We start from the raw sequence: 55303 nt of genomic DNA on the forward strand, positions 1-55303 counted from the left end.
CATGTGCCCGAGGCATCGATGACGGCGCGGGCGCTGTCTCGCCTTGTGCCATTGGCGGTCTCGACCACGAGCATGAACGGCCGCGTCTCACGTCCCCTGCTCCGCACCTTGTCGGCACCCCAGCGCGAGATGCCGACGACGCGGGCACCGGTTTCAATCGACGGCGCAAGCTCCGGAAGCCTGGCAAGCGGTTCGAGGTAGCGACCGACGAGATCGTCGGCGGTGGGAAACGCCTCGCGGTCCGGCATCCGCCAGCCATGGCGTTCAAGCAGCTTCCTCGTCGCCTGGTCGACACAGTAACGCCAGGGCGTAAATATTCGGACATGACCCCAATCCCTGAGGCTGGACGCAACGGCGCTGCCGGCCTCGTAGAGCTTCACTGGCAGGCCCTGCTCAAGCAAATGTACCGCTGCCGCGAGGCCGACCGGACCGGCACCGATGACAGCGATAGGGAGATCGTTTCGCGTGGTCATTTCCATATCTTCCATCCTTCCGGGATTATCGAAATATCAGGCAAAAAAGAGAGGTTACGCCGCCGCTTCCGCCTCAGCCGGATTGCAGCCGGCATCGGCGCAGCATTCGTCGGCAAGGAAGCCGATCAGATCCTGCATGATGGGGTAGTTGGCGCGGCAGATCAGAGTCGTCGCCTGCCGCTCCTGGGTGACAAGGCCGGTCAGGATGAGCCGGTGCAGATGATGCGACAGCGTCGAGGCGGCGATGCCGAGGCTTTCCTGCAGATAGCCGACCGGCCTGCCCGCATCGCCGGCCCTAACCAGGACGCGATAGAGGTTCAGCCGCGTCGGGTTGCCGAGCGCTTCGAGCTGTCTGGCTGCTTGTTCGAGTTTCATGGAAATAGGAATAACCGAATTACATCCGTGTCGTCAAGCTAATTTCGAACAATGTGGAAATATGCATGGCTGGCTTGGGGATGCTATAAACGTCGCCATAGAGCCAGATACAGGGTCGCCAATCCTACGCACTGTTTCGGCGGCAGGTGAGCATGGAGAGCGAAACCACAACCATCGTCCTGGGCATCCCCATTCCGTCCATCGATCCGGTCTTTCTGGCTATTGTCGGCGTCCATGTTCTGTTCGGGCTTGCCGCCGTGATCACTGGCGCTGTCGCGATGCTCACTCAAAAGGGGCGGGGCCGGCACTCGAATTTCGGGATCATTTACTTCTGGTGCCTGTTCGGCGTGTTCGTCACCATGAGCGCTCTGTCGCTCATGCGTTGGGCGGAAAACTACCACCTGTTCACGCTGGGGGCTGTTTCTTTCACGTCCGCGTGTTTCGGACGCACTGCCGCCCGGCGGCGCTGGCGCCAATGGCCCAGGCTGCATCTCACCGGCATGGGCACATCCTACATCGTGATGCTTACCGCCTTCTACGTCGATAACGGCAAGAACCTGCCCCTTTGGAAGGAGCTTCCGGATATTGCGTTTTGGGTTCTGCCCAGCGCGATCGGAATGCCGATAATCCTCTATGCCTTGTTTCGGCACCCGCTGGTTCTGGACTTCGATCGCTCACGAGCGGCGATCGTCAGGTCCGCAAATTCAGACTGAGCCCGACCGCCGTTCGGCATTATTTCAGACGACCCGCTTGCCCTCGGCATCGATCACAACCTCGCCGTCCTCCTTGGTGAAAGGGCCGATATCCGGGTTGGGCAGGATATCGAGAACCGCCTCCGACGGCCTTGCCAGAATGGTGCCAAGCGGCGTCACCACGATCGGCCGGTTGATCAGGATCGGATGCGCCAGCATGAAATCGATGATCTCTTCGTCGCTCCATTTGGGATCGCCAAGGTTGAGCTCGGCATAGGGCGTTCCCTTTTCGCGCAGCAATTCGCGTGGCGTCATCCCCATCGCCGCGATCAGCTCGACCAGCTTTTCGCGTGACGGCGGGTTCTTCAGATATTCGATCACTTCCGGCTCCTCGCCGGACTGGCGGATGATGGCCAGCGTGTTGCGCGAGGTGCCGCAATCGGGGTTGTGATAGATGGTGATGGTCATTCGGCAGCTCTCATTTTGGTTTCGGCAAGCAGCCAGCCGGCCAGCGCCATGGCAAGCAGCGCTCCGACAAGCTCGGCGATAATGAAGGCAGGGACATCGAGCGGTCGGATCCCGGCGAAGGTGTTGGAGAAGGCACGCGCGATGGCGACCGCTGGGTTGGCAAACGAGGTCGAGGCGGTGAACCAGTAGGCTGATGTGATGTAGAGCCCGACCAGCCAGGGAATTGCGTCACCGCGAAAGCGCAGGCCGGCAAGTATGGTGAAGACCAGGCCGAAGGCGGCCACCAATTCCGCGATCCACTGCCCGTTTCCGGTCCGCACATTCTCGGAGATCTGAAGGATCGGCAGTTCGAACATAGCGTGCGCCAGAAACGTTCCCGCGATGCCACCCACAATTTGGGCGACAACGTAAGCCAATGCTGCACTGGCTTCGGTCTCACGTCGGAGCGCGAACACCAGCGTCACCGCCGGGTTGAAGTGGGCACCGGAAATCGGGCCAATTGTGGTGATCAGCACCACCAGGATCGCTCCGGTCGGAACGGTGTTGCCGAGCAGGGCCAGCGCCACATCGTCGGTCAGCCGGTCGGCCATGATGCCCGAGCCGACGACGGCGGCAACCAGGATGGCGGTGCCGAGCGCTTCGGCGACGAGGCGGCGGGACAAGTCAAATTTCATGTTGCTCAGCCGGCCTTGGGAAGGTTGCGGCCGATCTCGTCCAGCCGCTGCTGCAAAGCGAGCCTGTCGACCATGTCCATCGGCAGGCTGACGAAGATCGAGATCCGGTTGTTGAGCATGCGGTAGGCCTCGGCAAAAGCCAGATGCTTTTCAGCATCGGTGCCTTCGACGGCAGCGGGGTCGGGCACGCCCCAATGCGCCGTCATCGGCTGTCCCGGCCAGATCGGACAGGATTCGTTGGCGGCATTGTCGCAGACGGTGAATACGAAATTGATCTCCGGCGCGCCCGGTACCGCAAACTCTTCCCAGCTCTTCGAGCGGGCAAAGGACGTGTCGTGGTTGAGGGTCTTCAGAAGCTGAAGCGCAAAGGGATGGACCTCTTCCTTCGGCTGCGACCCGGCCGAAAAAGCCCTGAACTTGCCGGCGCCGAGACGGTTCAGAATCGCTTCAGCGAGGATCGACCGCGCCGAATTGCCGGTGCACAAAAACAAGACATTGTAGATCTGATCGCTCATGGCTTCCTCCCTTAACACTTGCCTTAACAGTTGCAGGTCACAGCCTGGATGACCGGCTGGCAAAGCTCCGGCGCGCCGTTGCAGCAATCCTCCATGAGATAAGCGAGCAAGTCGCGAAAACCGGTCATGTCGGCGACGTAGCGGATGCTGCGCCCTTCGCGCTCGGCGCGGACCAGCCCGGCATGGTCTAGAACTTTCAGGTGCGCTGACATGGTGTTCTGGATGATGCCCAGCCGCGAGGCGATCTCGCCGGCCGGCAGCCCGGCTGCCCCGGTGCGCACCAGCAGCCGGAAAACCTCCAGCCTGGTGTCCTGGCCGAGTGCCGCAAGCGCGCGAAGGGCTGTTGTCTTGTCCATATATCCATAAATCCGGAATTGAGGATGTTATCGTCGCGATGTGACAGTTGGATGACGGCGCGCGAGAGATATCAGCTAATGCCTCAGGCTGTGTAGAAAGCGCCCGCGCAGGGCCTGCATGTTGTCACTTCCTGCGTTCGATCAGCTCTGCTAAGCACCATCAGCGGGATCTAGCGTCCGCTTTCGACCCCTGAGCTGACTCGTTCGCCCCCGGTCGAATTCACGCCCATGACCCGAAGCGGTCCGTCCTGATCATCCGGATGTGGGGCGCCTTCGGATGGAACTTTGCCCTTCGCGTGCCGTGGTTGAGCCAGATCCAGACATTCCGACATAGCGAAGTTTGACCGTGCGTTGCCCACTAATCTTGATATTGCCACGGCTGTCTATCCAGTCTGGTGGCGCTCGTCGCTCACAGAGGCCTCGCGGTGAAACAAGTCGAGATTGCAGTTCTCCAAAATCCGTGAGATTCTTCAAAAAGTCGCACGAAAATAGCGTGCGAACAACAAAGCGCCCCAACGTTTTCGGCGGGCATCCAAGCGCATCACAGGTCGTGCCCCTGATTGTCGGTCGGGCTGCTTAACCCGCCAAGGGAGGACGACAATGACTGTACGGCCAGACCGGACTTTCCACGCGACTGCCAAACTCGCAATGCAGGCGCCAGTCGAAAATTTTGCCTACACTTTGATGTTGAGTCCCGACTTCTCTCAGCCTGATGGACTAGCAATAGTTGACGTAAACTCGAAGTCGAAGGACTACGGCAAGGTCGTCCATAGCGTGATCATGCCGAACAAGGGCGACGAGTTTCACCATTTCGGCTGGAACGCGTGCTCTTCGGCCCTTTCGCCGCTGAACGGTCACCCGTTTCTCGAGCGCCGCTTTCTGATCATTCCAGGTATTCGATCCTCGCGCATCTACGTTATAGACACCAAGGGCGGACCGACCAAAGCCAAGATCCACAAGGTCATCGAGCCAGAAGAAGTGTTTGCCAAGACGGGCTATTCTAGGCCTCACACGATTCACTGCGGTCCGGAAGGTATTTATGTCTCGACGCTTGGGGGCGGTGGCCCTGACGGAACCGACGGACCTCCCGGCATCTTTGTCATGGATTGCGAGACGTTCGATGTCATAGGGCGCTATGAGATCGGTCGCGGGCAACAGGACAAGCAGTATGATTTCTGGTGGAATCTGCCGCGCGACTACATGGTGTCGAGCGAGTGGGCACTTCCGCCCCAGTTCGAGAAGGGCATCGTCCCGGAAGATCTCCTGTCGAACAAATACGGACACCGGGTGCATTTCTGGGATTTGCGCGAACGCAGGAACGTGCAGACCATTGATCTGGGAGCCAATCACCAGATGGCACTGGAAGTCCGGCCCGCCCATGACCCGGTAAAGGAATACGGTTTCCTTGGAGTGGTCGTTGACACGACAAACCTTGAGGGATCGATCTGGACATGGTGGCGCGAGGACGGCAAATTCCATTGCGAAAAGACAGCGACTATCCCGCCAGAGGCAGCTGCGAAAGATGACCTGCCGCCGCTTTTGCAGGGCTTCGAGGCCGTCCCGCCGCTGGTAACCGACATAGACCTGTCGCTCGATGACCGCTTCCTCTACGTATCCTGCTGGGGCACCGGAGAGATGCGCCAATACGATGTAACCGACCCGATGAAGCCTAGGCTTGCAGGGTCCGTCCATATTGGCGGCATCACGGGCAAGACCAAGCATCCCGGCGGCGGCGACTACAGGGGCGGACCGCAGATGGTCGAGATCAGCCGCGACGGCAAACGCGTTTACTGGACCAACTCCCTGTATTCGACCTGGGACGACCAGTTCTATCCCGACGGTATCCCGGCAGCCATGGTCAAGGCCAACGTTGGAGAGAACGGTGGGATCAGCCTGGACAAGGACTTTTATGTGAAGTTCCCCGAGGGGTATCGCTCGCACCAGATTCGCCTGGAAGGCGGCGATTGCTCGACGGATTCATTTTGCTATCCGTCGGTGTAACCGACTGCTCGGGTCAATGAAGCGATGAACGAGTGGACGACGGCCGGTCTCTGGCTGGCCGTCATCGCCAGCGGAATTTATCACGGCGTCAATCCCGGCATGGGCTGGCCGTTGGCCGTCTCGGCCGGACTGTTGGACAGACGTGCCGGCGAATTGTTCCGGGCGCTTGGCCTTTTGGCAATTGGCCACTTTGTGGCGATGATCGGTATCCTGCTGCCCTTCGGCGCGATGCTGACACTGATTTTCTGGGAACGACAGATCCGCATCACGGCGGGATTGATCGTGATCGCAGCCGGGATCTATCTCCTGATCAACCGGCGCCACCCGCGAATCCTTGCCCGTATCCCGCCGGCGCAACTGGCCTTGTGGTCCTTCGCGGCCGCTACCGCGCATGGCGCCGGGCTGATGCTGGTGCCGATTTATCTGGGCCTGTGCCAGGCCGGGGAATTGGATGTTGGACACCAAGCGGCGGCCACGCTCATGACCGGCAATCTGATCACCGCCAACGCCGTCTCCGCGGTCCATACGGCCGCCATGATTGTAAGCGGCGGCGTTATCGCCATTGTCGTCTATCGATGGCTAGGACCCAAATTCATCTCACAAAGCTGGTTCAATCTCGACATTGTATGGGCCGTGAGCCTGATCCTGGTGGGGGCAATTGGGATCGCGAGTATCGCATTCGCACGGTAAGTTATATGCATTGGCAAAGGAATTTTCCCTTTCTGCGAATGTCTGGAAAGGGCCGGATCGAGTCATTGGCCGGCGCCAACCTAACGGCAAACCCTGGCGCGACTGCGCCCACTAACCGGCCCGCGCCTTCGATCTACCGGGAGCCTGGTAACTCTTTCGGCTGAAAATCCTCGGCGACGCTCTCAGCCCATTGTCCTATCCGCCGAATTTGTAACGCACGCCGAGCGAGATGATGTCGACGCGGCCCTCGGCCGTACCGGCATAACGAATGTTTGCCGTCGTCTCGTCGACCGGCGCATCGTCTACGAAGAGGTGTGCATAGGCGGCGTCGATCGAAAGCCGCTCGTTCCAGTTGTAGCTCGCGCCAATGCTGGCCCAGACGCGATCTGCGTCCGGCAGGCGCATGGAGCGGTGCTCGTCCGTGGTTGGTGCGATCTCATAGCCGAGACCGGCCCGGAACGTCCAATTGGGATCGTATTTGTACTCGCCACCGAGCGAGAAGAACCATCCATCGTCGAAATCGAGTGCCAAGCTCGTGCGGGCCGGCGAACCGCCGAACGGCACGGTCTGAATGCGGCTCCAATTGGCCCACTCCATGCCGGCCATGACCGTGAAAGCGTCGTTGATGCGCTGACGCACGCCGATCGAGACGGTTTCAGGTAGCGTGATGTCGGCGGAGACCGGATAGGTTCCCGCGGATATCGTGCCGATCGGCGTAACGACGGGGATGCCGAAGGACTGGCTGCCGTTCAGCGAATGCTTGACCATCGAACGGTAGCCGATGCCGATGGTAGTACCGTCGAACGGCGTCAACGTCACGCCGGCAACGAAACCGGCATTGACGTCATCGCCCTTAAGCCGTTGCCGTGGCGGCGTGGCGGTCGGTGCGAGCGCCGTTTCGATGTCGACGTCGAAATACTCGATCTGCATGCCGATGCCGACGCTGATCATGTCATTGAGCTTGAAGCCGAGCACCGGAGTCGCGTTGATCGAGACCACCTTCGCGTCGAGATGGCTGAACATTCCGACCCATGGCGCGTGCGAAGTCGTAGCGAGGCCATAGGGCGCGGTGACGCTCAAGCCGATATAGAACTCGTCGGTGACCGGCACTGCAAAATAGCCCGCCGGCACGATGCTGGTCTCGCCAACGTTGCCGCCATTGCCTGTAATGCCCAACGCCGTAAGCGTTGAACGCGTGGGGTCGACATCAAGCTCCGAGCGCGGGAAAATGGCTGTCAGATTGCCCTCGATGGTCGTACTGGTCACCGTGGTCACCGCCGCCGGATTCCAGAACATCGAGCTGATCGAATCGCCCGGCGCTGCCATGCCGGCAAAGCTCGAGCCCTGTCCGTAGGCGGATTGCTCGCGGACCGCAAAGCCCCCGGCCTCCGCCGTCGCGACCTCCGCTACCATCGCCACTATCGTCGAAACAAAGGATATTGCGCGCATCTCGCTACTCTCGATGGCCGCCGGCGCATCGAGGCGACGGCAGTGTCACGTCAGAAGATGTAGAAGATCGGAAGCTGTTGTTGGTGTCGACGGCAGGCGGCCAGCACTTCTGGCACGTCAATGACGGAATGAGAGCAAATCCAAGTGCCCTACTTGCCAAACCGTCACGGACAAAATGGCTCAGGCGCATTCAGAGGTCCCCCTCTGCATCATCCAGCCAAGCCCACCTTGTTATGAAGGTGAATTATCATTGCGTACCAATCAATTGTTTTTTGACCCGAACCGGCATTGCGTCTTGCTGTGTGACGCATCGGCCACAGAGCCACCAACTGATGAGAGTTCGCCGAAGTCATCTTTGCCTGAAAAACCTCCCCGGCCATCCCCGAAGAGAACGGCAGGAGGCCAAAAGCTGTGCATTTGAACGCGAAATGCGGAGCAACTGGTAAATCGGTACGTGCGCTTTTGATGCGGAGTGGCCATCCTGATCCAACGGCGCCAGCGGCCTGAAATGGCGCTACCTGCTCGTTCCGATCGACGAGACGAATGGCAACAGTCCACCCAAAGCCGGCCTACGCGCCCAAAACCCGCCGGTGGTCTGCCAGCACCTCGTCGATGACCCGCCAGGATCGTTCCGCCTCGCGCTGGTTGCCGTCATATCCAGAAGCGGTGATCAGGGCTTTCCACAGCGCCCAGCCGCGGCCGCGAGCCCAGGTTTGCTCGTCAAGGGGAAGCGCATCGCGGAACGCCTGGCGGCTCTCGCCGGAAAATCCTGTCCAAGCGATCACCAGGTCGCAGGCGGGATCGCCGACGGCCGAACTGCCGAAATCGATGATGCCGCAGAGCTTGCCGTCCTCAACGAGCAGATTGCCCCAGGCGACGTCGCCATGGACCCAGACCGGAGGGCGCTGCCACTCAGAGCCAAGTGCTGCAGCCCACAGCACCTTGGCGGCAGCGGTGTCGATGCGGCCCGCGAGCGCCGAAAGTGCTGCGCGGGTCTCGGCGTCGTAGACCGAAAGCTGGCCACCGCGATGGAAGTTATGCTGGCCCGCCGGCGGGCCGCCGGTAGCGTCGACGCGGTAGAGGGCAACAAGAAAACCGGCCAGCGAGCGGGCGAACCGGGTGGGGTCGGCAATCAGGTCGGCCGTAGCCGGCGTGCCGCGAAGCCAGCGATAGACGGACCAGGGCCAGGAATAGCCTTGCGCGGGCGCGCCTTTGGCCAGCGGCACGGGTATCGGCAGCGGCAACAGCGGCGCAAGCCGGGGCAGCCAGCGATGCTCTTTCTCGACCTGGGCAACGTAGGCTGCCGCACTCGGCAGGCGCACCGACATGTCATCGCCCAGCCGGAAGGTGCGGTTGTCCCAGCCGCCCGGCTCGACCGGTATCACCGGCAGGCCCGCCCACTCGGGAAACTGAGCGGCAACCAGCCGGCGGACAAGTCCGGAATCTATCGATAGTGCGGGTTCCATTTCACCTCTGTGCCTGCTCTTCAATGATAATCTTCGATGCCGGCGGGACCGCGTCCTGCTCTGCCCTGGCATGACAACGGCGGGGAGGCAACAGATGCCCACCCCTCTTGCGGCCGCGGCGACATGTGTTCGGGACATGGGCAGTTGGTAATTGCCCCCACTTCGTCCAAGACACGGACGATGATCCAAGGCCTGCAGCCTTACCGCTGCCAACCAGCTTTCCTCAGCAGGTGCGCCATCTCGTCCGCCCAATGCGGATTGCGCAGTCTGAGCGGTCCCAAGGCATCGCCTGAAGGATTTTCTATCTCGCGCATCAGCTCAACGCACGATCCGGCTTCCGGCAGGCGGCCGAGCGAGACGTAGCAGCAGGCGAGTGTTTCATAGATAGGCCGCCACGCGGGACCGACCTTGCGCGCCTTGATGGCCGCGGCAAGCGCCTCGTTTGCCTGCCCTGCAAACAGGTAAGCGAGTGCCAGAATATTGAACCATACGAAATTCTGCGGATCGTGCGGGTTCAGCAAAAGACCGTGTTCGAGCGGCGCTATCGCTTCGGATGCGCTGCCGCGGAAGAGCTGCCCCATTCCCATCGCCAGATGGCCAAGGGCGAAACTTGGGCTGATCTCGATCGCCGTTTCCGCGGCAAGGACGGCCTGTTCCGGCGCATTGGCGTAGGTGCTGCAAATGGCCAGTGCGTAATGCGAATAGGGGTTCTTCTCGTCGAGCCGAACCGCCTTCAAGGCCGCGTCCAGGCCTTCCCGGATATCCTGTGCCGGTTTGTCGCTCCAGCCGTAAGCGACGATGCCGGCGCTGACGCGGCCGAGCCAGAGATGGGCTTCCGCGAGTTCAGGATCAAGCCGGCACGCCTCGCGAAACAGCCCGCGGGCGCGCAAGTGAGTCTGCCGGCCGACATGGTGAAAATGCCAGGTACCTTGCCGCACCAGGTCCCAGGCCGTCGCGTTTCCACTGCTGCGTGCAGTGGCTGGAAGTGACTCCGTCCTGAGCAGTTCGGGCTCGATCGCTCCTGCCACCCGCTCGGCTATGGCGTCCTGGACGGCGAATACCTCAGTAATCTCCATCTCGTATCGCTCGGCCCAGATCTGGTTGGCCGAGGCGGCATCGACCAGTTGCGCCGAGACCCGGATGTGCTGGCCGGATCGGCGCACGCTGCCTTCCAGCACATAGCGGACGCCAAGCTCGCGGGCCACCTGTTTGGAGTCGACCGATTTGTCCTTGTAGACGAAGCTGGAACCGTGCCCAATCACCCGGAACCACCGGAACCTCGTCAGCGCTGTGATGATGTCCTCGGTGATGCCGTCGGCCAGATAGGCCTGTTGCTTGTCGTCGCCGACATTGGCGAACGGCAGGACCGCAATCGACGGTCTTTCGGGGAGGCTCGCCGGCTGGCCGGGGCTTGGCAGCGCGCCGTCTGCAACGGCATTCAGTACGCGGACGCTGCCGGCGAAACGATATCCGGTGCGGGGGACCGTCGCGATCCACTGGCTGCCGTCCGGCTGTGGGCCGAGCAGCTTGCGCAGTGCCGCAATCTGCACCGAGAGATTGCTCTCCTCGACAACCGTATCGGACCATGCCGCTTCCATGAGCATCGTCTTGCTCAGCACCTGCGTCGGTGCCTCCAGCAGGGCCTGAAGCAACGCCAAACCCTTTTGCCCGACCGCTACTGGCCTGCCCTCGCGAACAAGGGCCCTGCGCGGCACATCGAACACGAACGGGCCGAACGCGAAGCATCGCGGTGCTGAAGTATCTCGCTTCCCGGCTTCGGAAGAATTCGGAACTTTTCGCCTCCCCTTTAAGGACTTGGGCTGGACGCGCGGCCATTCTGGTCATCTTCGCACAGACTAACACAAATGGAGGTCGAAATGACGATGTTGAAGCTACCGGCCGCAGCGGACAATGCTGGGTCCAGCGACGGAAAGGCTGTGGTCGTCAGGGGTGGCGAGGCTTACCGGGCCGAACAGGGATCGGACTATCTGCCGGGCATCAGTTCTGAGACGGTCGGAGCCAAGGCGCTTTGGCTTGGCGTCGCCTCAATCCCGCCGGGGAAGCGTACCAAGGCCCACGTCCACGCGCGTCACGAAACAGCATTTTATATGCTGAGCGGCGACGAGTTGGAAATGTGGAGCGGCGACGAACTCCAGTTTCGCGACGTCGTCCATCCTGGCGACTACCTCTATATTCCGGCCAATGTGCTCCACGTTGCCGTGAACCGGGCAAGCCAGCCGGCCGTCTTCATCGGCGCCCGCAACGAACCGACTGCACAGGAAAGCGTCGTTCTGTTCCCGGAGATGGACAACCGGGTGCCATGATTTTGGCCGCGCCGGCGCCAGCCCGCTTGATCGACGCAACAGTTAATCGATGAGGGTCCCATGTCACGTATCGAAGCAAAACTCGACGAGATGGACTTGGTTTTGCCGGAACCTCTGTTGGTGCCAAGCGGCCTCCGAATGCCGTTCGCCTGGGTTCGCATCCGCGGCAAACGCGCGTTCGTCTCCGGACACGTTCCACAGAATGCGGATGGCAGTCTGGCGCAACCGCTTGGGAAGGTGGGGGCGGATGTCACTCCGGAAGAAGGCTATCAGGCGGCCCGGCTAGTGGCACTTGGTCATTTGGCCAGCCTCAAGCGCGCGCTCGGCGATCTTGATCGCGTCACAGCCTGGCTGCGGGTTTTTGCGATGGTCAATGTTGCACCCGGCTTCGATCAAACGCCGCGCGTCACCAACGGGTACTCAGATCTCATTCTGGAGCTTTACGGAGCAGACGTGGGTATGCACGCGCGCTCATCGATTGGCATGATGATCCCGCTGAACGCTCCAGTAAATTGTGAAGCCGAAGTGGAGGTCGACGGCGGATGACGCGCCCAGCTCGTCGCCGGTTTTTGTGCCACTCCCAGGATTCGCGTCCTGATTGATGGAGACCTGCCAGAACGAGGTGCTCACCCCTTCACCCCGCCCGCGGTGAGGCCGGAGATGATCTTGCGCTGGAAGATGAGGACGAGGATGACGAGCGGCACGGTGACGATCACCGATGCCGCCATGATGTTACCCCATGGGATCTCGAACTGCGAGCTTCCGGAGAGCAGCGCGATCGCCACCGGCACGGTTCGCTGCTCGTTGCTGGAGGTGAACGTCAGAGCGAAGAGGAACTCGTTCCACGCGCCGATGAAGGCGAGCAGCCCAGTGGTCGCCAGCGCCGGCCACATCAGCGGCAGAAAGACGCGTGTGATGATGATCCACGGCGTCGCGCCGTCGATGATCGCCGCCTCCTCGATCTCGAGCGGCAGATCGCGAACGAAGGCGGTGAGCACCCAGACGGTGAACGGCAGCGTGAAGATCATATACGAGAAGATCAGCGCGAAGAGCGAGTTGTAGAGGCCGAAGGTGCGGATCAGTTCGAAGAGGCCGGCCAGCACCGCCAATGGCGGGAACATCGAGACGGACAGGATGATGAACAGCAGAGCAGAGCGGCCGCGGAAGCGGATGCGCGCAAGCGCATAGGCGGCGGTGACGCCGAGGAACAGCGAAATGGCGACGACGGCGCTCGAGACAAACAGCGAGTTCAAGAGGTTGCGCAGGAAAGTGCCCTCGGTGAGGACGTTCCTGTAATTGCTGAAGCTGATCATCTTCGGCCAGTAGTCGACCTCGAAGAGCACCGTCCCCGATTTCAGGCTGGTGACGATGGCGTAGTAGAACGGGAACACCGCGACGACGACGATGACGGCGACGAGGAGATAGAATGCCGTGCGCTTGACGATCCACATGGTCAATGGCCGCCGCATCAGTAACCCCTGTCCAGTCTTACCCGGCCCAGCCACAGGACCAGCATGGTCAGCAAAGCGAGGATGGCGAAGAGCAGCGTCGAGGCGGCGGAACCGTAGGCGAACTTGTCGAACTCGAACAGGTTCTCGCGGGCAAACACCGACATCGACTTGGTCTGCACATTGTTCGGCGTCAGCACGTAGATCAGGTCGAAGATGCGCAGCGCATCGAGACCGCGGAAGATCACGGCCACCATCAGTGCCGGCCGGATAAGCGGTAGGGTCACCCTCCAGAAAACCCGCCACGGGCTGACGCCGTCGAGCTTGGCGACCTCGAAGATCTCCTGCGGCAGCATCTGCAGCGCGGCAAGGATGAGAAGCGCCATGAACGGTGTCGTCTTCCAGATATCGACGATGAGGACGGCGAACATCGCCGTATCGGCGTTGGCCGTCCAGGCGATCTTGGTGCTGATCAGGCCGAGCCTGAGAAGGACATCGTTGATGATGCCGAACTGGTCGTTGAGCATCCACTGCCACATCTTTGCCGAGACGATGGTCGGGATCGTCCAGGGGATGAGGATGGCGGCGCGCACGATGCCGCGGCCGCGGAATTCGGCGTTGAGCACCAGGGCTACGATCATGCCGAGGATCGTCTCGCAGGTCACCGATATCACCGCGAAGCGCAAAGTGTTCCAGACTGCGCGCCACCAGACCGGATCGACGAGCAAGCCGTCATAGATGACCCGGCCGCTCGGCATTTGCAGGATCGAGAAATAGTTGGCGAAGCCGATCCACCGACTGGCTTCGAGGTCGGCCAGCGAGGCGTCTGTGAAGCTGAAATAGATCGTGCGCAGGAGCGGCCAGCCGGCAACGGCGGCAAGCACGATCAGCATCGGGGCAAGGAACAGCCACGCCGAGCGCGCGCGCTGACGCATCAGCTGCGGGCGCCGGCGCGGCGAGGTCACCAGGCGGCGCCCTTGAGCTTGGTCAAGGATACTTCGAGATCGGCAAGGTTGTCGGCAGCCGTGCCCTCGCCGGATATGGTCTTGTGGACGGCGGTCCAGAACTGGCTCGATACCTCGTTGTAGCGGACCTTGGCCTGGGCCGAGGGACGTGGCACCGCGTTGAGGAAGACCTCCTTCCAGCGCGGAATGACCGGCTGTTTCCTGGCGATGTCGGCATCGTCATAGAGCGCCTGGATGGTCGGCAGGTATGACGCGTTCAAGGCGCGGTATTTCTGCATCTCGGGAGACGCGATCCATTTGACCAGTTCGATCGCGGCATCCGGGTTCTTCGAATATTTGGAAACCGCGAGGTTCCAGCCGCCAAGCGTTGCAGCGGGGCGGGCGCCCTCACCCGACCCCGGCGGCAGCGTGGTCACGTCGAACTTGCCTTTGATGGGCGAGCCTTCGCTTTCGCCGAGCGAATAGGCGTAGGGCCAGTTGCGCATGAAGACAGCGTTGCCGGTCTGCCAGACACCGCGTGACTCTTCCTCCTGGTAGGCCAGAACGCCGGGAGGCGAGATGGTTCCCACCCAGCCCCTGGCCATTTCGAGGGCGGCGGCCGCTTTCGGGTTGTTGATCGAAATGGTGCCGTCAGGCTCGACGATCTGGCCGCCGCCGTTCGACATCACCCATTCGAGCGCGTCGCAGGTCAGCCCCTCATAGGCGTTGCCCTGGAAGACGAAGCCCCATATGTCCTTGTTGCCGGCCGCGCGCTCCTTGTCCATGACAAGCTTGGCGGTGTCGGCAAGCTCGGCCCAGGTGGCCGGGAGCTTGACGCCGTATTTGTCGAGCAGGTCCTTGCGGTAATAGAGCGCCGGAGCATCGGTGAATATCGGCAAGGCGACCAGTTTGCCATCGACTGTCTGCGACTGGATGATCTGCGGGAAATGGGCGCCAACGACATCCTTGGTCGCTTCGGTCAGGTCGACGAGCTGGCTTGCAAGCTGCGGCGCCCAGATGACATCCGTCTGGTAGACATCGATGTCGCTGTTGCCGGCGGCGAGCCAGAGCCTGTACTGGCCGAACTGATCCGTCGTCGAGGGCGGCATCGGAACGACGGTGACCTTGTTGCCGGTCTTCTTCTCGTATTGATCGAGTATCTCGCGAAGGACTTTCTGGCCAACACCGGTATCGCCCGACACCATGGAGAGATCGACAGCCCTGGCCGGGCCGGCCGCCAGAACGGCACCTAGGGCAAACGCAAGAAATGCGTGAGGAAACTTCATGATGGTGGACCTCCCTTTGGAGCTCAGCCCGGGCGCCGGAGATGGACAAGCCAAAGCCTGCACCTTCCTCCACGCCGGCCGCTCACAAGACGCGCATTCGCCCTCCCCGCATTGAACTGCAAAGATACGCGTTGGGTTCCCAACACAAAGCGTCGGTAACTGTTACGTCATCTTGCGGACGCATCCTGACGCATCCTGTTGGAGCGCACGTCGGTGCCGGACGTTTCGGTCCACGACGAACCCTATCAACCGGCGGCACACTCTGCAGGGCATCACGATGTTGTGGGCAGTTGCACCAGCTGACCCCTGGCCATCCTGGGTAGATCGTGCCGTATCCCTTCGTTTGAGAGCAGCGGCCCCGGTGCGCTCGACCGTGCAGTTATCCGTTGTGAAGCCTTGCTACGGCTTGGAGCCTCCTCATCGCCCGCCGCGGTCACCGGCGCCAAAACGGCTTCGCGATCTCAGCCTCGATCTGCTGCATTGTCAGCCCGATATCGTCGATCAGTTCGGGGGTGTCGTTCGCCAGCCGTGCCAATTCCCAGCGGAAATAGCTGCGTTCGCGCCAGGCCGAGATGAGGTTTCCCAAGGCCGCCAGGGTATAGGCCCGGCCCGCCGCCTCGGCCGGCCGTGCAGCGTGATCGGCGTTCGATGCGCGGGTGAGAATGGCGTTCATCATTTCCTCCTGTCGCCCGTTCGCGGCCGCTTCTGGCCCGAACGATGCGGCAACTATGCGGGAAGCGATGCCCGGCGTAATTAAGCGGCGCTGAATAGTTCCGAAAACTTCCAAAGCGGCTATACATATCCTATGCAGGGACTTCGTTTTGCCTTTGGTCCGTTCGTTTTGAATGCCGAGGCGGGAACGCTGCTTCGGCAGGAAATTCCTGTTGCGGTCGGTCATCGCGGATTGCTGCTCCTGGCGGCGTTCGCGAGGCGCCCCAACGAAGTGCTGACCAAATCCGATTTGATGGAAGCGGCATGGCCGGGGGCAGTCGTCGAGGAGGGCAATCTCACGGTTCAGATTGCTCTTCTTAGGAAGCTTCTCGGCCCGGCGCCCGATGGCCACGAGTGGATCGCGACGGTCCCGCGTGTGGGATATCGGTTCATCGCAGAGGTCGAAACGATCGGAGGTCTGCAGAAGAGACCGTTGTCACTGCCCGGCAAGCCGTCGATAGCCGTGCTGCCCTTCGCCAATGTCAGTAACGAGCCCGAGCAGGAATCCTTCGCGGATGGGTTGACCGAAGACCTGATCACCGACCTGTCCCGGATTTCCGGCCTTTTCGTCATCGCGCGCAATTCGGCCTTCGCCTACAAGGGCAAGGCGATGGATGTGCGCGGGATCGCACAGGACCTTGGCGTGCGCTATCTGCTGGAGGGCAGCGCGAGGCGCGTCGCGGGACGCGTGCGCATCAACGCACAACTGGTCGACGCGGTGAGTGGCGATCATCTGTGGGCGGAACGCTTCGATCGCAGCCTGGAAGATATCTTTGCCGTTCAGGACGAGGTCACCGGCAAGATCGTGGAGGCATTGCTCGGCCGACTGCGCGCGCCGCCGCCGCGCAACCGGCCAAAAAATCTCGAGGCTCACGATCTCTGCGTGCGGGCGCGCAAGCTGATCGATGATTCGCCGCAGACGGCGCGGGAAGCGCATCTGATGCTCACGCGCGCGGTTTCGCTCGATCCCGAATACGCCGAGGCCTATCGCTGGCTTGCCATGAACCACTGGATGGGATGGGTGCATTGGGGCGAACCGATGGAACCAACCCGCAGCCTCGCCATGGAGCTGGCGCGGAAGGCGGTAGCGCTCGATCCCAACGATGCCGGCTGCCGCTGGGTCCTGGCTAACCTGCTTGCATATGAGCGCAGCTTCGCCGAGGCGGATGCGGAATTCGCCAAGGCGATCGAGCTCGACCCGAACGAGGCCGACACCTGGGCGACGCTGTCCGACATCTCTGTGCTGGCCGGCCGGGTCGAGGAGGGCCTCGAGCAGATTCGCAAGGGGTTCCGGCTCAACCCGTTTCCGGCAAGTTGGTACTATCTGACGCTCGGCCAGGCGCAATATGCGGCTGGCGAGTACGAGGCCGCTGTCGAGACGCTGCGCAGGGACGAGACTTATCGCACAAGTTCACGCCGGTTCCTGGCGGCAAGCCTTGCCCAACTGGGGCGGCTCGACGAGGCGCGCGCGGAGGTCGAACTGTTCCTCGTCAGCAATCCGCATTTCACAATCCGCCACTGGGCCACGACAGAGCCATTCCGCGACGCTACGACGCTCGAGCATTTTGTCGACGGCTATCGCAAGGCAGGCCTGCCGGAATGACGGGTCGTCAAACCTTCGGCAAACGACCGGGGCTTCAGTTCACAAATCTATCGGCGAAACTCGACCGTCGTCATTACTTCGTGTTTGCTGGTACATATTCCATGCCCAAGACGCCATTGGTGAAGGGCGTCGCCGAGATCAGCTCAAGTTCGTGCTGTTCACCAGGCGCGAAGAACGGCTTTCCCTGACCGAGAGCGACGGGATAGCTGAGAAGCCTGATGCGGTCGACGAGGCCGTGTCGCAGCAATTCCTGATATTGCCGCCACTGCCTTGCTTCAGCTTTCTGACCGCTTCCGGCAGTGCACCCTTCAGCAACTCGGAGGGCTTCCAATCGAGTTTTTTCAATGTCGTCGACGCAACATATTTTGGCGTGAATTGAACCTGTCGGCGAAATCTCCGGTTTCTTTGGGCCAAGAGCTGGCAAAAATTTGATATGTAGTGCGCCCCAAGAGCATGGCGCCGCTGTCTGAAAGTTCGTCATTCTTGAATTTATCCATTTCAGAGTTCCAGGTTGCCTGCGTCAACTTTTCGACGTCGGCAATGCCATCAACGCTGATGAATTCGGTGACGATAATTTTCCTCATTTCGCTCCCCATTTGTTAGAGAGATCGAGTGGATGCGGTGCCGACGATGTTGGCCAGCAGGGCGGCGGATTTGAGGTACCAATTGCGCGGCACCTGTATGTCGGCCTCCACCCCTTACGGACATCCCGACCGAGGCTCTACCCACGCGTCTCCTACGCCTTGCGCTCCCAACGCCGGTCGGGCGTCTGCTGCCAGTAGGTCACCGCGTGGCCGGCATCCTTCATCACCTTCCAATGCACGCGCGCCGCCTCGAGTTGGGCCGCATCGTGGCCGTCGAACAGGAACACGGCGCGTTCATAGGAGCCAAGCTCCGGCGGCACCGCGCCGTCGACGAGGAAGCGGATCTGCGCCTGGTTGGGATTGTCCTGGCCGGTGGTCAAAAGGATCGGCTGCTCGGCAAGATGGGCCTCGCGGTCCGTCGCATGGGCCAGGAAAGAATCGTCCCTGAAAGTCCACAGATGTTGGTCGAGCGCGTCGCGCCGCTCCTCGGTGCCGGTCTGCACCACGGCGCGCCAGCCGCGATCGACGCTGCGCTCGAGCAGGCCGGGCAGAGCATCCTCCAGCGTCGATTCGGTCAAATGATAAAACAAGACGTCGGCCATGGCGTCAGCCTACACCGTCTGCAGCCGGTCACTGTTCATAATGGTCGCGCACCAGTCGGTCGAGCAGCCGAACGCCGAAGCCGGAACCCCATGACTGGTTGATCTCGTTGGGCGGCGAGCCCATGGCGGTGCCGGCGATGTCGAGATGCGCCCACGGCGTCTCCTTGACGAAGCGCTGCAGGAATTGCGCGGCGATGATGGCGCCGCCATAGCGGCCACCGATATTCTTCATGTCGGCGTTCTTGGAATCGATCAGCTTGTCGTATTCGGCGCCGAGCGGCATGCGCCATAGCCGTTCCTGCGTCGCCTGCCCGGCACTGGTCAGCCTGTCCGCCAGCTCGTCATTGTTGGAGAACAGGCCGGCATAATGCTGGCCGAGCGCCACCATGATGGCGCCGGTGAGCGTCGCCAGGTTGACCATGAATTTCGGCTTGAAGCGGTCGTTGCAGTACCACAGCGCATCGGCCAGCACGAGGCGGCCCTCGGCATCGGTGTTGAGCACCTCGATCGTCTGGCCCGACATCGAGGTGACGATGTCGCCGGGGCGCTGGGCGTGGCCGTCGACGGCGTTTTCCACAAGCCCGATGACGCCGACGATATTGGCCTTGGCCTTGCGCGCGGCCAGCGCGTGCATCAGCCCGGTGACGGCGGCCGCACCGCCCATGTCGCCCTTCATGTCCTCCATGCCGGAGGCCGGCTTCATCGAATTGCCACCGGTGTCGAATGTGACGCCCTTGCCGACGAAGGCGACCGGACTGTCCTTGGCTTTGCCGCCATTCCACTGCATGACGGCCATGCGGGCGCCGCGCGGTGAGCCTTGCGCGACGCCGAGCAGCGAGCCCATGCCGAGTTTTTTCATCTCCTTCTCGGTCAGGATCTCGACCTTGACGCCGATCGCCTCGAGTTCGCTGGCGCGCGCGGCAAATTCCACTGGCCCCAGCGCATTGGCCGGCTCGTTGACCAGATCGCGCGCCAGAAGCACGCCGTCGATCACCGCCGCCTCATCGGCGAAAGCCTTCTTCGCCGCCGCCGGGTCGGCGGTGTGGATGGTCACCTTGGCCGGCTTCTTCGGCTCGTTCTTCTTGCCGTCGCGCTGGTCGTCGTCCTTGTCCTTTTTCGTCTTGTACTTGTCGAAGGCATAGGCGCGCAGAAGGATGCCTGCGGCAAAGCTGGCCGCCTGACCGCCGCCGATCGCGGCGCCCGGCACATCGAGCACGACGGCCACTTCGGTCGCCTTACGCAGCGACCCGGCAACAGTGCCGCCAAGCTTCAGCAATGCATGGTCGTCGAGGCCGGAGACCTTGCCGGCACCAACCGCCACAAGCCGGTCGAGCGACGCCCCCTCCGGCGCCAGCACTTCCACGAGACTGGCGAACTTGCCGGAAAAATCGGCCACCGGAAACGCCCGCTGGAGCGTTTTTGCCGGATCGCAGGCCTTCGCCGCCTCGCCAAGGCCGCCGTCGTCGGCCGCCAGCACGAAGACGCTGCCTTTTTTTGGCGCGGCGAATTTGGCGAAGGTGATCGAAGGTTTCAAAGTCATCATGTCCTGCTTTCGGGAACGGCGTTGGTTTCTTCGAGGAAGCGCGTTGAAGATACGCGACATTTGGTCGTTTTCCGCCAGGGAATGCCACCCCTCTTTTTTCGGATATTGATTTTGTTGGTCTTTTTGCCGGTTTTGCCCCGACTATTTTCCGTTGGCGATTCGGGCGGCGATCGCGCTCGCCTGGATGCGGGCGTTGGCAAAACAGCCGCGGATGCTCGGCCGCATGCCGGTGAACCACAGGCCGGGCAGTTTCGGATCCGTCTCGCCGCCATTGAACAGCGGAACGCCCTTGCCGTCGAGGACGCCGAGCTTGCCGACCATTTGCTCGAGCCCGGTGCGATAGCCGGTCGCGGCAATGACGATATCGGGCGCTATCAGCGTTCCGTCGTCGAGGATGACACCGTCGCGGGTAAATTCGCGCACCTGGGGCACGACGATGATCCTGCCTGCCTTGATGGCGTCGACGGCGCCGTCGTCGGATGCGATTGCCGTGTAGTCCGAGCCCAGGCGGCTGGCGCCGCCCGAAGGCGCGGGCGGCAGGCCGAGTTTCGTCAGATCGCCGAAGACGAGGCGCTGCGTTACCGCCATCACCGCATCTGCGATCCGCACCGGCAGGCGCGCCAGGAACGGCGAAAACCGGTGGACCGCGATCTTGCTGATGCGCTTGGGCAGAAGCGAGGGACCGTTGCGGGCCGACAACCAGATTTGCGCGGTATTCGCATGAGCCAGATGATTGAGGGCGTCGAAGCCTGAATTGCCGGCGCCGACGACCAGCACCTTCTTGCCGGCATAGTCTGTTGCCGCGCCGAAGTCCGCCGAATGGATGATCCGGCCGGCAAAGTCCGCCATGCCCTTCCACCGCGGAACGAACGGCACCCGGTCACGCCCGGTGGCGACGACGACGTGGCGCGCCAGACGAGGCCCCGCACTGGTCCGCACCCTCCAATGGTCGCCTTCGAAGGCGATCTCCTCGACGGTGACGCCGAACTCGACCGGCAGACCGTGCGCCTGGCTGTAATCGTTCAGGTGGCGGATGACCGCTGTCCTGTGCGGAAAGGCCGGTGTCCCGGCAGGATAGAAGACACCGGGCAATTCGGAAAGGTCGCGATGCGTGTTGAGGTGGAGCCGTTCGTGCCGCCGGTGCCAGGGCTCGGCCAGCCGGCTTTCCCTTTCCAGCACGACGGTCGGCATGCCGGCCCTGATCAGCGCATGGGCGGCAGCCAGTCCCGCCGCGCCGGCTCCGATCACGATCACGCCACGGAAAACCGCGTCCTGGCCGGTTCGACTGTGCAATTGCCCCGCTCCCATGTCCTGACCTGTTGCGATCACGGCGGCCTGGTGTCCCGAACCGCCCTAGTGCTCCGAATCGGAAGACACTGGCAACCTCTTGATTTCCAGTGTCGTTTTGATCTCGGATCCCGCTTCGAACTCGATATCGAAATCAAGCGAACTTCGAAATCGCGACACGAGCGCGGCCGGCGCGACATTTGGTCGTTTTGCGGCATTTGGCAAGACTTCGCCGAAATCGCATCCTATATGCGCGCTTGAACCAATAACGATTCGTCGCGGCACGGCCCCGCTTTTCTGCCGCAACCTATTGTTAACCATCGATGTTCGCCCTTTCTTATCCATTGCCGCCGACACTTCGGCCCGCCGGAAACCGCGATGTGGGACGGGAACTCGATCGAACCGCCAAATGGACCCAGTTGTACAGGCATCGCCGGACGACTACCTTGTCCGCGGGCATGATGCCGTTCGGCAAAATCGAGAAAAGCCTTCATGAAGGTCGTTGAACGCTACATTATGCGTCGCGCTTTGGCGGTCTTCCTGGCTGCGCTGATCTGGACGCTGGCAATCGTGTGGACGACACAGGTGCTCGCCCGCATCGACCTCGTCACCGACAACGGCCAGTCGGTGCTGACCTTCTTCGAGGTCGCCGCGCTGATCCTCCCGTCGATCATTCCGACCGTGGTGCCGTTTGCACTGGTGGTGGCGGTCGCCCAGACGCTCAGCGTCATGAACACCGACTCGGAACTGGCGGTAATCAACGCGGCCGGCGCCTCGCGCTGGACCATCGTGCGGCCGATCTTGCTGCTGGCGCTGGCGGCCAGCGTTTTTTCCTTCGCCGTCGACAACGGCGTCGACCCCTATGCGCGCCAGAAGAACCGCGAGCTGGTGGCCTCGTCGCGTGCCGACCTGTTGTCGCTGATCATCCAGGAAGGCACCTTCCGCAAGATCGACGACGGGCTATTCCTGCAGGTCGGCGAGCGGCTTCCCGACAACCGGCTCGGCGGCATCTTCGTCGCCGACTCGCGCGAGGAAGGCGCCAACCTGATCTATTACGCCAAAACCGGCAGCATCGTCGAACGCGGCGGCGAGAAAGTGCTGATGATGAATGACGGCGTCATCCACCGCAAGACGCTGTCCGGCGACCTGTCGGTCATCCGCTTCACCTCCTATGCCTTCGACCTCTCGGCCTTCATGTCGGCCGCGAACGACATCACGCTTCTGCCGAAGGATCGGACGACCCCATATCTGCTCAATCCGAGCCCCAACGACAAGGTTTTCCAGCGCAGTCCCGGCCGCTACAAGGCCGAGCTCGACCAGCGCTTTTCCGAATGGTCCTATTCGCTGGTGTTCGCACTGATCGCGCTGGCGGTGGCCGGCGACGCGCGCTCGCACCGCGAGGCGCGCATCCATCCGCTGATCACGGCCATCGCCATTGCGCTGTTCGTGCGCTGGCTCGGCTTCTTCGCAGCCGGCAAGGCCGACAAGATCCCGCAATACGCCTATATGGTCTACGGCGTGCCGATCGCGGCTTCGGCGATCGCCATCTGGTTCATCGTCTCCAACCGGACGATGGAACTGCCGGTTGCCTGGGCGGACTGGGTGACCAATATCGCCGGCCGCGTCAGCGACGGCTGGACAGCCATCAAGCTGCGCTTCGCCGGGCGCGCTTCCGGACAAGGCGTCAGCTGATGGGCTGGACTCTGGGCCGCTACTTCTTCTTCCGCTACGTGACGATCACGGTGTGGTTCTTCATCGGCCTGCTGGCGCTGGTGTTCCTGATCGATTTCACCGAGCTTTCCGGCCGCATCACCGGCCTGCCGGGCGTCACCTATGGCGCGGCGTTCGCCATTTCGGGGCTGAGGATGCCGATGATCATGCTGCAGACGGTGCCGTTCGTCGGGCTGTTCTCGGCGATGGCGACGCTGGTCTCGCTCAACCGCAAATACGAGCTGGTCATCGCCCGCTCGGCCGGCGTTTCGGCCTGGCAGTTCCTGTTGCCGTGCTGCGTCGGGGCACTGATGTTCGGCGTGCTCTCGGTCGGCGTGCTCAACCCGGTCGCCGCGCACGCATTTTCCTGGTCCGAGCAGATCGAAAACCAGCTGCGCTCCGGCAAGTCCAACACCGTTTCGGCGGACGCGGCCCCCTGGATCCGGCAGAAAACCAGCTCGGGCGATACCATCATCGGCGCCCGCGCAATCCTCAACCAGGGCCTGGAGATGTCCGATGCCGTCTTCTTCGTCCTCGACCAGCAAGGCAACATCGTAGAACGCAAGGACGCCGTGCGCGCCTTCCTGCGCGACGGCTATTGGGAGCTGCAGGACGTCAAGGTGTTCCGGGATGGCAATGTCCGGCCGGAGACAAGCGACCGCGTGGCGACCAATCTCAAGCCGGAATTCGTGCAGGAACGGCTGGCGCGTCCGGAAACCATCCCTTTCTACGACCTGCCCGGCAAGATCGAGGTTGCCCGTTCCTTCGGCCTCAAGGCAAATGCCTTCGCCATGCAGTTTGATTCGCTGCTGGCGTTGCCGTTCCTTCTCGTCGCCATGACGCTGATTGCGGCCACGGTCTCGATGAGATTTGCCAGGATGGGGCAGTCAGTGACGATGATTCTGGGTGGCGTCGTGGCTGGCTTTCTGCTTTATGTCGTTTCGGTGCTGGTCAAGGCATTCGGCGTGGCGGGATTCGTACCCACAGTGGTGGCTGCATGGGTTCCGGTTGTCGTGGCTATGTTCTTCGGGGTGACGTACCTGCTGTACAAGGAAGACGGCTAGTGAGGGAGGCGGTTTTGCGCAGCCATAGGCAGGCCGGTCTGGCACGCCTTTATGGGGCGAGCGCCTTGGCATGCCTGTTCGCCTGCGCGGTCCCTGTGGCTCCTGCGCTGGCGCAGGATGTCACCGACGTGGCAACGAAGGTTCCTTCCGGCACGCAGATGCTGCTGGCTGCCGACACGCTCGTCTACAACAACGACAACCAGACCGTCACTGCGGTCGGCGGCGTCCAGATCGACTATGGCGGCAATCGCCTCGTCGCCCAGCGGGTCGAATACAACCGCAACACCAAGCGCCTTGTCGCCAGCGGTGCCGTCGAGGTCATCAACAGCGACGGCACCAAGATCTATTCGGACCATATCGACATCACCGACGATTTCGCCGACGGCTTCGTCAACGCGCTGCGCGTCGAAACCATCGACAAGGCCTATTTCGCCGCCGAAAGCGCGGAACGCATGGGCGGCGTGCTGACGACGTTCCACAACGGCGTCTACACGGCCTGCGAACCGTGCGAGGACAAGCCGGACAAGGCGCCGACCTGGCGCATCAAGGCCCGGCAAATCATCTGGAACGGCGAGAAGAAGACGGTCCGCTTCGAGAACGCGAATTTCGAGTTCTTCGGCTTTCCGCTTGCCTACCTGCCGGCCTTCGAGATCCCCGACCCGACCGTCAAGCGCAAGAGCGGCTTCCTGATCCCCGGCATCGCCTACAAGACCGACCTCGGCGTCGGCGTCAAAGTTCCCTATTATTTTGCGCTGTCGCCGACCTACGACCTCACCGTCACCGGCAGTGGTTACACCAAGCAGGGCTTCCTCGGCGAAGCGGAGTGGCGCCAACGCTTCAACAATGGCCAGTACACCCTGAAGATGGCCGGCATCCGGCAAGAGAATCCCGAGGAATTCATCGACGCCAACGGCCGCAACGTCGATTCGGGCCCTGCCGGCGACCCGAACAAGTTCCGCGGCATGATGGGCACCAAGGGCCAGTTCGCCATCAATTCACGCTGGGACTTCGGCTGGGACGTGCTGCTGCAGACCGACAAGAACTTCTCGCGCACCTACGCCATCGACAACTTCAATGCCCTTGTGCATCAGTCCTCTGTCTACCTGACCGGTCTCAACGGCCGCAACTATTTCGACGTGCGCGCGATGCGTTTCGAGGTCCAGGAAAACACGCTCCCTGACGATCCCAGCGCGCGCGCCGCCAAGCAGCCCTGGGTGCTGCCCTCGCTCGACTACGCCTACATTCCCGACATGGCGGTGGCCGGCGGGCAATTGTCGTTCAACGTCAACGCACGCGCGATCAGCCGCGACAGGCTGGACACTGCGCTTGTCATTCCGGGTGATGATTCAACCGTCGAAAACGTCCGCGGCATCGAGGGCCAATCCGGCCGTCTCACCGCCGAGGCCGAATGGAAGCGCACCTTCACCAGCGATGGCGGGCTGCTGTTGACGCCGCTTCTGGCGCTGCGCGGCGACGCTGGCTATGTCAGCGCGACCTCGGGCTCGCTTGCTGCCATCAACCAGATGGCGACGAACCTCGGCGACGACGACAACATGCGCTCCTCGCTCGCCCGCTATATGGCGACCGCCGGGCTTGAAATGCGTTGGCCGGTGCTGTTCTCGTCGACCAGTTCCAGCCACATCTTCGAACCGATGGCGCAGGTCTTCGTGCGCCCGAACGAGCAATATGTCGGCGGCCTCGCCGTTCCCAATGAGGACGCACAGAGCTTCGTCTTCGACGCCACGACGCTGTTCGAGCGCGACAAATTCTCCGGCTACGACCGCATGGAAGGCGGCAGCCGCGCCAATGTCGGCCTGCGCTATTCCGGCGCCTACGACAATGGCTGGAGCACCAACGCGCTGTTTGGCCAGTCCTATCAGCTGGGCGGGCAGAACTCCTTCGCTACGCCGGACCTGGTCAATGTCGGCGCGAATTCCGGCCTCGAAACCGCAACCTCCGACTATGTCGGCCTCGTCGGCTTCAACAGCCCAAGCGGGTTTTCCGGCTCGGTCAGCGGCCGTTTCGACGAGCAAAGCTTCGACGTTCGCCGCGCCGAGGTGAAGGCCGCCTATTCCGGCCTGCCGGTGTCGCTGAGCGCCAAATATACCTTCATCCAGGCGCAGCCGCTCTACGGCTTCACCACCGACCGCCACGAGGTCACGCTCGGTGCCTCCACGCACCTTGCCGAGAATTGGCGCGTCTTCGGCACCGGCACCTACGACCTGGAGCAAAGTGTCCTGGTCAAGGACGGCGTTGGCTTTGCCTATAATGATTCATGTTTCACCTATTTGATGACGTTCTCGGAATCCCGCGACCTGAATACCAAGGAAGTGTCGCAGAACATCGGCTTCAACCTGTCGTTCCGCACGCTCGGCGAATTCGGTTCGTCGACCAGTGCCCTCGACACCGTCCAGTAACGGACGGGCGGCCGAACGGGCGACAGGCCGACGACATCGTTTTGCCGCATAGAGCGGGCAGGGATTTCGTCCGAAATCGGGATAGAATTGGGATGCTTTCGATGAGGAAATACCTCTTTTCGGCAGGGTTCGCGCTGCTCGTGGCGGCGACCTCAGTCTCGGTCACCGTGATGACGCCGCCGGCGTTCGCCAGCGAGATCAAGTACGTCGTCAACAGCGTACCGATCACCACCGGCGATATCGCGCACCGGGCCGCGTTCCTGCGCCTGCAGCACAAGAAGGGCGACGCCGCCCAGGAAATGATCGACCAGACGCTGCGGGTGGCCGAAGCCAAGCGTCTCGGCATCCGTATCAGCGACGCCCAGGTCGAGGCTGCCTATCAGCGTTTTGCCTCGAACAACAAGATGCAGCTCAAGCAGCTCGACGGCGTCATGTCGCAGTCTGGCGTCAGCAAGGAGCATTTCAAGGAGTTCATCCGCGCCCAGATGGCATGGAACCAGGCGCTGAGCGCGCGCTACCGCTCCGACAGCGGCGGCGGCGCCATGAGTGAACAGGACGCGGTCAGGCGCATGCTCGACAAGGGCGGCAACAAGCCGACCGCCATGGAGTACATGCTGCAGCAGGTCATCTTCGTCGTGCCGGCGGCCGAACGCAGCGCCACGCTCGCCAAGCGCAAGCGCGAGGCCGACGCCATGCGCGCCCGCTTCAACGGCTGCAACACCACGCACGAATTCGCCAAGGGCCTGATCGACGTCACCGTCCGCGATCTCGGTCGGGTGCTGGCGCCGCAATTGCCGCCGGAATGGGCCGACCAGATCAAGGCCACCAAGGTGGGCGGCGCCACGACTACGCGCGAGACCGATCGCGGCGTCGAATTCATCGGCATCTGCTCGTCGCGCGAAGTCTCCGACGACAAGGCCGCTCAGATGGTGTTGCAGAGCGAAGGCGGCAACGACAAGAACGCCGACGACCTCTCCAAGAAATATGTCGAGGAGCTGCGGAAGACAGCCCGCATTGTCCAGCGTTAGCATGGCCAGGCAAGTGGACAGAGCCCCATCCCGCTTCGATCGGGATGGATCGGCCTGCAAAGCAGCATAACGTGCGCAAGGCAGACGCTCCGCTGGCGTTGAGCGTTGGCGATCCGTCCGGCATCGGGCCGGAAATCGCCATCGCCGCGTGGCAGGCCGGCAGCAGCGCGGGCGTGCCGCCGTTCTATCTTCTCGCCGATCCGGCGCTGATTGCCGCGCGCGCGCATCGGCTCGGTGCCAATGTGGCGATCGCGGAAACGGCACCGGCCGAAGCGTCGCGCGTCTTTGCACGTGCCCTGCCCGTCGTGCCGCTTGATGCCCGCTTCATCGACAGTCCCGGCCGCCCGGACCCGGCCAACGCCACCGGCGTCATCGAGGCCATAGACCGTGCTGTTGCCGACTGCCTGGCCGGCGATGCTGGCGCGGTCGTCACCTGCCCGATCGCCAAGAAGCTGCTCTACGACGCCGGCTTCCGCTTTCCCGGCCATACCGAGTATCTGGCACATCTGGCTTCGCGCCACAGCGGCGCCGAGCTGACGCCGGTGATGATGCTTGCCGGTCCCGAATTGCGCACCGTCCCGGTCACTATCCACATTGCGCTGGCCGAGGTGCCGAAGACGCTGACGACGGAACTGATCGTCACCACCGCCCGCATTGCCGCGACCGATCTTGCAAGCCGTTTTGGCATCGCGGGGCCAAGACTTGCCGTGACCGGCCTCAATCCGCATGCCGGCGAAGGCGGCACGATAGGCACCGAGGACGAGCGCATCATCCGTCCGGCGATCGAAAGGCTAAGGGCGGAAGGCATCGACGCCTTCGGGCCGCTACCGGCCGACACCATGTTCCATGCCCGGGCGCGTGCCGGCTATGACGTGGCAATCTGCATGTATCACGACCAGGCGCTGATCCCGGCCAAGGCGCTGGCCTTCGACGAGGCGGTCAACGTCACGCTCGGCCTGCCGTTCATCCGCACCTCGCCCGACCACGGCACCGCCTTCGACATCGCCGGCAAGGGCTTGGCGCGCGCCGACAGCCTGATCGCGGCGCTGAAACTCGCGCGCAGGCTGGCCGACACCGGCACGAAGGCCGCAGGTGCATGAGCGCAATGCATGAGGGTGGGCGCACGACCATCGACGGGCTGCCGCCGCTGCGTGAGGTGATCGACCGCCACGGGCTGCGGGCGAAGAAGACGCTCGGCCAGAATTTCCTGCTTGATCTCAACCTGACCGGCAAGATCGCGCGCGCCGCTGGCGACCTCACCGAGGCCACGGTGATCGAGGTCGGCCCAGGTCCCGGCGGACTGACGCGGGCGCTGCTTTTCAACGGCGCCCGGCGGGTCATCGCCATCGAGCGTGATGAGCGCTGCCTGGCGGCGCTTGCCGAGGTTTCGGACCATTATCCGGGCCGGCTCGAGATCATCGCCGGCGATGCGTTGAAGACCGATTTTTCCGCTCTTGCCAATGCTGCATCAGCAAGCGGTGGATCGGTGAAGATCGTCGCCAACCTGCCCTATAATATCGGCACCGAACTGTTGATCCGCTGGCTGACCGGCGCCGAGTGGCCGCCCTTCTACGCTTCGATGACGCTGATGTTCCAGCGCGAGGTGGCCGAGCGCATCACAGCCCGCCCAGGCAGCGACGCCTATGGCCGGCTCGGCGTGCTGGCCGGCTGGCGGACAGAGGCGAGGATCGCGTTCGACGTGCCGCCCCAGGCCTTCATTCCACCGCCCAAGGTGACCTCCTCGGTGGTGCATCTGGTGCCGCGCGCATCCCCACTGCCCGTCGAGGTGAAGAAGCTCAGCCGCGTCACCGAAGCCGCCTTCGGCCAGCGCCGCAAGATGCTGCGGCAGAGCGTGAAGAGCCTCGGCGGCGAAGCCTTGCTCGTCCGCGCCGGCATCGATCCGACACGGCGCGCTGAAACGCTCGATGTCGAGGAATTCGTGAGGCTGACCAACGCGGTGTGACTGTGCAGGCCCTTCCTTTTTCCCCTGTGGGAGAAGGCGGATGCAGCGCTCAACCGCTGGAAACCGCGCCATCCAAGCATAGATGATCAGCGCGATACCAGGAGACAAACAATGCCTGCCTATGTCATTTCCGATGTCACGATCCGCGATGCAGAGGCGATCGAGGCCTATCGCACCCGCGCCGCAGCTTCCATTGGCCAGCATGGCGGTCGCTATCTGGTGCGCGGCGGCCAGGTGGAGACACTTGAAGGCAACTGGAATCCCGGGCTGCTGATCGTCGTCGAATTCCCCGACATGGAGCGGGCGCGGCGTTGGTACGGCTCCGCCGAATACGCCGCAGCGCTGGAACTGCGCGATGCCGCGCTCGGCCGCAACCTGATCCTGGCCGAGGGAATGCAACCTTGAGCGAGACTGCTGGCCAGCTCGTGCCCTAATCCGTCTTCTCGTCGAGCAGGCCCGAGACAAAATCGAACAGGCCGGGGCGGCGGTCGCGCCGCAGCCGCTCGGCGGTGACGATGCCCCGCACCTCGGCGAAGGCGCGGTCGAGATCGTCGTTGACGATGACGAAATCGTATTCCTTCCAGTGCTCGATCTCGTTGCGGGCGTTCTTCAGCCGCGTCTCGATCACCGATTCCTGGTCCTCGGCGCGTCGCTTCAGCCGCGCCTTCAATTCCTTCATCGATGGCGGCAGGATGAAGATCGAGACGATGTCGGCGCGCATCTTCTCCTTGAGCTGCTGGGCGCCCTGCCAGTCGATGTCGAACAGCATGTCGCGGCCCTGCGCCAGCGCCAGTTCCGCCGGCTCGCGCGGCGTCGCATAGCAATTGCCATGCACCTCCGCCCATTCGAGCAATGCATCGCAATCGCGCAGCCGCTCGAACTCGCGCATGGTGCGAAAGTGATAGTGCACGCCCTCGATCTCACTGCCGCGGCGCGGCCGCGTGGTGACGGAGACCGACAGTTCGAGGCTGGAATCGCTTTCGAGCAGGTTGCGCGCGATCGTCGACTTGCCGGCGCCTGACGGCGACGACAAAACCAGCATCAGCCCTCGGCGGCGAATGCGGGAACCCAAATCCCTGGCAACCACAGGCTCCTTGGCGACCATCGGGGTTACTCCAGATTCTGGACCTGTTCGCGAAACTGGTCGACGACCGCCTTGAGTTCCAGCCCGATGGCGGTCACCGCCGCGGCGTTCGACTTCGAACACAGCGTATTCGATTCGCGATTGAATTCCTGCGCCAGAAAATCGAGCTTGCGGCCGATGGCGCCGCCGCTTGAAAGCAGCCCTCGGCCGGATGCCACATGCGTCTTCAGCCGGTCGATCTCCTCGCGGATGTCGGCCTTGGTGGCCAGGAAGGCGGCTTCCATGTGCAGCCGCGTGGCGTCGAGATTGGCGGACGCATCCATCAGCAGCCGGACCTGCTCGGCGATCCGCTCGCGGATCGCCGCAGGCTCGCGTGACGGATCGGCCTCGGCGCGCAGCGTCAGCGCCTCGATGGCGTCGATATGACCGGACAGCAGCGAGCGAAGCGCCTCGCCCTCGCCCTGGCGCGCCTGCTCCAGTCCGCCAAGCGCGACTTCAAGCGCCGACAGGATCGCGCCGTCGAGAGCGGCACGCGCCTGTTCGGTTTCGATGGTTTCCGGAATGTCGAGCACGCCGCGCAGCGAGAGCAGCCCGTCGGCGGTCGGGGGTGCCGCGCCGAACTGTTCCTGCAGCCGCTTGGCGAGCCCCGCCAGGTCTTTCAGGAAGGCCTCGTTGACCACGGGCTGGGCTTGTGAGCCGGCAGCGCGGCCGATGGTCAGCGTTGCCTGGAAATTACCGCGCGCAAAGCGCTTCTGCACCGTCTGCCTGACAGCCGGTTCCAGCCGCTCGAAGCCCTGTGGCAGCCGCAGCCTGACCTCGACGCTCTTGCCGTTGACCGACTTGACCTCCCAGGCGATCGAGGTGCCGTCGTGTTCGGCGATGGCACGCGCAAAACCGGTCATGCTCTGCAAATTCATGGTGCCTGCTTTTCCCCCTGGCGCGCGATCGCGGATCACGCGGCTTAAGACGACTGAGCGTCCTGGCACGTCGAACCGGGCGCTCTCGTCAAAATATCAATGCGCCCCTTGCCGCCAAGCGCAAGGGACAAGTTCAAAAACCGCTTGTCGGCTATTGAGCGGCGCCGGCATCGCCTCCGTCGCTGCCGTCCACCGGCGCATCGGTCTGGCCTTCCACCTTGGCGGCGGCAGCCTTCGCAGCTTCGTCGGCCAGCTTCTTCTGCTGCGTCCGGTAGCGGGCGACGTTCTGATTGTGCTCTTCGAGCGTCGCGGCAAAGACATGGCCGCCATTGCCGTCGGCAACGAAATAGAGGTCATCGGTCTTCGACGGGTTGGCGACGGCTTCCAGCGCCGCGCGGCCGGGATTGGCGATCGGCGTCGGCGGCAGGCCGTTGATCAGATAGGTGTTGTAGGGCGTCGGCTTCTGGATGTCCGACTGGAAGATCGGGCGGTCTGCGGGTTTGCCCTTGCCGCCGAACAGGCCGTAGATAATGGTCGGATCCGACTGCAGCCGCATGCCCTTGGCAAGCCGGTTGAGGAAGACCGCGGCGACCCGCGAGCGCTCGTCACCCCTGCCCGTCTCTTTCTCGACGATCGAGGCCAGGATGACGAAGTCTTCGATATTGGCGAGCGGCAGTTCGGGGGCGCGCCGCTGCCAGACGTCATCGACCAGCTTCTGCTGATCGGCCAGGAGCTTGTCGACCATCTGCTCGCGTGTCGCACCGCGGGTGAAGCGCAGCGTGTCGGTGGCGAGGCTGCCCTCGGGCGGCCTGGTCGCCGGCATGTCGCCGGTCAGCGCGCTCTGCTCGGCGATGCGCTGCAGCGCCTGCTCGACCGTCAGCCCCTCGGGAATGGTCAGCGAATACATCACCGACTTGCCGCTCTTCAGCAATTCCATGATGTCGCGCATCGAAGCCTGCGGCTTGATCTCGTATTCGCCGGCCTTGAGCGCGGAATCGTTGCCATAGGCGCGCACGCCAAGGCGGAAGATGCGGGCGTCGCTGATCAATCCGCGCCGCTCGAGCTGGTCGGCAATGTCCTGGACGCCGGTGTTAGGCTTGACCAGGAAGGTGTCGCCATTGGCCGACGGGCCGGGTTCGTTGAATGCCTGTTTGCCGAAATAGAGCGCAATGCCGGCAGCCAGTACCACCAGCATCACCGCCGAGATGACGAAGTTCATGAACACGACGACCTGGCTGCGCGAGGCGCGCGAGCGCCTGGGCGGCGGCGTGCCGGCCTCAGGCCGCAATGCCTCGGCGGCCGTCTTCGGCACGATCGGTCCCGGCACCGCTTGCCGTTGCCCGAATTCTCCGTTGCCAGCCGGATTTGTGTTCATGGTGCCCTGCCATTTGATCTCTTAGAGCGACGTGCGTCCAATTGGACGCACAAAGTACGCTCTAACATTTCAAGTGTGCGCAACGTGCTTTCCGAAAATCGATTTCGATTTTTGGGCCGACGTGCGAATCCCCTTGGGCAGAGTAGGGGTGAATATGGCAAAATTGACGACAGCTCGCCGCGACGGCGTCGGTCGATAGACCGGTCAGCCATTGTAGCGCTGGAAGACGAGCGAAGCGTTGGTGCCGCCGAAGCCGAAGGAATTGGACAGTGCGACGTCGATCTGGCGGGGACGCGGCGTGTTCGGCACCAGATCGATCGACGTCTCGCGCTCAGGGTTGTCGAGGTTGATGGTGGCCGGCGCGATGTTGTCGCGGATGGCGAGGATCGAAAAGATCGCCTCGGCGGCGCCCGCAGCACCGAGCAGATGGCCGATAGACGACTTGGTCGACGACATCGAGATCTTCGACGCGGCGTTGCCGACCAGCCGCTCGACGGCGCCGAGCTCGATCGTGTCGGCCATGGTGGAGGTGCCGTGCGCGTTGATGTAGTCGACATCGGCGGGCGTCAGCTCCGCCCGGTTCAGCGCCGCCATCATGCAGCGGAAGGCGCCGTCGCCATCTTCGGCCGGCGCAGTGATGTGGTAAGCGTCGCCGGTCAGGCCGTAGCCGGTGACCTCGGCATAGATTTTTGCGCCGCGCGCCTTGGCGTGTTCGAGTGCCTCCAGCACGACGACGCCGGCACCTTCGCCCATGACGAAGCCGTCGCGGTCGCGGTCATAGGGGCGGGAAGCTGTTCCAGGCGCGTCGTTGCGCTCGGTGGACAGTGCCCGGCAAGCGGCAAAGCCGGCGATCGACAGCCGCGTTACCGGCGCTTCGGCGCCACCGGCGAGCATCACGTCGGCATCGCCCCACATGATCAGCCGGGCGGCATCGCCGATAGCGTGCGCGCCGGTCGAGCACGCGGTGACGACAGCGTGGTTGGGGCCTTTCAGCCCATGCCGGATCGAAACCTGGCCGGAGACGAGATTGATGATCTGGCCTGGGATGAAGAACGGGCTGATGCGGCGCGGGCCGCGCTCCTTGAGGATTATCGCGTTCTCGGCGATGCCTTCGATGCCGCCGATGCCGGAGCCGATCAGCACACCGGTGGCGCACTGCTGCTCATGCGTCCTGGGTGCCCAGCCCGAATCCTTGAGCGCTTCGTCGGCGGCCGCTATCCCGTAGAGGATGAAGTCGCCGATCTTGCGCAGCTCCTTCGGCTCGAGCACGGCCTCGGGATTGAAGGTGCCGTTGGTGCCGTCGCCACGCGGAATGACATGGGCGATCTTGCAGGCAAGATCCTCCACCTCGAACTCGGTGACGCGCTTGGCGGCGCTGCGCCCGGTCAGGAGTTCCTTCCAGCTGTGCTCGAAGCCCATACCGAACGGTGAAAGCAGGCCAAGCCCCGTGACGACGACACGCCTCATCGCAGGTCCTCCCCGGTGATGACTGCAGAAAGCGTCAGGCCGAAGCCTTGTCGATGTATTTCACGGCGTCGCCGACGGTGAGGATGGTCTCGGCCGCATCGTCGGGAATCTCGACGCCGAATTCTTCCTCGAACGCCATGACCAGTTCAACCGTATCGAGGCTGTCCGCTCCCAGATCATCGATGAAGCTTGCCTGCTCCGTCACCTTCTCGGCATCGACGCCAAGATGCTCGATGACGATCTTCTTGACGCGCTCTGCGGTGTCACTCATTTGGGGCATCCTCGTCTTTTGCTTGTCTGTCTTCGTTAGCGGGCAGAATGCCGCTAATCAAGTTGAAAGATGGCCCTGCCGGAAACGCAACGACACAGGACCGGTTTTTGCCCGAACCGCCGGGTTGCGGGCCGCATTACACGAAAAATGCCGTACGTCCAAGCCGAAATGGGGTGTTTTCCCGCGATGTCAGATCATTGCCATGCCGGCGCTGATATGAATGGCCGGTGCCGGCTTTGCTGCGCATAGAAAGCCCGCCACTTGCGATGGCGGGCTCTCTAACTGGCCGGAGGCTAGGAGAGTGTCATTTACCCCCCTCACGGCTGATTGGCACTTCCGTTCCGGTGCTATCGGTCAGCGGCTGGCGATCAGCAGGCAGAGCTGGCGCAGGTCGCGATAGTATGTGTCTTGGCTGCTGAGCACGTCCACGCAGGATGTACAAAAATAACCAAATTCGATAGCCGGGAACAACCCCTCAACGACTGACGTTTGTCGCTCGAGACCCGGTTTCCATCTCTCCTATGGTCCGGCTGTAAAGGCCCGCTTCCTTAAATGGGCGGCGGGCCGGGGGCTTGCATAGATGTTGCGCCAGCGTAGCAATCGCGCCTGCCTTAGCCCCCACGATCTGGCTGTTTGCCAGCGCGTGTTCGACCAAGTCTGTGCAGACGAACACCTCGACCCGTTGAGCCGAGACGCCGAAAGCGTGGCGATCCTGGTTGTGGCGATCTTTCAGAATGCTCACACCAATGAACGCCAACTGCTGGAGGCAGTCAGGTCGCGTCGTCGCGCGACGGTGGCAGAGTAGGCGCCTTAGCCGTCCCGGAAGTCCTGAAGCGATGCGTGCCTCAGGTCTTCCTCGCCCTCAGGTGCTTCACGCGGGGGTTGAAAATCAAAGCCCGCGCCTCGTGCGGAGAACGCGGGCCGATCGGCCGATCTTCAACAGATACGGGGGACGGTATCTGTCGCTCCCGTTAAATATTAGAGGTCTCTAAAAGTTTCAAGACGGAACAAAAAGCCCGCCGACCGGGAGCCAGCGGGCTTCTTGGGCAGCAAAACCGGCGGGCTACTGCCCTCATGATCCAAGGGGGCTTGGATCGACCTGAATCGTAGTCCTGGGCTGTTTGAAATTCAGTCAGGTTTTGGACCGGAAGATGGTGTCTTAACCCGCGTAAATGCAACGGCCCATCTCAGGGTGCGAGTCCTGGGATGGGCCTTGCGACTGGCCGCCGGTGAGGGGGATCGCCCGACGGCATTCACATAAAATATCAACCTGAAACGACAGGTCCAGAGTTTTCATGACAGTTGGTAATCTCCGTACAGTCAGGCGACTTGGCGAAGGCGGCTCGGAACGCTGCCAAGGTCTCCAAGGGGGTCCATCAGCCGTCCCCTCGCTGTCTCCTGTCGCGATAGTTTAGAAGCTCGACAAGCTCGTCGGCCTCTTCGACAGGCATGTCGATCAAGGGCACGCCGTCCTCGGTGACAGGCAGCCCGGTGAACACATCGATGACGTCCCATGAACCTTCAGGGGTCTTTCGGATGCCGTAGCGTTGAGTCATATCGTTCCCGCCTGGCCTGTTCGATTGCCTCAAGCAATGGAGCAATGGGCGGCGGCAGGCCGGGGTCGACGGCCAGCTTCAGCAGCTTGTAGAGGTACCGACGGTTGTCTTCGGAACCGATCAACTGCTGCACGGCTTGGCAACAGAATGCTGTCCCACTCTGTCAAACTCTTGCATCTGGGGGTTTCCTACGGCGCCAGTCTGAAACCCACCCGCGACGAAATGGTTCCAAAAGGCACGCCAATGGAGAGGCGTCAGGTTTCGCGGAGTCGAAGGCGACGAACATCGCTTCGGCGGTCGCCAGCTCAACTACGACCAACCAGGATGACGTCAGCGCACCTCAGTTCCGTCTACGCGCTCGAGCGCCGGACCAAGGCCACGCCTTCATGCAGTACCTCTCATGCCGGACTGCCGAGCGTTTATCTCTTCTACATGTCATCACACCTTCTAGTTGAATCGTCCCAACTACTGTGGCATAGGGGATATGGGCAGGGGTGCTGACCATCAGGCTTTCTCATCAAGAGAAGCCCAAAAAAGATGGAGTACCGAATGCGCATCCTGCCCCTGGCTGCATCGACCGTCATCCTAAGCCAATCATTGCTCGCCGGCCCCGCAATTGCGGCGGTCGCGACCGGCAACATGACGGTTCGCATTACGATCACGGCCGAATGCAAGGTCCAGACCGCGAACGATCTGGATTTCGGCTCGAAGGGTGTCATCGATTCCAATTTTGACCAGACCAGTACCATCGGCGTGCAATGCACCTCCGGCCAGACCTACAATGTCGGCCTGAGCGCGGGCGCCGGCGCCGGTGCCACCGTTGCGGTTCGCAAGATGACCGGGCCGGATGCCGCGACGGTCAATTACACGCTTTACCGTGACACCGCGCGCACCCAGCCTTGGGGGGTGACAATAGGCACCGACACGCTTGCGGGAACCGGTAACGGCAATGTCCAGAACCTGACCGTCTATGGGCGAGTGCCGCCGCAGGCAACGCCGGCCGCAGGCGTCTACACGGATACGGTTGCGATCACCGTAACCTACTGACCATTCCGACGGAGGGACGACATGCCACCCATGCTGTCACGCATCGGTGCCGCGGCACTCTTCTTGCTGTGTGCGACCGTTTCACAGGCTGCCTCTCTCAGGGTGGCGCCGACCAATCTGGAACTGATTGCTCCCGACAGCGCCGCCGTGCTCAATCTGCACAACGATGCCAAGCAGCCGATCAACGTGCAGCTTCGCGTTTTCAAATGGAGCCAGGTGGACGGCGTAGAACGGCTGGAGCCAACTTCTGATGTCGTCGCCAGCCCGCCGTCGACGCAACTCGGGCCAGACGCCGACTATGTCGTTCGCGTCGTGCGCCTGAGCAAAATCCCGGTGCGCTCGGAAGAGAGCTACCGGGTGCTGGTGGACGAATTGCCCGATCAATCGCGCAGAAAGGCTGGGACAGTCACCCTTGTGCTTCGCTATTCCGTGCCAGTCTTCTTTCGCAACCCGGACGCAAAGACCCCTGACGTATCGTTCAGCCTATCGCGGGCACGCGGCGGTCTCGTTCTGACGGCGCGCAACAATGGCGAAAGCCGCCTGAGACTGTCCAATATCAATCTAACGCAAGGCGGCAAGAAGCTTGGAAGCCGCAGCGGCTTAGTCGGCTACGTTTTGGGTGGCGCCATCATGCAATGGCCGATCGGCAGCCGCAGATCGCTGTCCGGAAGCTCTGTCACGCTGAAGGCACAGAGCGACTTCGGACCATTCAATGCCCCAGTTGCGATCAAAGGGCAGTAGGATCGCGGTCGTCGTTGCGGCACTTTTTTTCCTGTCCTGCCGGCGAACGCGCAGGATTCGCAATCCCAAATTGCGGAGCCCGCTCCCGCCCAAACGGAACGCCGCGATCTCTATCTCGAGGTGTTCATTAACGACGTCTCAACGGAGCTGATCGGCACCTTCACGCAATTCCCCGACGGTGGCCTGGCGGCAACCCCGGATGAGTTGACACAGGTCGGCTTGAAGCCGGTGGAGAGCGCTGCAGACCGCGATGGCCTGATCAGGGTCGATCGGCTTCCCGGCGTCTCTTTTCGGATCGATGAGGCAACCCAACGCCTCTACGTCACGACCACGAACGAGGGGCGCGCCGCGCACATCGTCGACTTCGGCGGGGACAAGAAGGAAGACCGGATTCAACCGCAGTCCGGCTATGGAGCGGTGCTCAATTATTCGCTCTTCGCCAGCTCCAACCAATTGTTCGAGAAGGACGTCGATCTGTTCCAGGGCATCTCCGGCGGCTTCGACGCACGACTATTCAGCCCGTTCGGCACACTCAGCCAAACTTCATCGCCGGTTATTCGGACGGCGAATTTGGCGGCTTCACGCGGCTCAACACGACGTGGAGTTACTCGGACCCGGAGCGGTTGATGACCTACCGGGCGGGGGATTTCATCTCCGGCGGGCTTTCCTGGACGCGGCCCGTCTACCTCGGTGGTGTCCAGGCTGAGCGCAACTTCGCCTTGCGACCCGATCTGGTCACGTTGCCGCTGCCCTCCTTCGGAGGGACCGCGGCCGTCCCCTCAACGCTTGAAGTCTACACCCACAACGTCCGCACCTATGCCGGCAGCATTCCGGCCGGCCCTTACCAGATCACCAACCTGCCGGTGTTTGCAGGCGCCGGCGAAGCGCAGGTCGTGTTGAGGGACAGTCTCGGTCGCGAGACGACAACCAGGCTCCCCCTCTACACGTCCAGCGACATGCTGGGTCAGGGCTTGCTCGATTTCTCGGCAGAGATTGGATTTCCGCGACGCAATTTCGGGATCGAATCCGACGACTATGACAGCCGCGTGTTTGCGGTCGCAACGGCGCGCTACGGCCTCACCAACTGGCTGACGCTCGAAGGCCATGCCGAGGGCGGCGAGGATCTGGTCAATGGCGGGGTGAGCGCCGCCTTCCCGCTCGGGCCTTATGGCGCGGCTTCGGTCGCGGTCGCCGGCAGCCATCATGCGGGGCGCACGGGCTCGCTTGTAAATGCGTCGCTGGAGATGAGCTACGAAGGCTGGTCTATCTACGGCCGAATCCAGCGCGCCTTCGGCGACTACGACGACATCGCCTCATGACGGCCGAGCCGTCGTTTTCCGATCCCGGCGACATTCCGATCTTCAGTGCAGACGTTCCGCGCGCGATTGACCAGGTCACCCTGACCATTCCAACGCCGCTCGACTTTTCGAGCTTCAACCTCTCCTACACGCACCTCGAAAGTGCCGAAGGCCAGAAGAGCCAGATCGTCGGCCTTTCCTACAGCCAGCAGATATTCAAACAAAGCAGCCTCTATGCCACGGCCTTTGTCGACCTTGAGGATCGCGGCAGCTTCGGGGTCTTTGCCGGCGTCTCCGTCCCGTTCGGCGACGATAGCACCGCGTCCACGGGGGTCGAGCAAGGACCTGACGGCCTGAATGTCGTGGCCGACATCGCCAAGTCGGAGCGACTGGAGGACGGCAGCATTGGCTGGCGAGCACGAACCTCGGAAGGCGACACGCCCAATCGTTCGGCCGCAGTGAGCTACCGCTCACCCTTCGCCCGTTTCGAGGCCGGCGTCCAACAATACGGCAAGGATGTTCGGGCGACAGCGCAAATGGACGGTGCGATTGCCGTGGCAGGCGGCGGGGTCTTTGCCACCAACCGTATCGACGATGCTTTCGCCGTCGTCGAGGTCGGCACCCCTGACGTCGATGTCCAATTCCAGAACCGGCCGGTCGGAAAGACCAATCGGCAAGGGCGTATTCTGGTCCCCGGCCTCAACTCCTATGAACCGAACACGGTTTCGATCGACCCCAAGAACTTGCCGGTCGATGCAGATGTCCCCGCAACCAACGAGGTGGTGATGCCGGCCGATCGCAGCGGCGTGGTGGTGAAGTTCGGGGTCTCTGAAGCGCCGGAGGCAGCGCTGGTCACCCTGGTCGACAGCAGCGGCGCGCCGCTGGAGGCCGGCCTGAAGGGTCGCGTCGAGGGTAGCGCGGAAGAATTCGTCATCGGCTACGACGGTCAAGCCTACATTCGCGGCCTCAATGCCCAGAATGCGGTTGTGATCGACCGCCTCGACGGAACCTCCTGCCGAGCCGACTTCCCCTATAAGCCCGAGCCAGGCCCGCAAGTCGCAATCAAGGACGTAGCCTGCCGCTGAAAACAGAAGAAAAAATGCTGCGCATCATCATCCTCTTGACCGTCGCGTTGAGTCCCTCGCTCGCCTGGGCGCAAAGCTGCAGCTTCAGCGTTTCCAACATGAACTTCGGTTCGATCGATACGCTGTCGGGCAGCCAGACCAACTCGACCGCCACGATCAGCATGAATTGCCTGGGTTTGGCCGGTCAGCGCATCCTGATTTGCCCAATCTCGGGACCGGCACGGGAGGCGCATCCTCGGCGGCCACACGTCAGATGCTGAGCGGAGCCAACAGCCTGAACTATCAGCTCTATTCGGATTCGGCGCGCAGCCTGGTTTGGGGCACTTATACGTGGGCATATGCCTCCCGCGCACCGGCGTTGGCATTGACGCCGAACATATTGGGTGCCGCATCCGGAACCGCGACCATTTACGGCGCGGTGTTTGGTGGCCAGGGAACGACGCCGCCGGGAACCTACCTCTCGGTGTTTTCCGGTGCATATGCCGAGTTCCGCTATCGCTACAGCACCGGCAACAATTGTGGTTCGGGTACCGGTATCCTGGCTCCAAGCCCAACCTTCACCGTAAATGCTGCGGTCGCCGCTAATTGCCTTGTGTCGACACAGAACATCGATTTCGGATCGACAGGGGTTCTTAGCGCCAATGTCGATGCGACCGGCCAGGTTTCGGTCACCTGCACGCCGGCAACGGCTTATACCGTCTCGCTGGGCGGCGGCACGACTGGTTCGCCGCCCACGGCGCGCAAGATGTCGAAGGTTGCGGAAACCGTGACCTACGGCCTCTACAAGGACGCCGGTCGGATTCAACCTTGGGGCGATGCCTCGACGCCTGGCAGCACAGTCCCGGGAACCGGAAGCGGTGCAGTGCAGAACTTGACCGTCTATGGCCGCGTGCCGCCGCAGGCGACGCCGTCGGCCGGCGTCTACACCGACACGGTCGTCGTCACCGTCACTTATTGAGACATCAGGGCATTGGCCGCCGACCGTGTCTCAAATCATCGCCATGCCGCCATTCACGTGGATGGTCTGGCCGGTGACGTAGGCCGCTTCGTTGGAAGCGAGATAGGCGACCGCGGAAGCGACCTCGGCGCTGGTGCCCATGCGCCTTGTCGGGATCGCCGCCATGATCGCCTCTTTCTGCTTGTCGTTGAGCTTGTCGGTCATCGCCGATTCGATGAAACCCGGGGCCACGCAGTTGACGGTGATGTTGCGGGTGGCGATCTCCTGCGCCAGCGACTTGGAAAAGCCGATCATGCCGGCCTTGGAGGCGCAGTAATTGGTCTGGCCGGGATTGCCGGTGACGCCGACCACCGAGGTGATGTTGATGATGCGGCCGTGCCGTCGCCGCATCATCGGATGGGTGAGTTCGCGGGTCAGCCGGAACACGGCGGTCAGATTGACTTCGAGCACGCTATCCCAGTCCGCGTCCGCCATGCGCACGAACAACCCGTCCTTGGTGATGCCGGCATTGTTGACCAGGATGTCGACGCCTTCGAGATCGGCCTCCGCCTTCTGGCCGAGCGCCTTGACCTCGTCGCGGCTGGAAAGATTGGCCGGAAACAGCTTGACCCGGTCGCCGAGCTCAGTTGCCAGCGCCTCCAGTTTCTCGACGCGGGTGCCGTGCAGGCCGACGATGGCGCCTTGCGCGTGCAGCACGCGGGCGATCGCTTCGCCGATGCCTCCCGATGCGCCGGTGACGAGCGCCTTGCGGCCAGTCAATTCGAACATGTCTTATCCTCTTCTCAAATCGTGCAGGCCGGTGAATTCGACTATCTGTAGACGTCGCCGCGATGACCTATGGTTACCACCAGAATGACGAGCCGGTCATCTTGGACATCGCAAATGATCCTGTAATCGCCGACGCGATATCTCCAGAAGGTTGCGAGCGGGCCTTTCAGCGGCTTGCCGAGTTCACGCGGATTGTCGACGACGGCAATGCGGTTTTCGATGAAGTCGCGGATGCGGTGACGTATCTGCGGATCCAGCTTTTCGACAGATTTGCGGGCCGAACGGGCGTATTCAAGCGTCCAGGCCACGCCAGAAGTCCTCGGCCTTCACGACGTCCTCTTCGCCACGCCTGATCCGCTCCAGGACCTCGGCTGCGAGGTAATAATCCTCCATGTCCTCCAAGCCGCGTTCGATGAGCTCGCGCAGATAATAGGCCTTGCTGCGGCCGGTCTTGGCCGCGAGAAAATCCAGGCGCTGCTCGACTTCAGGCGAAAGGCGGATCGATGTGGGCATGCCGCACCTCTTTGCGATACATGTATTCATGTAGCGCCACGCGCCGATGAATTCAAGCTGCGGTTCCCCCCAACGCCGCCAGCACCGCCTCGACATCGGCCGGCGTGCCGACGGCCGATGTGGCGATGTCGCGGTTGATGCGCCGCGCCAGGCCCGACAGCACCTTACCGGCGCCTACCTCGTAAAGCGTCGCAACGCCGTTGGCGCCGAACCATTCCACCGTTTCGCGCCAGCGCACGCGGCCGGTCACCTGCTCTACCAGGTGACGAGCGATCTCGTCCGGATCGCTCGACGGGATCACAATGACATTGGAAACGACGGGAACAACCGGCCTGTTCTTCGCCACGCCGGCCAACGCTTCGCGCATGATCTCTGCCGCAGGCTTCATCAGCGCCGAATGGAAGGGCGCCGAGACCTGCAGCATCAGCGCCCGCTTGGCGCCCTTTTCCGTGCACAGCCTAGCCGCCAGCTCGACCGCCGCCTTGGCGCCGGAGATCACCAGCTGGCCGCCGCCATTGTCGTTGGCGATCTGGCAAACGGATTGCCTGGCCGAGCCCTTGGCGGCTTCAGCGCAGGCGGCTTCGACATCGGCCTGCTCCAGTCCGATGATCGCTGCCATGGCGCCCTCACCGGCGGGTACTGCCGCCTGCATGGCGTTGCCGCGGATGCGCAGGAGCCTTGCTGCATCGGCAACCGAAACGAAACCGGCAGCGGCAAGTGCCGAATATTCGCCGAGCGAATGGCCGGCGACGTAAGCGACCTTGTCCTTCAGCGAGAAACCGCGCGACTCCAGCGCCCGGATCGCAGCAAGCGACACCGCCATCAGCGCCGGCTGGGCGTTCGCCGTCAGCGTCAGCGTCTCTTCCGGTCCTTCCCAGATCAACTTCGACAGGTTTTCGCCGAGCGCGGCGTCGACTTCCTCGAAGATCCTCCGCGATTCCGGAAAGGCGTCGGCGAGGTCCTTGCCCATGCCGACAGCCTGGCTGCCCTGTCCTGGAAAGGTGAATGCGACGGCCATGTGCGGCTCCCAAGCGGCTGATTTTGCCTTGCCTGTGACGCAAGGCAGGCGGCCAAGTCAAGTCCGCGATGGCCAGATCCAGGCCCGCTCTGGCACGTAGCTATCGGCCGAGTGCCTGTTCCAAAAGGCTTTTTGGCGATCACTCATGATGAAAATCGCTCACGATTCGTTTGCTGGCTCTTCTTATTTCCGCCACAGGCGCTAGCTTTGCGTGACAGTTCGATGACATTCGCGTGACGCGTGTGTTGCAGGCCGGGGGAACGACAAGGTGGCAAGGATTAGGAAAGGCGCAGGCAAGCCCGCGCCACAATTTCTGGAAGGCGATCCGTCCACCGGCTATCTGCCGGGGCGGAAATGGCCTGTCATCCGCTATGGCCTCGTCAGCCTGCTCGCCGCCGCCATCCTGGTGTTTGCGATCGAACTGATCGTGCGCGGCGACTTTGCCGGCACCGTGGCCTTCTTCCTGCAGCCCTTCAAGCCAGGCTGGACCACCATCATCATCTTCGCGCTGGTCCTGATCGGTCTCGACGCCATGCTCGGCCGCAGCCACCAGAGCCTGATGATCGTCGCGCCGCTGACGCTGTCGCTGGCCTTTGTCGGCCACCAGAAATCGCTCTATCTCGGTGATCCGCTCTATCCGACAGATTTCCTCTATTCCCGGCAGATCATGGCGCTGATGCCGCTTCTGGTGCGCGATCGCCCGTGGACCGCCGTCGCCATGGCGATCGGAATCGTCGGCGGGTTGTCGTTGCTCGTCTATGGCTGGCGGCTGTGGCGCCGCGTGCCGGCGCTAAGCCGCAAGGGCAGGCTTGCCCGGCTGACACTGACCGTGCCGCTGATCGCCTTCTTCGTCTCGATCATGGACTACGCCACCTTCTCATGGACCCGCGACCGGCTGCAGATCATCCCGATCATGTGGGACCAGAAGGAGAACTACGCCTCCAACGGCTTTGCGCTGGCCTTCGCGCTTAACGTGCCGATGGCCCATGTCTCGGCGCCGCCCGGCTATTCCGACAAGGCAATCGCGGCAATCGACAGGCCTAGCGTGACAGCCTCGGTGCCGGCCGAGAAGCCCGACATCATCGTCGTCATGAGCGAATCCTTCTGGGATCCGACCAAGCTGCCCGGCGTCACCATCACTCCGGATCCGATCCCCAGTGTGCGGGCGCTGCGCAACGGCTACATGTTCTCGCCCGAATTCGGCGGCATGACCGCCAATATCGAGTTCGAGGCGCTGACCGGCTTTTCCAACGCCTTCCTGCCGGCGGGCAGCATCCCCTACCAGCAATATGTGCGCACACCGACCCCCTCTCTGGCGACCTTCCTGAAAAGCCAGGGTTACAGGGCGCGCGCCATCCATCCGGGCACCAACTGGTTCTGGAACCGGGGCGCGGTCTATGCCGACTTCGGCTTCAACGACTTCAGGTCCGAGGAGACGCTGCCGCCGCTGCAAAAGCGCGGACCGCTGGCATCGGATGCGGCGATGACCGACGAGATCATCCGCGAGGCCGACGCCAGCGCCGATCCCGTCTTCTTCTTCGCAGTCAGCTTGCAGAACCACGGCCCCTACGAGCCGTATCGTTACTACAATCCGACCCACAAGGTGCAGGCGCCGATCAGCCAGTGGGCGCGTGAATCGCTGTTGAGCTACGCCGAAGGCTCTGCCGATGCGGACCGCGGCCTTAAACGGCTGATCGAATGGGCGAAGAAACGCGAACGGCCGACGGTGATCGCCTTCTTCGGTGACCACCTGCCGCCGCTCGGGCCGGTCTACGTCGAGACCGGTTTCCTGAAGGACAATGTCGCGCCGCGCAAGGAACCGTCCGCCGAGGCCGCATTGGAACATCACCAGACGCCGCTGATCATCTGGTCGAACCGCACCGGTCCGGCACAGAATGTGGGCGCTGTAAGTCCGGCCTTCCTGCCCTATCATATCCTGACCACGGCCGGCATCAGCCATCCCTACTATACCGGCTTCCTGGGCGCATTGCGCGAACGCTACCGCGTCGTCGACCGCAATCTGCTGTTGACGCCGGCGGGCGCGGCGACGCCGGACTGGGCGCGGCAGAAGAAGATTGACCCGGCGATCAACGATTTCCGCCTGCTGCAATTCGACATGATGTTCGGCAAGCGCCGCGCGGCGCCCGACTTCTTCCCCGAAACGGTGGTCAAGCCCGTCGCCCATATGAGCTGAAGGCCGAAAGGCCAGAACTGCCCGCGTTTTCGGCCCTGCGACAGCAAGGTCACCGCTCGGGGCGACGCTTGCCCTTGCCTTCCAGCCGGATTGCTGTATAGACGCCCGCAATCTGCCGGTCCTTGCTGGGGGCTGAACGGAGGGCCGGAGGTTTTTCGAAAACCTTCGTGTGAAGCCAGAAGCGCTTCCGCCTCCCGTGTCTCCGCTCTCGACCGTCTCGTCATGCTCCTTTCTTCCCCGCCCGTCGCGGGTCAGAGAAGTTGCAGAGGCTTTTGCCGCGAGGAACCGGGAGAGAAACGAAGAAAGGCACTGACACATCATGGCTCTATACGAACATGTGTTCCTTGCCCGGCAGGACCTCTCGCAGCAGCAGGTCGATGCGCTTGTCGAACAGTACAAGGGCGTCATCTCAGCGAATGGCGGGTCCGTCGGCCGGGTCGAGAACTGGGGACTGAAGTCCCTCACCTACCGGGTCAACAAGAACCGGAAGGCATACTACACGCTGATGGACCTCGACTGCCCGCCGGCCGCGCTCAACGAGATGGAGCGCCAGATGGGCCTGTCCGAGGACGTGCTGCGTTTCCTGACCGTCAAGGTCGATGCGCATGAGGAAGGCCCGTCGGCGATGATGCAGAAGCGCGAAGAACGCTCGGAACGCGGCGGCTTCGGCGACCGTGACCGTGGCGATCGCGGCCCGCGCTCGTTCGGCGACCGTGACCGCGGCGACCGTGGCGATCGTCCGCCGCGCTCGTTCGGCGACGCCGGTGCCGACCGTGGTCCGCGCCGTCCGCGCGAAGGCTTTGAAGGGGGTGCAGAATAATGGTCGACATCAACCAGATCCCGACCCGGCGCCCGTTCCACCGCCGTCGCAAGACCTGCCCGTTCTCCGGCGCCAACGCACCCAAGATCGATTACAAGGACGTGCGTCTCCTGCAGCGCTACATTTCAGAGCGCGGCAAGATCGTGCCGTCGCGCATCACCGCCGTCAGCCAGAAGAAGCAGCGCGAGCTCGCCAAGGCGATCAAGCGCGCCCGCTTCCTCGGCCTGCTGCCCTACGTGGTTCGCTAAGACTTTCGAAGCGGGTGGTTCGCCGCCCGCTTCTCTCCCCACGGCGACGGGCGCCGCAGGGTTTTGGCATCAAATCCCGGGTTGAGGTGGCAAAAACCTCTAACTGCCGCGACAGGCAGGACAGCGACATAGGCGGTAATGCCCTCAGCTTCCTGACCTGTTCCAGACAATTCGGCGCCGATCCTGTGGATTGACGCTCAAACGAAGGAACAAAACCATGGAAGTCATTCTTCTCGAACGCGTTTCCCGCCTCGGCCAGATGGGCGATACCGTCAAGGTCAGGGACGGGTTCGCCCGCAATTTCCTGCTGCCGCAGGGCAAGGCGCTGCGCGCCAACGAAGCCAACAAGAAGAAGTTCGAGGGCCAGCGCGCCCAGCTCGAAGCCCGCAACCTCGAGCGCAAGTCGGAAGCCACCCAGATTGCCGAAAAGCTCGACGGCAAGAGCTTCGTCGCCGTGCGTTCGGCCGGTGAGACTGGCCAGCTTTACGGTTCGGTGTCGACCCGCGACATCGCCGAGCTGCTGACGGCAGAAGGTTTTTCGGTCAACCGCAACCAGATCCTGCTCAACCAGCCGATCAAGACCATCGGCGTCACCAATGTGGCGATCGCGCTGCATCCGGAAGTCGAGGTCACCATCACGCTCAACATCGCCCGCACGGCCGACGAAGCCCAGCGCCAGGCCAAGGGCGAGACGCTGACCACCGCCGAGGCCATCTATGGCGAGGACATCAACGACAATGCGCGGCCGGAAAACTTCTTCGACCCGAATGCCGAATTCGAAGGCGGCGAAGAAGACAACGCCTGATCGCACATGACGGAGCGCATCCAAAGGGATGCGCGGCGCTGTAGTTGTTTCTGGACCAATGCCCGGGCCTCGCGCCCGGGCATTTTTGTGCCAAATGGAACTTTTCGAACCCCTATATCTTGTTGCAGACTAGGACAGCCTGTCTGACCGAGAGGGGATTTGGTCATGAACGTTCTGCTGAAACGCATTCTCGACCGCCTGGTGCGCACCGGCAATCTCAAGGTGACCGGGCCGAAGGGTTTTACAGTGGTTTTCGGCGACGGCAGCGGCGAGCCTGTGCACATGCACATCAAGACCGCGCATGCCGAGCGCGCCATCAGCTTCGATCCGATGCTGGCGGTGCCGGAAGCCTATATGGACGGCGAACTCGACATTCTCGAAGGCGGCGTGCTGGGTGTGATGCGCATCGCCTTCCAGAATATGGGCAGCGGCGGCATCGACGCCACCTGGTCGAAGGCGATCGAGGGCCTGCGCCACGCCTTCCGCCGCTTGCAACAGATCAACACGGCGGCGCGAGCACGCCGCAACGTGCAGCGCCACTACGATCTGTCGGGCGACCTCTACCGGCTCTTCCTCGACGACGACATGCAGTATTCCTGCGCCTATTTCGAGCAGCCGGACATGACGCTCGACGAGGCGCAGGCGGCCAAGAAGCGCCACATCGCCGCCAAGCTCAGGCTGAAGGCCGGCCAGACAGTGCTCGACATCGGCTCCGGCTGGGGCGGGCTCGGCCTCTATCTCGCCAAGGCGTTCGACGTTGACGTGCAAGGCGTGACGCTGTCGACCGAGCAGCACGGCGTCGCCACCGACCGCGCCCATGCGCAAGGCCTTGAAAACCGTGCGCATTTCGACCTGAAGGACTATCGTGAGCTCAACGAGCGTTTCGACCGTATCGTTTCGGTCGGCATGTTCGAGCATGTCGGCGTCAACCACTACCGCACCTTCTTCGAAAAGTCGGCGACGCTGCTGAAGCCGGACGGCGTCATGCTCTTGCACACGATCGGCCGCTCCGGCGTGCCGTGGGCGACCAGCGCCTTCATCCGCAAATACATCTTCCCGGGCGGCTACGTCCCCTCGCTCTCAGAAGTGATGCCGGCAATCGAGAAGTCGGGGCTCGTGGTCACCGACATCGAGATCCTGCGGCTCCACTATGCCGATACGCTGAAGCACTGGGGCCAGCGCTTCGCCGCCAACCGCGACAAGGCCAAGGCGATCTATGACGAGCGCTTCTGCCGCATGTGGGAGTTCTACCTGGCCGCCTCTGAGGCCGCCTTCCGCTGGCAGGACCTTGTGATCTTCCAGATCCAGATCGCCAAGAAGAACGACACGCTGCCGATGACGCGCGACTACATGGGCAAATGCGAGAAGGCGCTGGAGATGCGCGATATGGGCCGTCGACGGGAGTCGGCGGTCGCCAAGCCGGCCCGCCGCCGCAAGGTTGCCGATCAGGAATAGAACTGCCGGCGGCCTGGCAATCAATCGGCCATTGTTCTTGCCATTGCCTCCCCAAGCATGAAAAAGGTCTCGTGATCACGAGACCTTTTCATGACCTATCTCCTCTACATCGCCGCGGCGCTTGCCGAGATCGCCGGCTGCTTCTCGTTCTGGGCCTGGTGGCGGCTGGAGAAATCGCCGCTATGGCTGCTCCCCGGCCTTGCCTCGCTTGCCTTGTTCGGTTTCCTGCTGGCATTGGTCGACACAGTCGCCGCCGGCCGTGCCTACGCCGCCTATGGCGGCATCTACATCGCCGCCTCGCTTGGCTGGCTGTGGCTGGTGGAGGACGTGCGGCCCGACCGGTGGGATCTTGCCGGTGCCGCGCTTTGCGTCGCCGGCGCCTCGGTCATCCTGCTCGCACCGCGCGGAGTCTGAGCTATGGAACTTCCTGCTCCACTCCGGCAGGGCGTCGAGCGCCTCCTCGACAAGGTGCCGCTGCCTGTCCTCAAGCAGGCTGCGAAGACGCTGTCGGACCGCTACCGCGCCGAGCTGCGCGACGGCCGCCTGCATATGGCCGAGGAGATGGCGGTGAAGGCCTATCTGGCGACGCGACTGCCGGCGACCTATGCCGCCGTCCGCGCCAGCCTCGATGCGCTGACCGATGCCCGGCCCGATTATGCGCCAAAGACCTTGCTCGATGTCGGCGCCGGCCCTGGCACGGTGCTTTGGGCCACGGCAGACCTCTGGCAAGATTTCGAACAGGCCGTGCTGCTTGAAGCGAGTGCGGCGGTGCGCAAGGTCGGCGAGGCGCTTGCCGCCGACGCGACCACCGCCAGGATTGAATGGCTGGCCGGTGACATCACTATCGACCTCGCCGATCTCAAGCCCGCCGACCTGGTCACCGCAGCCTATGTTCTCGACGAGATCGCGCCGGCGTCGCTGCCGAAGCTCATCGGCCGGCTCTGGCAACTGACCGCGGACACGCTGCTGATCGTCGAGCCGGGCACGCCGGCTGGATGGCAGCGCATTCTTGCCGTGCGCCGGCAGTTGATCGAGGCGGGCGCGCATGTGCTTGCGCCTTGCCCGCATGACGCGCCCTGCCCGCTCGCTGCGCCCGACTGGTGCCATTTTTCCCGCCGCGTCGCCCGCTCGCGCCTGCACCGGCTGGCCAAGGATGCCGACGTACCATGGGAGGACGAGAAGTTTATCTACGTCGCAGCTTCGCGCCAGCCGACCGATCCGCCTCGGGGACGGGTGATCGCGCCGCCGAAATCGGGCTCCGGCAAGGTTTTGCTGAAGCTTTGCCAAGAGGATGGCGGCGCTGCCGAGAAACTGTTCAGCAAGCGCGACGGCGAGACGTTCAAGGCCGCGCGGCGGTTGGACTGGGGTGATGTGCTGCCGGAATGAATCCGGCCGATATTTTCCTGTTTTGTTCTCGTTCGAGAACGACTAGGCTCGTCGTCCTGATTCGAGTCAACCGGGATTCTTTCCACCGAAAAATCTTGGCTGTGAATCGCGGGCACCAAGGCTGATTGGTTAGACACTGATGCAGATAAGTCATCACTGACTTGTCCCATTCTGATATCGAGAAAACGGGATCGGAATCGGGGACATGATGGCAGAGGCAGCACGAAAATTCGGCGTGGCGGAAACACCGCTTTACCGCGAGGCGCCGAACAACATCGAGGCCGAGCAGGCGCTGCTTGGCGCCATCCTGGTCAACAACGACGCCTTCTACCGCGTCTCCGACTTCCTTAAATCAGGCCATTTCTACGAGCCGTTGCACCGCAAGATTTTCGAGGTCGCGGCCGAGCTCATCCGCATGGGCAAGGTGGCGACGCCGATCACGCTGAAGACCTTCCTGCCGGCCGACGAGAAGGTGGGCGACATGACTGTGGCGCAATATGTCGTACGGCTGGCCGTTGAGGCGGTCACCGTCGTCAATGCCACCGACTATGGCCGCGCCATCTACGACCTGGCGACGCGACGGGCGCTGATCACCGTCGGCGAGGACATGGTCAACATCGCCTATGATGCGCCGGTCGACATGTCACCGTCCGAGCAGATCGAGGATGCCGAGCGACGCCTGTTCGAGCTGGCCGAGACCGGCCGCTACGACGGCGGCTTCGAGAGCTTTACCGACGCGGTCAAGACCGCCGTCGACATGGCCAACGCCGCCTATATGCGCGAGGGGCATCTGTCGGGCGTTGCAACCGGCCTGCGCGACCTCGACCGCCGCATGGGCGGCCTGCAGCCGTCCGACTTGATCATCATCGCTGGCCGTCCGGGTATGGGCAAGACATCGCTTGCCACCAACATGGCCTTCAACATCGCCGAGGCCTATGTGCCGGCGCAGCAGGCCGACGGCTCGTTCAAGGCAGCCAATGGCGGTGTCGTCGGCTTCTTCTCGCTCGAAATGTCGTCGGAACAGCTCGCCACCCGTATCATCTCCGAGCAGACCGAAATCCCGTCGTCGAAGATCCGCCGCGGCGAGATCAGCGAGATGGATTTCGAAAAGCTCGTCGCCTGTTCGCAGACCATGCAGAAGATCCCGCTGTTCATCGACCAGACCGGCGGCATCTCCATTGCTCAGCTGTCTGCCCGCGCGCGCCGTCTGAAGCGCCAGCGCGGCCTCGACGTCATCGTCATCGACTATATCCAGCTGATGCAGGGATCGAGCTCGAAATCCTCGCAGAACCGCGTGCAGGAGATCACCGAGATCACCACCGGGCTGAAGGCTCTGGCCAAGGAGCTGGCGGTGCCGATCATCGCGCTGTCGCAGCTGTCGCGTCAGGTCGAAAGCCGTGACGACAAGCGCCCGCAGCTCTCGGACCTGCGTGAATCCGGTTCGATCGAGCAGGATGCCGACGTGGTGCTGTTCGTCTACCGCGAGGAATATTACCTCAAGAACCGCGAACCCAAGCCCGGCACCGACGAATACATCAAGTGGGAAAACGAGATGAACGAAATGCGCGGCAAGGCCGAAGTCATCGTCGCCAAGCAGCGCCACGGCCCGACCGGCTCGGTCAGCCTCGCCTTCCAGGGCGAGTTCACCCGCTTCTCCGACCTGGCCGAGGAGCATCATCTGCCGGACAGGTTTGAGTAGGCGTTTGTCCGCGGTCACAACAAAAATGCGGGATCACGGCGCTCTACGGCGCCCCCCTCTGTCCGGCAAGACAGAGGGGGGCGCGAAGGATCACGCCGTCCGCCAGCGGGCGAGAAGGTAAGAGCTTGGCCAAATCGCGCGTCCAGTTCATCTGCCAGAATTGCGGATCGGTGCATCAGCGCTGGGCCGGCAAATGCGATGCCTGCGGCGAATGGAACACGCTGGTCGAGGAAGGCACATCAGGCGGCATCGGTTCGGGGCCGGCCAACACACGCAATGCGCGCAAGGGCCGCGCCGTAGTGCTGACGACACTGTCCGGCGACATCGAGGATGCGCCGCGCATCGTTTCCGGCATCGGCGAGCTCGACCGCGCCACTGGCGGCGGCTTCGTGCGCGGCTCGGCGCTTCTAGTCGGCGGCGATCCCGGCATCGGCAAGTCGACGCTGCTCACCCAGGCGGCGGCAGCACTGGCGGCAAAGGGCCACCGCATCGTCTATGTCTCGGGCGAGGAGGCGGTTGCCCAGATCAGGCTGCGCGCGCAGCGCCTAGGCGTCGCCGCAACCCCGGTCGAACTTGCCGCCGAGACCAATGTCGAGGACATCCTCGCCACAATCGCCGACGGCAAGCGGCCGGACCTGGTGATCCTCGATTCGATCCAGACGTTGTGGACCGACATGGCCGAATCGGCGCCCGGCACCGTCACACAGGTACGCGCCGCCGCCCAGGCGATGATCCGCTACGCGAAATCCACAGGGGCGGCGATCGTGCTGGTCGGCCACGTCACCAAGGAAGGCCAGATCGCCGGGCCGCGCGTCGTCGAACACATGGTCGACGCGGTGCTCTATTTCGAGGGCGAGGGCGGCCACCATTACCGCATTCTGCGCACGGTGAAGAACCGCTTCGGGCCGACCGACGAGATCGGCGTCTTCGAAATGTCGGACAAAGGCTTGAGGGAAGTCGCCAACCCGTCCGAGCTTTTCCTTGGCGAGCGCCATGCGAAATCGGCGGGTGCGGCGGTTTTTGCCGGCATGGAAGGAACCAGGCCGGTGCTGGTCGAGATTCAGGCGCTGGTGGCGCCATCGTCACTCGGCACGCCGCGCCGCGCCGTCGTCGGCTGGGACGGCGCCCGGCTGTCGATGATCCTCGCCGTCCTCGAAGCCCATTGCGGGGTGCGCTTCGGCACCCACGACGTCTACCTCAACGTCGCTGGCGGCTACCGGATCAGCGAGCCGGCTGCCGATCTGGCGGTGGCTGCCGCGCTGGTTTCATCGCTCACCGGTCTTGCCCTTCCTGCAGATTGCGTCTATTTCGGCGAAATCAGCCTGTCGGGCGCGGTGAGGCCGGTTGCGCATGCGCAACAGCGGCTCAAAGAAGCCGAAAAGCTGGGTTTCGGAAGCGCGGTTCTGCCCTTGGGCAGCGAGGAACTTGCCGGGGGGATCGGGGCCGGCGCTTTCCAGCCCACCGAGCTTGCCGATCTTGTGGCGCGCATAGCCGGCTCACGGCGCAGCCGCGCCGACGAGCAAGACTAGTGCATGTCGCCCAAAAGTGCGCAGCGGTTTTGGGACAACGACATGCATCAAACAAAAGACTTGATGCGCGCCGCATGAATCCATTCAGATGCGACGCGCTTAAGGCGGCTCATGGAGTGGGGCGAAAGACATGCCGATTACGCTGCTTGACGGAATTCTCGTCGGCTTCACCCTGGTCTCGGCGATGCTCGCGATGGTTCGCGGCTTTTCACGCGAGATCCTGTCGATCATCTCCTGGGCGGCGGCTGCCGCGGCGGCCTTCTTCTTCTACAAGCCGGTGCTGCCTTACGTTCAGCCTTATATCGACAATGACAAGATCGCCATGGCAGCGGCCGCCGGCATCGTCTTCATCGTCGCGCTGATCGTCGTTTCGGTCATCACCATGAAGCTCGCCGACTGGATCATCGATTCCAGGATCGGCGCGCTCGACCGCACGCTCGGCTTCCTCTATGGCGCGGCGCGCGGCGTCCTGGTCGTCGCCGTCGCGCTGCTGTTCTTCAACTGGCTGGCCGGCGCCAAGGCCCCGGCCTGGGTCGCCGATGCCAAGTCGCGGCCGCTGCTGGAATCGATCGGCGCCAAGCTCGAAAGCCTGCTGCCCGAGGATCCGGAAAACGCCATCCTGAAGCAGCTCAATCCTGGCCAGCCGGCGGCCGAGCCAGGGACAGAGACGCCTACGGCGCCCGATGCGCCGGCGGCGGATGCGCCTGCAACCGGCGACGAGGCCCCGGCACCGGACGACAGCGAGGGCGATGCCCCGGCCGACAATGCTCCGCCCCCTCCGCCCACCAATCCGGTGCCGGCAAACTGATATGTGGCGAACTGGCGCCAGCAAAACGGGCGCCACAAGACCGACGATGATGTGAACGCCGCACAGCGTGGCGTTGCTTTCGCCGCGCTATCACCTTATATGGCGACTTTAGCGGAGCTTGAGCCCAATGGCAGACGCAGACGACGTGCTTTCCGCGGAAGCCGACGACCATTTCCACGACGAATGCGGCGTGTTCGGCATTTTCGGCCGGCAGGACGCGGCGGCAATCGTCACACTCGGCCTGCACGCGCTGCAGCATCGCGGCCAGGAAGCGGCCGGCATCGTTTCCTATGACGGCACCCAGTTCCATGTCGAACGCCATGTCGGCCTGATCGGCGACACCTTCACCAAGCAGCGCGTCATCGACAGCCTGCAAGGCAACCGCGCCATCGGCCACACCCGCTACGCCACCACCGGCGGCTCCGGCCTGCGCAACATCCAGCCGTTCTTCGCCGAACTCGCCGAAGGCGGCTTCGCCGTCGCCCACAACGGCAACCTCACCAACGCCATGACCGTGCAGCGCGCGCTGCAGAAGCAGGGCGCGATCTTCTCGTCGACCTCCGACACAGAGACGATCCTGCATCTGGT

60 protein-coding genes (2 of these 60 running past the window's edge) are annotated in these 55303 nt (G+C 62.8%); 31 read left to right on the plus strand and 29 right to left on the minus strand.

Translation table 11 applies throughout. The features are described from left to right. Nucleotides 1-473, minus strand: the 5' portion of a protein-coding gene (locus EN859_RS03080) for an FAD-dependent oxidoreductase (protein WP_127851477.1). 925 nt of this gene lie to the left of the window's left edge; only the first 473 of its 1398 coding nucleotides appear in the window; the start codon lies at nt 471-473; the stop codon falls past the left edge of the window. Between the two features lie 54 nt (nt 474-527). Continuing rightward, nucleotides 528-848, minus strand: coding sequence for a metalloregulator ArsR/SmtB family transcription factor (locus tag EN859_RS03085; RefSeq protein WP_127851478.1), 321 nt, complete (start codon nt 846-848; stop codon nt 528-530). Between the two features lie 152 nt (nt 849-1000). On the opposite strand from EN859_RS03085, the gene EN859_RS03090 reads away from it, so the two are divergent. Next, entirely contained in the window at nt 1001-1561 is a 561-nt protein-coding gene (locus EN859_RS03090; RefSeq protein WP_189501655.1) for a DUF2306 domain-containing protein, read from the plus strand. A 24-nt stretch (nt 1562-1585) separates the two neighbouring features. Here EN859_RS03090 and arsC read toward each other — a convergent pair whose 3' ends face one another. From arsC to EN859_RS03110, 4 genes are read right to left on the minus strand one after another with little or no spacing between them, the layout of a single operon-like run. Continuing rightward, a complete protein-coding gene (gene arsC, locus EN859_RS03095; protein ID WP_127851479.1) occupies nt 1586-2008 on the minus strand; it encodes an arsenate reductase (glutaredoxin) in 423 nt (140 codons plus the stop codon). After that, nucleotides 2005-2682, minus strand: coding sequence for an MIP/aquaporin family protein (locus EN859_RS03100; RefSeq protein WP_127851480.1), 678 nt, complete (start codon nt 2680-2682; stop codon nt 2005-2007). Before EN859_RS03100 ends, arsC begins: the two co-directional genes overlap by 4 nt. Before the next feature lie 5 nt (nt 2683-2687). Then, on the minus strand, nt 2688-3197 hold the full coding sequence (locus EN859_RS03105) for an arsenate reductase ArsC (RefSeq protein WP_127851481.1): 510 nt from the start codon (nt 3195-3197) through the stop codon (nt 2688-2690). A 23-nt stretch (nt 3198-3220) separates the two neighbouring features. Then, nucleotides 3221-3553, minus strand: coding sequence for a metalloregulator ArsR/SmtB family transcription factor (locus EN859_RS03110; RefSeq protein ID WP_127851482.1), 333 nt, complete (start codon nt 3551-3553; stop codon nt 3221-3223). A 600-nt stretch (nt 3554-4153) separates the two neighbouring features. Here EN859_RS03110 and EN859_RS03115 point away from each other — a divergent pair. Then, nucleotides 4154-5554: a selenium-binding protein SBP56-related protein gene (locus EN859_RS03115; protein WP_127851483.1), complete on the plus strand. Its 1401-nt coding sequence runs from the start codon at nt 4154-4156 to the stop codon at nt 5552-5554. Between the two features lie 24 nt (nt 5555-5578). Further along, complete coding sequence (locus tag EN859_RS03120) at nt 5579-6244, plus strand: hypothetical protein (RefSeq protein ID WP_127851484.1); 666 nt, start codon at nt 5579-5581, stop codon at nt 6242-6244. 195 nt (nt 6245-6439) lie between these two features. On the opposite strand, the gene EN859_RS03125 is transcribed toward EN859_RS03120, so the two are convergent. The 3 genes from EN859_RS03125 to EN859_RS03135 form a co-directional block, all read right to left on the minus strand. Beyond that, on the minus strand, nt 6440-7657 hold the full coding sequence (locus tag EN859_RS03125; RefSeq protein WP_189501656.1) for a porin: 1218 nt from the start codon (nt 7655-7657) through the stop codon (nt 6440-6442). Between the two features lie 605 nt (nt 7658-8262). After that, nucleotides 8263-9159: an aminoglycoside phosphotransferase family protein gene (locus EN859_RS03130; protein ID WP_127851486.1), complete on the minus strand. Its 897-nt coding sequence runs from the start codon at nt 9157-9159 to the stop codon at nt 8263-8265. A gap of 200 nt (nt 9160-9359) precedes the next feature. After that, the gene (locus tag EN859_RS03135; RefSeq protein WP_127851487.1) at nt 9360-10883 is read right to left on the minus strand and encodes a winged helix-turn-helix domain-containing protein; all 1524 of its coding nucleotides are present in this window, start codon (nt 10881-10883) and stop codon (nt 9360-9362) included. Between the two features lie 159 nt (nt 10884-11042). Here EN859_RS03135 and EN859_RS03140 point away from each other — a divergent pair, with 159 nt between their 5' ends. Then, nucleotides 11043-11483 carry a cupin domain-containing protein gene (locus EN859_RS03140; protein ID WP_127851799.1) on the plus strand — a complete coding sequence of 147 codons (441 nt, stop codon included), beginning with the start codon at nt 11043-11045 and terminating at the stop codon, nt 11481-11483. Between the two features lie 60 nt (nt 11484-11543). Next, nucleotides 11544-12029 (plus strand): RidA family protein, encoded by a 486-nt coding sequence (locus tag EN859_RS03145; protein ID WP_127851488.1) that lies wholly within the window; start codon nt 11544-11546, stop codon nt 12027-12029. An 80-nt stretch (nt 12030-12109) separates the two neighbouring features. Here EN859_RS03145 and EN859_RS03150 read toward each other — a convergent pair whose 3' ends face one another. The 4 genes from EN859_RS03150 to EN859_RS39020 form a co-directional block, all read right to left on the minus strand. Then, nucleotides 12110-12934, minus strand: a complete 825-nt coding sequence (locus EN859_RS03150; RefSeq protein ID WP_127851800.1) for a carbohydrate ABC transporter permease — start codon at nt 12932-12934, stop codon at nt 12110-12112. Between the two features lie 17 nt (nt 12935-12951). Then, on the minus strand, nt 12952-13866 hold the full coding sequence (locus EN859_RS03155; protein WP_127851801.1) for a sugar ABC transporter permease: 915 nt from the start codon (nt 13864-13866) through the stop codon (nt 12952-12954). Nucleotides 13867-13892: 26 nt separating this feature from the next. Further along, entirely contained in the window at nt 13893-15161 is a 1269-nt protein-coding gene (locus tag EN859_RS03160; RefSeq protein WP_127851489.1) for an ABC transporter substrate-binding protein, read from the minus strand. A 433-nt stretch (nt 15162-15594) separates the two neighbouring features. Beyond that, complete coding sequence (locus EN859_RS39020; RefSeq protein WP_245525482.1) at nt 15595-16059, minus strand: hypothetical protein; 465 nt, start codon at nt 16057-16059, stop codon at nt 15595-15597. Here EN859_RS39020 and EN859_RS03170 point away from each other — a divergent pair. Continuing rightward, nucleotides 15967-17475, plus strand: a complete 1509-nt coding sequence (locus EN859_RS03170) for a winged helix-turn-helix domain-containing tetratricopeptide repeat protein (protein WP_127851491.1) — start codon at nt 15967-15969, stop codon at nt 17473-17475. The two genes, EN859_RS39020 and EN859_RS03170, sit on opposite strands and share 93 nt — an antisense overlap. A gap of 73 nt (nt 17476-17548) precedes the next feature. On the opposite strand, the gene EN859_RS39025 is transcribed toward EN859_RS03170, so the two are convergent. The 5 genes from EN859_RS39025 to EN859_RS03190 all read right to left on the minus strand — a co-directional run bounded on the left by EN859_RS39025 (nt 17549) and on the right by EN859_RS03190 (nt 21512). Further along, entirely contained in the window at nt 17549-17722 is a 174-nt protein-coding gene (locus EN859_RS39025) for a dihydrofolate reductase family protein (protein WP_245525455.1), read from the minus strand. A gap of 94 nt (nt 17723-17816) precedes the next feature. Next, complete coding sequence (locus EN859_RS39030; protein ID WP_245525456.1) at nt 17817-18059, minus strand: dihydrofolate reductase family protein; 243 nt, start codon at nt 18057-18059, stop codon at nt 17817-17819. A 152-nt stretch (nt 18060-18211) separates the two neighbouring features. Beyond that, nucleotides 18212-18661: a DNA polymerase III subunit chi gene (locus tag EN859_RS03180; RefSeq protein WP_127851492.1), complete on the minus strand. Its 450-nt coding sequence runs from the start codon at nt 18659-18661 to the stop codon at nt 18212-18214. A gap of 28 nt (nt 18662-18689) precedes the next feature. Continuing rightward, complete coding sequence (locus EN859_RS03185) at nt 18690-20201, minus strand: leucyl aminopeptidase (RefSeq protein ID WP_127851802.1); 1512 nt, start codon at nt 20199-20201, stop codon at nt 18690-18692. Between the two features lie 144 nt (nt 20202-20345). Continuing rightward, nucleotides 20346-21512, minus strand: a complete 1167-nt coding sequence (locus EN859_RS03190; RefSeq protein ID WP_127851803.1) for an NAD(P)/FAD-dependent oxidoreductase — start codon at nt 21510-21512, stop codon at nt 20346-20348. A gap of 471 nt (nt 21513-21983) precedes the next feature. Between EN859_RS03190 and lptF the strand changes: the two genes are divergently transcribed. The 7 genes from lptF (at nt 21984) to EN859_RS03225 (ending at nt 30078) form a co-directional block, all read left to right on the plus strand. Continuing rightward, complete coding sequence (lptF, locus tag EN859_RS03195; protein ID WP_127851493.1) at nt 21984-23183, plus strand: LPS export ABC transporter permease LptF; 1200 nt, start codon at nt 21984-21986, stop codon at nt 23181-23183. Next, nucleotides 23180-24265 carry an LPS export ABC transporter permease LptG gene (lptG, locus tag EN859_RS03200; RefSeq protein WP_189501706.1) on the plus strand — a complete coding sequence of 362 codons (1086 nt, stop codon included), beginning with the start codon at nt 23180-23182 and terminating at the stop codon, nt 24263-24265. The genes lptF and lptG overlap by 4 nt, the downstream gene beginning before the upstream one ends. Then, nucleotides 24265-26682, plus strand: a complete 2418-nt coding sequence (locus tag EN859_RS03205) for an LPS-assembly protein LptD (RefSeq protein ID WP_189501657.1) — start codon at nt 24265-24267, stop codon at nt 26680-26682. The genes lptG and EN859_RS03205 overlap by 1 nt, the downstream gene beginning before the upstream one ends. Nucleotides 26683-26774: 92 nt before the next feature. Then, entirely contained in the window at nt 26775-27710 is a 936-nt protein-coding gene (locus EN859_RS03210; RefSeq protein WP_189501658.1) for a peptidylprolyl isomerase, read from the plus strand. A gap of 44 nt (nt 27711-27754) precedes the next feature. After that, a complete protein-coding gene (gene pdxA / locus EN859_RS03215) occupies nt 27755-28810 on the plus strand; it encodes a 4-hydroxythreonine-4-phosphate dehydrogenase PdxA (RefSeq protein ID WP_127851496.1) in 1056 nt (351 codons plus the stop codon). A 5-nt stretch (nt 28811-28815) separates the two neighbouring features. Then, nucleotides 28816-29673: a 16S rRNA (adenine(1518)-N(6)/adenine(1519)-N(6))-dimethyltransferase RsmA gene (gene rsmA, locus EN859_RS03220; RefSeq protein WP_127851805.1), complete on the plus strand. Its 858-nt coding sequence runs from the start codon at nt 28816-28818 to the stop codon at nt 29671-29673. 111 nt (nt 29674-29784) lie between these two features. Continuing rightward, nucleotides 29785-30078 (plus strand): DUF1330 domain-containing protein, encoded by a 294-nt coding sequence (locus EN859_RS03225; RefSeq protein ID WP_127851497.1) that lies wholly within the window; start codon nt 29785-29787, stop codon nt 30076-30078. 25 nt (nt 30079-30103) lie between these two features. Here the strand turns inward: EN859_RS03225 and gmk are convergent, their stop codons facing one another. From gmk to EN859_RS03255, 6 genes are all read right to left on the minus strand, one after another. Beyond that, nucleotides 30104-30778 carry a guanylate kinase gene (gmk, locus tag EN859_RS03230; protein ID WP_189501660.1) on the minus strand — a complete coding sequence of 225 codons (675 nt, stop codon included), beginning with the start codon at nt 30776-30778 and terminating at the stop codon, nt 30104-30106. 5 nt (nt 30779-30783) lie between these two features. Beyond that, a complete protein-coding gene (locus tag EN859_RS03235) occupies nt 30784-31674 on the minus strand; it encodes a YicC/YloC family endoribonuclease (protein ID WP_127851498.1) in 891 nt (296 codons plus the stop codon). Nucleotides 31675-31825: 151 nt separating this feature from the next. Beyond that, on the minus strand, nt 31826-33049 hold the full coding sequence (gene mltG, locus EN859_RS03240; RefSeq protein WP_127851499.1) for an endolytic transglycosylase MltG: 1224 nt from the start codon (nt 33047-33049) through the stop codon (nt 31826-31828). A gap of 204 nt (nt 33050-33253) precedes the next feature. After that, the gene (gene fabF, locus EN859_RS03245; protein ID WP_127851500.1) at nt 33254-34516 is read right to left on the minus strand and encodes a beta-ketoacyl-ACP synthase II; all 1263 of its coding nucleotides are present in this window, start codon (nt 34514-34516) and stop codon (nt 33254-33256) included. Nucleotides 34517-34550: 34 nt separating this feature from the next. After that, entirely contained in the window at nt 34551-34787 is a 237-nt protein-coding gene (locus EN859_RS03250; protein ID WP_127851501.1) for an acyl carrier protein, read from the minus strand. Nucleotides 34788-36163: 1376 nt separating this feature from the next. Beyond that, the gene (locus EN859_RS03255; protein WP_127851502.1) at nt 36164-36343 is read right to left on the minus strand and encodes a hypothetical protein; all 180 of its coding nucleotides are present in this window, start codon (nt 36341-36343) and stop codon (nt 36164-36166) included. 549 nt (nt 36344-36892) lie between these two features. On the opposite strand from EN859_RS03255, the gene EN859_RS03260 reads away from it, so the two are divergent. From EN859_RS03260 to EN859_RS40415, 5 genes are all read left to right on the plus strand, one after another. Beyond that, on the plus strand, nt 36893-37390 hold the full coding sequence (locus tag EN859_RS03260) for a spore coat U domain-containing protein (protein WP_245525457.1): 498 nt from the start codon (nt 36893-36895) through the stop codon (nt 37388-37390). A 21-nt stretch (nt 37391-37411) separates the two neighbouring features. Further along, a complete protein-coding gene (locus tag EN859_RS03265) occupies nt 37412-38131 on the plus strand; it encodes a molecular chaperone (RefSeq protein WP_127851503.1) in 720 nt (239 codons plus the stop codon). Between the two features lie 120 nt (nt 38132-38251). After that, nucleotides 38252-38758: a hypothetical protein gene (locus tag EN859_RS40405; RefSeq protein WP_348632906.1), complete on the plus strand. Its 507-nt coding sequence runs from the start codon at nt 38252-38254 to the stop codon at nt 38756-38758. Next, a complete protein-coding gene (locus EN859_RS40410) occupies nt 38758-39450 on the plus strand; it encodes a fimbria/pilus outer membrane usher protein (protein ID WP_348632907.1) in 693 nt (230 codons plus the stop codon). The genes EN859_RS40405 and EN859_RS40410 overlap by 1 nt, the downstream gene beginning before the upstream one ends. Then, entirely contained in the window at nt 39447-40514 is a 1068-nt protein-coding gene (locus EN859_RS40415; protein WP_348632908.1) for a fimbria/pilus outer membrane usher protein, read from the plus strand. Before EN859_RS40410 ends, EN859_RS40415 begins: the two co-directional genes overlap by 4 nt. Here the strand turns inward: EN859_RS40415 and EN859_RS40420 are convergent. Continuing rightward, a complete protein-coding gene (locus EN859_RS40420; RefSeq protein ID WP_348632914.1) occupies nt 40492-40677 on the minus strand; it encodes a hypothetical protein in 186 nt (61 codons plus the stop codon). The genes EN859_RS40415 and EN859_RS40420 overlap by 23 nt on opposite strands. Here EN859_RS40420 and EN859_RS40425 point away from each other — a divergent pair. Continuing rightward, on the plus strand, nt 40613-40774 hold the full coding sequence (locus EN859_RS40425; RefSeq protein WP_348632913.1) for a hypothetical protein: 162 nt from the start codon (nt 40613-40615) through the stop codon (nt 40772-40774). The two genes, EN859_RS40420 and EN859_RS40425, sit on opposite strands and share 65 nt — an antisense overlap. After that, nucleotides 40768-41472 carry a spore coat U domain-containing protein gene (locus tag EN859_RS03275; protein ID WP_348632909.1) on the plus strand — a complete coding sequence of 235 codons (705 nt, stop codon included), beginning with the start codon at nt 40768-40770 and terminating at the stop codon, nt 41470-41472. The genes EN859_RS40425 and EN859_RS03275 overlap by 7 nt, the downstream gene beginning before the upstream one ends. A 30-nt stretch (nt 41473-41502) precedes the next feature. Here EN859_RS03275 and fabG read toward each other — a convergent pair whose 3' ends face one another. From fabG to fabD, 4 genes are read right to left on the minus strand one after another with little or no spacing between them, the layout of a single operon-like run. Then, nucleotides 41503-42240: a 3-oxoacyl-[acyl-carrier-protein] reductase gene (gene fabG / locus EN859_RS03280; RefSeq protein ID WP_127851504.1), complete on the minus strand. Its 738-nt coding sequence runs from the start codon at nt 42238-42240 to the stop codon at nt 41503-41505. A gap of 41 nt (nt 42241-42281) precedes the next feature. Beyond that, on the minus strand, nt 42282-42548 hold the full coding sequence (locus EN859_RS03285) for a type II toxin-antitoxin system RelE/ParE family toxin (protein WP_127851505.1): 267 nt from the start codon (nt 42546-42548) through the stop codon (nt 42282-42284). Continuing rightward, nucleotides 42532-42753 (minus strand): ribbon-helix-helix protein, CopG family, encoded by a 222-nt coding sequence (locus EN859_RS03290; protein ID WP_127851506.1) that lies wholly within the window; start codon nt 42751-42753, stop codon nt 42532-42534. Before EN859_RS03290 ends, EN859_RS03285 begins: the two co-directional genes overlap by 17 nt. Before the next feature lie 52 nt (nt 42754-42805). Next, the gene (fabD, locus tag EN859_RS03295; RefSeq protein ID WP_127851507.1) at nt 42806-43771 is read right to left on the minus strand and encodes an ACP S-malonyltransferase; all 966 of its coding nucleotides are present in this window, start codon (nt 43769-43771) and stop codon (nt 42806-42808) included. Nucleotides 43772-44039: 268 nt separating this feature from the next. On the opposite strand from fabD, the gene EN859_RS03300 reads away from it, so the two are divergent. From EN859_RS03300 to purF, 11 genes are all read left to right on the plus strand, one after another. Further along, complete coding sequence (locus EN859_RS03300; RefSeq protein WP_127851508.1) at nt 44040-45965, plus strand: LTA synthase family protein; 1926 nt, start codon at nt 44040-44042, stop codon at nt 45963-45965. Between the two features lie 319 nt (nt 45966-46284). Beyond that, nucleotides 46285-46785, plus strand: coding sequence for a 30S ribosomal protein S6 (gene rpsF / locus EN859_RS03305; protein WP_127851509.1), 501 nt, complete (start codon nt 46285-46287; stop codon nt 46783-46785). Continuing rightward, complete coding sequence (gene rpsR / locus EN859_RS03310) at nt 46785-47033, plus strand: 30S ribosomal protein S18 (RefSeq protein WP_006203718.1); 249 nt, start codon at nt 46785-46787, stop codon at nt 47031-47033. Before rpsF ends, rpsR begins: the two co-directional genes overlap by 1 nt. A gap of 217 nt (nt 47034-47250) precedes the next feature. Further along, entirely contained in the window at nt 47251-47838 is a 588-nt protein-coding gene (gene rplI / locus EN859_RS03315) for a 50S ribosomal protein L9 (protein ID WP_127851510.1), read from the plus strand. A gap of 165 nt (nt 47839-48003) precedes the next feature. Next, nucleotides 48004-49293: a cyclopropane-fatty-acyl-phospholipid synthase family protein gene (locus EN859_RS03320; protein WP_127851511.1), complete on the plus strand. Its 1290-nt coding sequence runs from the start codon at nt 48004-48006 to the stop codon at nt 49291-49293. Between the two features lie 90 nt (nt 49294-49383). Beyond that, nucleotides 49384-49707 carry a YnfA family protein gene (locus EN859_RS03325; protein ID WP_127851512.1) on the plus strand — a complete coding sequence of 108 codons (324 nt, stop codon included), beginning with the start codon at nt 49384-49386 and terminating at the stop codon, nt 49705-49707. Between the two features lie 3 nt (nt 49708-49710). Then, nucleotides 49711-50679: a small ribosomal subunit Rsm22 family protein gene (locus tag EN859_RS03330; protein WP_127851513.1), complete on the plus strand. Its 969-nt coding sequence runs from the start codon at nt 49711-49713 to the stop codon at nt 50677-50679. 208 nt (nt 50680-50887) lie between these two features. After that, complete coding sequence (locus EN859_RS03335) at nt 50888-52378, plus strand: replicative DNA helicase (RefSeq protein ID WP_127851807.1); 1491 nt, start codon at nt 50888-50890, stop codon at nt 52376-52378. A gap of 125 nt (nt 52379-52503) precedes the next feature. Next, nucleotides 52504-53907, plus strand: coding sequence for a DNA repair protein RadA (gene radA, locus EN859_RS03340; RefSeq protein ID WP_127851514.1), 1404 nt, complete (start codon nt 52504-52506; stop codon nt 53905-53907). A 130-nt stretch (nt 53908-54037) separates the two neighbouring features. Further along, the gene (locus EN859_RS03345; RefSeq protein WP_127851515.1) at nt 54038-54715 is read left to right on the plus strand and encodes a CvpA family protein; all 678 of its coding nucleotides are present in this window, start codon (nt 54038-54040) and stop codon (nt 54713-54715) included. A gap of 127 nt (nt 54716-54842) precedes the next feature. Continuing rightward, nucleotides 54843-55303, plus strand: partial view of an amidophosphoribosyltransferase gene (purF, locus tag EN859_RS03350; RefSeq protein ID WP_127851516.1) — the 5' portion only. 1009 nt of this gene lie beyond the right edge of the window; 461 of the gene's 1470 nt are visible here — the first part of the coding sequence; it begins with the start codon at nt 54843-54845; its stop codon lies beyond the right edge, outside the window.

Origin of the sequence: Mesorhizobium sp. M00.F.Ca.ET.216.01.1.1, from assembly GCF_004010325.2 — a bacterium.
Classification (GTDB): domain Bacteria; phylum Pseudomonadota; class Alphaproteobacteria; order Rhizobiales; family Rhizobiaceae; genus Mesorhizobium.

Excerpts from the sequence above, each read along its gene's own strand:
- EN859_RS03085 (WP_127851478.1), bottom strand. The coding sequence starts at position 848 with ATGAAACTCGAACAAGCAGCCAGACAGCTCGAAGCGCTCGGCAACCCG.
- EN859_RS03090 (WP_189501655.1), top strand. The coding sequence starts at position 1,001 with ATGGAGAGCGAAACCACAACCATCGTCCTGGGCATCCCCATTCCGTCC.
- arsC (WP_127851479.1), bottom strand. The coding sequence starts at position 2,008 with ATGACCATCACCATCTATCACAACCCCGATTGCGGCACCTCGCGCAAC.
- EN859_RS03100 (WP_127851480.1), bottom strand. The coding sequence starts at position 2,682 with ATGAAATTTGACTTGTCCCGCCGCCTCGTCGCCGAAGCGCTCGGCACC.
- EN859_RS03105 (WP_127851481.1), bottom strand. The coding sequence starts at position 3,197 with ATGAGCGATCAGATCTACAATGTCTTGTTTTTGTGCACCGGCAATTCG.
- EN859_RS03110 (WP_127851482.1), bottom strand. The coding sequence starts at position 3,553 with ATGGACAAGACAACAGCCCTTCGCGCGCTTGCGGCACTCGGCCAGGAC.
- EN859_RS03115 (WP_127851483.1), top strand. The coding sequence starts at position 4,154 with ATGACTGTACGGCCAGACCGGACTTTCCACGCGACTGCCAAACTCGCA.
- EN859_RS03120 (WP_127851484.1), top strand. The coding sequence starts at position 5,579 with ATGAACGAGTGGACGACGGCCGGTCTCTGGCTGGCCGTCATCGCCAGC.
- EN859_RS03125 (WP_189501656.1), bottom strand. The coding sequence starts at position 7,657 with ATGGTAGCGGAGGTCGCGACGGCGGAGGCCGGGGGCTTTGCGGTCCGC.
- EN859_RS03130 (WP_127851486.1), bottom strand. The coding sequence starts at position 9,159 with ATGGAACCCGCACTATCGATAGATTCCGGACTTGTCCGCCGGCTGGTT.
- EN859_RS03140 (WP_127851799.1), top strand. The coding sequence starts at position 11,043 with ATGTTGAAGCTACCGGCCGCAGCGGACAATGCTGGGTCCAGCGACGGA.
- EN859_RS03145 (WP_127851488.1), top strand. The coding sequence starts at position 11,544 with ATGTCACGTATCGAAGCAAAACTCGACGAGATGGACTTGGTTTTGCCG.
- EN859_RS03150 (WP_127851800.1), bottom strand. The coding sequence starts at position 12,934 with ATGTGGATCGTCAAGCGCACGGCATTCTATCTCCTCGTCGCCGTCATC.
- EN859_RS03155 (WP_127851801.1), bottom strand. The coding sequence starts at position 13,866 with ATGCGTCAGCGCGCGCGCTCGGCGTGGCTGTTCCTTGCCCCGATGCTG.
- EN859_RS03160 (WP_127851489.1), bottom strand. The coding sequence starts at position 15,161 with ATGAAGTTTCCTCACGCATTTCTTGCGTTTGCCCTAGGTGCCGTTCTG.
- EN859_RS03170 (WP_127851491.1), top strand. The coding sequence starts at position 15,967 with ATGCAGGGACTTCGTTTTGCCTTTGGTCCGTTCGTTTTGAATGCCGAG.
- EN859_RS39020 (WP_245525482.1), bottom strand. The coding sequence starts at position 16,059 with ATGACCGACCGCAACAGGAATTTCCTGCCGAAGCAGCGTTCCCGCCTC.
- EN859_RS39030 (WP_245525456.1), bottom strand. The coding sequence starts at position 18,059 with ATGAGGAAAATTATCGTCACCGAATTCATCAGCGTTGATGGCATTGCC.
- EN859_RS03180 (WP_127851492.1), bottom strand. The coding sequence starts at position 18,661 with ATGGCCGACGTCTTGTTTTATCATTTGACCGAATCGACGCTGGAGGAT.
- EN859_RS03185 (WP_127851802.1), bottom strand. The coding sequence starts at position 20,201 with ATGACTTTGAAACCTTCGATCACCTTCGCCAAATTCGCCGCGCCAAAA.
- EN859_RS03190 (WP_127851803.1), bottom strand. The coding sequence starts at position 21,512 with ATGGGAGCGGGGCAATTGCACAGTCGAACCGGCCAGGACGCGGTTTTC.
- lptF (WP_127851493.1), top strand. The coding sequence starts at position 21,984 with ATGAAGGTCGTTGAACGCTACATTATGCGTCGCGCTTTGGCGGTCTTC.
- EN859_RS03210 (WP_189501658.1), top strand. The coding sequence starts at position 26,775 with ATGCTTTCGATGAGGAAATACCTCTTTTCGGCAGGGTTCGCGCTGCTC.
- pdxA (WP_127851496.1), top strand. The coding sequence starts at position 27,755 with ATGGATCGGCCTGCAAAGCAGCATAACGTGCGCAAGGCAGACGCTCCG.
- rsmA (WP_127851805.1), top strand. The coding sequence starts at position 28,816 with ATGCATGAGGGTGGGCGCACGACCATCGACGGGCTGCCGCCGCTGCGT.
- EN859_RS03225 (WP_127851497.1), top strand. The coding sequence starts at position 29,785 with ATGCCTGCCTATGTCATTTCCGATGTCACGATCCGCGATGCAGAGGCG.
- gmk (WP_189501660.1), bottom strand. The coding sequence starts at position 30,778 with ATGGTCGCCAAGGAGCCTGTGGTTGCCAGGGATTTGGGTTCCCGCATT.
- EN859_RS03235 (WP_127851498.1), bottom strand. The coding sequence starts at position 31,674 with ATGAATTTGCAGAGCATGACCGGTTTTGCGCGTGCCATCGCCGAACAC.
- mltG (WP_127851499.1), bottom strand. The coding sequence starts at position 33,049 with ATGAACACAAATCCGGCTGGCAACGGAGAATTCGGGCAACGGCAAGCG.
- fabF (WP_127851500.1), bottom strand. The coding sequence starts at position 34,516 with ATGAGGCGTGTCGTCGTCACGGGGCTTGGCCTGCTTTCACCGTTCGGT.
- EN859_RS03250 (WP_127851501.1), bottom strand. The coding sequence starts at position 34,787 with ATGAGTGACACCGCAGAGCGCGTCAAGAAGATCGTCATCGAGCATCTT.
- EN859_RS03255 (WP_127851502.1), bottom strand. The coding sequence starts at position 36,343 with ATGACTCAACGCTACGGCATCCGAAAGACCCCTGAAGGTTCATGGGAC.
- EN859_RS03260 (WP_245525457.1), top strand. The coding sequence starts at position 36,893 with ATGCGCATCCTGCCCCTGGCTGCATCGACCGTCATCCTAAGCCAATCA.
- EN859_RS03265 (WP_127851503.1), top strand. The coding sequence starts at position 37,412 with ATGCCACCCATGCTGTCACGCATCGGTGCCGCGGCACTCTTCTTGCTG.
- EN859_RS40410 (WP_348632907.1), top strand. The coding sequence starts at position 38,758 with ATGACCTACCGGGCGGGGGATTTCATCTCCGGCGGGCTTTCCTGGACG.
- EN859_RS40415 (WP_348632908.1), top strand. The coding sequence starts at position 39,447 with ATGACGGCCGAGCCGTCGTTTTCCGATCCCGGCGACATTCCGATCTTC.
- EN859_RS40425 (WP_348632913.1), top strand. The coding sequence starts at position 40,613 with ATGAACTTCGGTTCGATCGATACGCTGTCGGGCAGCCAGACCAACTCG.
- EN859_RS40420 (WP_348632914.1), bottom strand. The coding sequence starts at position 40,677 with ATGCTGATCGTGGCGGTCGAGTTGGTCTGGCTGCCCGACAGCGTATCG.
- EN859_RS03275 (WP_348632909.1), top strand. The coding sequence starts at position 40,768 with ATGCTGAGCGGAGCCAACAGCCTGAACTATCAGCTCTATTCGGATTCG.
- fabG (WP_127851504.1), bottom strand. The coding sequence starts at position 42,240 with ATGTTCGAATTGACTGGCCGCAAGGCGCTCGTCACCGGCGCATCGGGA.
- EN859_RS03290 (WP_127851506.1), bottom strand. The coding sequence starts at position 42,753 with ATGCCCACATCGATCCGCCTTTCGCCTGAAGTCGAGCAGCGCCTGGAT.
- fabD (WP_127851507.1), bottom strand. The coding sequence starts at position 43,771 with ATGGCCGTCGCATTCACCTTTCCAGGACAGGGCAGCCAGGCTGTCGGC.
- rpsF (WP_127851509.1), top strand. The coding sequence starts at position 46,285 with ATGGCTCTATACGAACATGTGTTCCTTGCCCGGCAGGACCTCTCGCAG.
- rpsR (WP_006203718.1), top strand. The coding sequence starts at position 46,785 with ATGGTCGACATCAACCAGATCCCGACCCGGCGCCCGTTCCACCGCCGT.
- rplI (WP_127851510.1), top strand. The coding sequence starts at position 47,251 with ATGGAAGTCATTCTTCTCGAACGCGTTTCCCGCCTCGGCCAGATGGGC.
- EN859_RS03320 (WP_127851511.1), top strand. The coding sequence starts at position 48,004 with ATGAACGTTCTGCTGAAACGCATTCTCGACCGCCTGGTGCGCACCGGC.
- EN859_RS03325 (WP_127851512.1), top strand. The coding sequence starts at position 49,384 with ATGACCTATCTCCTCTACATCGCCGCGGCGCTTGCCGAGATCGCCGGC.
- EN859_RS03330 (WP_127851513.1), top strand. The coding sequence starts at position 49,711 with ATGGAACTTCCTGCTCCACTCCGGCAGGGCGTCGAGCGCCTCCTCGAC.
- EN859_RS03335 (WP_127851807.1), top strand. The coding sequence starts at position 50,888 with ATGGCAGAGGCAGCACGAAAATTCGGCGTGGCGGAAACACCGCTTTAC.
- EN859_RS03345 (WP_127851515.1), top strand. The coding sequence starts at position 54,038 with ATGCCGATTACGCTGCTTGACGGAATTCTCGTCGGCTTCACCCTGGTC.